This window comes from Kitasatospora sp. Ki12 (assembly GCF_054601375.1).
In genome coordinates this window covers 1022180-1079155 of record NZ_BAAIHT010000002.1, presented here as the reverse complement: position 1 = coordinate 1079155, position 56976 = coordinate 1022180, and the positions used below count along the sequence as shown (strand labels likewise).

The 56976-nt window shown below is 73.2% G+C and carries 48 protein-coding genes and 1 pseudogene (1 of these 49 running past the window's edge); 32 read left to right on the top strand and 17 right to left on the bottom strand.

The annotated features are described in order from the left end of the window. Positions 1–100: 100 nt before the first annotated feature. Complete coding sequence (locus tag ACYP53_RS22390; RefSeq protein ID WP_459648698.1) at positions 101–2584, bottom strand: glycoside hydrolase family 9 protein; 2484 nt, start codon at positions 2582–2584, stop codon at positions 101–103. Positions 2585–3128: 544 nt separating this feature from the next. Between ACYP53_RS22390 and ACYP53_RS22385 the strand changes: the two genes are divergently transcribed. From ACYP53_RS22385 to yjfF, 4 genes are all read left to right on the top strand, one after another. Beyond that, positions 3129–4109: an ABC transporter substrate-binding protein gene (locus ACYP53_RS22385; RefSeq protein ID WP_189918575.1), complete on the top strand. Its 981-nt coding sequence runs from the start codon at positions 3129–3131 to the stop codon at positions 4107–4109. Between the two features lie 121 nt (positions 4110–4230). After that, entirely contained in the window at positions 4231–5754 is a 1524-nt protein-coding gene (locus ACYP53_RS22380) for a sugar ABC transporter ATP-binding protein (RefSeq protein ID WP_459648697.1), read from the top strand. Further along, positions 5751–6839, top strand: coding sequence for an ABC transporter permease (locus ACYP53_RS22375; protein ID WP_189918571.1), 1089 nt, complete (start codon positions 5751–5753; stop codon positions 6837–6839). Before ACYP53_RS22380 ends, ACYP53_RS22375 begins: the two co-directional genes overlap by 4 nt. After that, on the top strand, positions 6836–7807 hold the full coding sequence (gene yjfF, locus ACYP53_RS22370) for a galactofuranose ABC transporter, permease protein YjfF (RefSeq protein WP_189918569.1): 972 nt from the start codon (positions 6836–6838) through the stop codon (positions 7805–7807). Before ACYP53_RS22375 ends, yjfF begins: the two co-directional genes overlap by 4 nt. 79 nt (positions 7808–7886) lie before the next feature. On the opposite strand, the gene ACYP53_RS22365 is transcribed toward yjfF, so the two are convergent. The 6 genes from ACYP53_RS22365 to ACYP53_RS22340 are packed head-to-tail and all read right to left on the bottom strand — an operon-like array spanning position 7887 to position 14693. After that, positions 7887–9047, bottom strand: a complete 1161-nt coding sequence (locus ACYP53_RS22365) for an MFS transporter (RefSeq protein ID WP_189918929.1) — start codon at positions 9045–9047, stop codon at positions 7887–7889. A gap of 53 nt (positions 9048–9100) precedes the next feature. Then, positions 9101–10567, bottom strand: a complete 1467-nt coding sequence (locus ACYP53_RS22360) for a GMC family oxidoreductase N-terminal domain-containing protein (protein WP_459648696.1) — start codon at positions 10565–10567, stop codon at positions 9101–9103. Then, on the bottom strand, positions 10564–10920 hold the full coding sequence (locus tag ACYP53_RS22355; RefSeq protein ID WP_189918565.1) for a hypothetical protein: 357 nt from the start codon (positions 10918–10920) through the stop codon (positions 10564–10566). The genes ACYP53_RS22360 and ACYP53_RS22355 overlap by 4 nt, the downstream gene beginning before the upstream one ends. Next, complete coding sequence (locus ACYP53_RS22350) at positions 10917–12335, bottom strand: aspartate aminotransferase family protein (protein ID WP_459648695.1); 1419 nt, start codon at positions 12333–12335, stop codon at positions 10917–10919. Before ACYP53_RS22350 ends, ACYP53_RS22355 begins: the two co-directional genes overlap by 4 nt. Continuing rightward, positions 12328–13734 (bottom strand): NAD(P)/FAD-dependent oxidoreductase, encoded by a 1407-nt coding sequence (locus ACYP53_RS22345; protein ID WP_229928759.1) that lies wholly within the window; start codon positions 13732–13734, stop codon positions 12328–12330. Before ACYP53_RS22345 ends, ACYP53_RS22350 begins: the two co-directional genes overlap by 8 nt. Next, a complete protein-coding gene (locus tag ACYP53_RS22340; RefSeq protein ID WP_189918561.1) occupies positions 13731–14693 on the bottom strand; it encodes a glycosyltransferase family 2 protein in 963 nt (320 codons plus the stop codon). Before ACYP53_RS22340 ends, ACYP53_RS22345 begins: the two co-directional genes overlap by 4 nt. Positions 14694–15656: 963 nt before the next feature. Between ACYP53_RS22340 and ACYP53_RS22335 the strand changes: the two genes are divergently transcribed. Both ACYP53_RS22335 and ACYP53_RS22330 read left to right on the top strand, forming a co-directional pair. Continuing rightward, complete coding sequence (locus tag ACYP53_RS22335; RefSeq protein ID WP_459648694.1) at positions 15657–17150, top strand: RICIN domain-containing protein; 1494 nt, start codon at positions 15657–15659, stop codon at positions 17148–17150. Between the two features lie 122 nt (positions 17151–17272). Beyond that, complete coding sequence (locus ACYP53_RS22330) at positions 17273–19612, top strand: alpha-L-fucosidase (protein ID WP_459648693.1); 2340 nt, start codon at positions 17273–17275, stop codon at positions 19610–19612. 105 nt (positions 19613–19717) lie between these two features. Here the strand turns inward: ACYP53_RS22330 and ACYP53_RS22325 are convergent, their stop codons facing one another. Further along, positions 19718–19864 (bottom strand): TetR/AcrR family transcriptional regulator C-terminal domain-containing protein, encoded by a 147-nt coding sequence (locus ACYP53_RS22325; RefSeq protein ID WP_459648692.1) that lies wholly within the window; start codon positions 19862–19864, stop codon positions 19718–19720. 16 nt (positions 19865–19880) lie between these two features. Here ACYP53_RS22325 and ACYP53_RS22320 point away from each other — a divergent pair, with 16 nt between their 5' ends. From ACYP53_RS22320 to ACYP53_RS22310, 3 genes are all read left to right on the top strand, one after another. Next, entirely contained in the window at positions 19881–21317 is a 1437-nt protein-coding gene (locus ACYP53_RS22320; RefSeq protein WP_459648691.1) for an FAD-dependent monooxygenase, read from the top strand. Positions 21318–21480: 163 nt separating this feature from the next. Further along, entirely contained in the window at positions 21481–22482 is a 1002-nt protein-coding gene (locus ACYP53_RS22315; protein WP_459648690.1) for a terpene synthase family protein, read from the top strand. Positions 22483–22799: 317 nt separating this feature from the next. Continuing rightward, complete coding sequence (locus ACYP53_RS22310) at positions 22800–25343, top strand: RICIN domain-containing protein (RefSeq protein WP_459648689.1); 2544 nt, start codon at positions 22800–22802, stop codon at positions 25341–25343. 170 nt (positions 25344–25513) lie between these two features. On the opposite strand, the gene ACYP53_RS22305 is transcribed toward ACYP53_RS22310, so the two are convergent. After that, entirely contained in the window at positions 25514–26788 is a 1275-nt protein-coding gene (locus ACYP53_RS22305) for an ROK family transcriptional regulator (protein WP_459648688.1), read from the bottom strand. 189 nt (positions 26789–26977) lie between these two features. Here ACYP53_RS22305 and ACYP53_RS22300 point away from each other — a divergent pair, with 189 nt between their 5' ends. The 7 genes from ACYP53_RS22300 to ACYP53_RS22270 all read left to right on the top strand — a co-directional run bounded on the left by ACYP53_RS22300 (position 26978) and on the right by ACYP53_RS22270 (position 35133). Further along, complete coding sequence (locus ACYP53_RS22300) at positions 26978–28291, top strand: ABC transporter substrate-binding protein (protein WP_459648687.1); 1314 nt, start codon at positions 26978–26980, stop codon at positions 28289–28291. A gap of 86 nt (positions 28292–28377) precedes the next feature. Beyond that, positions 28378–29352, top strand: coding sequence for a carbohydrate ABC transporter permease (locus tag ACYP53_RS22295; RefSeq protein ID WP_459648686.1), 975 nt, complete (start codon positions 28378–28380; stop codon positions 29350–29352). Continuing rightward, complete coding sequence (locus ACYP53_RS22290; protein WP_459648685.1) at positions 29349–30227, top strand: carbohydrate ABC transporter permease; 879 nt, start codon at positions 29349–29351, stop codon at positions 30225–30227. The genes ACYP53_RS22295 and ACYP53_RS22290 overlap by 4 nt, the downstream gene beginning before the upstream one ends. Before the next feature lie 10 nt (positions 30228–30237). Beyond that, on the top strand, positions 30238–32262 hold the full coding sequence (locus ACYP53_RS22285; protein ID WP_459648684.1) for a hypothetical protein: 2025 nt from the start codon (positions 30238–30240) through the stop codon (positions 32260–32262). Between the two features lie 117 nt (positions 32263–32379). Continuing rightward, the gene (locus tag ACYP53_RS22280; protein WP_459648683.1) at positions 32380–33252 is read left to right on the top strand and encodes an SIS domain-containing protein; all 873 of its coding nucleotides are present in this window, start codon (positions 32380–32382) and stop codon (positions 33250–33252) included. Beyond that, on the top strand, positions 33249–34178 hold the full coding sequence (locus ACYP53_RS22275; protein WP_459648682.1) for an ROK family protein: 930 nt from the start codon (positions 33249–33251) through the stop codon (positions 34176–34178). Before ACYP53_RS22280 ends, ACYP53_RS22275 begins: the two co-directional genes overlap by 4 nt. Before the next feature lie 112 nt (positions 34179–34290). Then, positions 34291–35133, top strand: coding sequence for a class II fructose-bisphosphate aldolase (locus ACYP53_RS22270; RefSeq protein ID WP_459648681.1), 843 nt, complete (start codon positions 34291–34293; stop codon positions 35131–35133). 25 nt (positions 35134–35158) lie between these two features. Here ACYP53_RS22270 and ACYP53_RS22265 read toward each other — a convergent pair whose 3' ends face one another. Both ACYP53_RS22265 and nagA read right to left on the bottom strand, forming a co-directional pair. Then, entirely contained in the window at positions 35159–35560 is a 402-nt protein-coding gene (locus tag ACYP53_RS22265; protein WP_189918537.1) for a hypothetical protein, read from the bottom strand. A gap of 152 nt (positions 35561–35712) precedes the next feature. Next, positions 35713–36903 (bottom strand): N-acetylglucosamine-6-phosphate deacetylase, encoded by a 1191-nt coding sequence (gene nagA, locus ACYP53_RS22260; RefSeq protein WP_459648680.1) that lies wholly within the window; start codon positions 36901–36903, stop codon positions 35713–35715. A 171-nt stretch (positions 36904–37074) separates the two neighbouring features. Here nagA and ACYP53_RS22255 point away from each other — a divergent pair, with 171 nt between their 5' ends. The 3 genes and pseudogenes from ACYP53_RS22255 to ACYP53_RS22245 all read left to right on the top strand — a co-directional run bounded on the left by ACYP53_RS22255 (position 37075) and on the right by ACYP53_RS22245 (position 39025). Then, positions 37075–37833, top strand: coding sequence for a DeoR/GlpR family DNA-binding transcription regulator (locus ACYP53_RS22255; RefSeq protein ID WP_189921690.1), 759 nt, complete (start codon positions 37075–37077; stop codon positions 37831–37833). A 70-nt stretch (positions 37834–37903) separates the two neighbouring features. Continuing rightward, a pseudogene (locus tag ACYP53_RS22250) lies at positions 37904–38388 on the top strand (TetR-like C-terminal domain-containing protein); the annotation flags it as partial. Positions 38389–38869: 481 nt separating this feature from the next. Further along, a complete protein-coding gene (locus ACYP53_RS22245) occupies positions 38870–39025 on the top strand; it encodes a DUF6131 family protein (protein ID WP_189921688.1) in 156 nt (51 codons plus the stop codon). A 58-nt stretch (positions 39026–39083) separates the two neighbouring features. Here the strand turns inward: ACYP53_RS22245 and ACYP53_RS22240 are convergent, their stop codons facing one another. Then, the gene (locus ACYP53_RS22240; RefSeq protein ID WP_189921686.1) at positions 39084–39377 is read right to left on the bottom strand and encodes a helix-turn-helix transcriptional regulator; all 294 of its coding nucleotides are present in this window, start codon (positions 39375–39377) and stop codon (positions 39084–39086) included. Between the two features lie 106 nt (positions 39378–39483). Beyond that, complete coding sequence (locus tag ACYP53_RS22235) at positions 39484–39825, bottom strand: hypothetical protein (protein WP_189921684.1); 342 nt, start codon at positions 39823–39825, stop codon at positions 39484–39486. Between the two features lie 472 nt (positions 39826–40297). Between ACYP53_RS22235 and ACYP53_RS22230 the strand changes: the two genes are divergently transcribed. The 3 genes from ACYP53_RS22230 to ctaF all read left to right on the top strand — a co-directional run bounded on the left by ACYP53_RS22230 (position 40298) and on the right by ctaF (position 43215). Continuing rightward, a complete protein-coding gene (locus ACYP53_RS22230; protein WP_189921682.1) occupies positions 40298–40939 on the top strand; it encodes an L-threonylcarbamoyladenylate synthase in 642 nt (213 codons plus the stop codon). A 192-nt stretch (positions 40940–41131) separates the two neighbouring features. Then, positions 41132–42823: an aa3-type cytochrome oxidase subunit I gene (gene ctaD, locus ACYP53_RS22225; protein ID WP_459648679.1), complete on the top strand. Its 1692-nt coding sequence runs from the start codon at positions 41132–41134 to the stop codon at positions 42821–42823. Further along, the gene (gene ctaF / locus ACYP53_RS22220) at positions 42820–43215 is read left to right on the top strand and encodes an aa3-type cytochrome oxidase subunit IV (RefSeq protein ID WP_189921677.1); all 396 of its coding nucleotides are present in this window, start codon (positions 42820–42822) and stop codon (positions 43213–43215) included. The genes ctaD and ctaF overlap by 4 nt, the downstream gene beginning before the upstream one ends. Here the strand turns inward: ctaF and qcrB are convergent. Together qcrB and ACYP53_RS22210 are read right to left on the bottom strand one after the other, a co-directional pair. Further along, complete coding sequence (gene qcrB / locus ACYP53_RS22215; RefSeq protein WP_459649809.1) at positions 43181–44806, bottom strand: cytochrome bc1 complex cytochrome b subunit; 1626 nt, start codon at positions 44804–44806, stop codon at positions 43181–43183. The genes ctaF and qcrB overlap by 35 nt on opposite strands. A gap of 239 nt (positions 44807–45045) precedes the next feature. Beyond that, the gene (locus ACYP53_RS22210) at positions 45046–45513 is read right to left on the bottom strand and encodes a MarR family transcriptional regulator (protein WP_459648678.1); all 468 of its coding nucleotides are present in this window, start codon (positions 45511–45513) and stop codon (positions 45046–45048) included. A 116-nt stretch (positions 45514–45629) separates the two neighbouring features. Between ACYP53_RS22210 and ACYP53_RS22205 the strand changes: the two genes are divergently transcribed. Continuing rightward, the gene (locus ACYP53_RS22205) at positions 45630–46487 is read left to right on the top strand and encodes an alpha/beta fold hydrolase (RefSeq protein WP_459648677.1); all 858 of its coding nucleotides are present in this window, start codon (positions 45630–45632) and stop codon (positions 46485–46487) included. Positions 46488–46522: 35 nt separating this feature from the next. Here ACYP53_RS22205 and ACYP53_RS22200 read toward each other — a convergent pair whose 3' ends face one another. Continuing rightward, on the bottom strand, positions 46523–47023 hold the full coding sequence (locus ACYP53_RS22200) for a GNAT family N-acetyltransferase (RefSeq protein WP_459648676.1): 501 nt from the start codon (positions 47021–47023) through the stop codon (positions 46523–46525). 114 nt (positions 47024–47137) lie between these two features. Here ACYP53_RS22200 and ACYP53_RS22195 point away from each other — a divergent pair, with 114 nt between their 5' ends. Then, complete coding sequence (locus ACYP53_RS22195; RefSeq protein ID WP_459648675.1) at positions 47138–47704, top strand: hypothetical protein; 567 nt, start codon at positions 47138–47140, stop codon at positions 47702–47704. A gap of 22 nt (positions 47705–47726) precedes the next feature. On the opposite strand, the gene ACYP53_RS22190 is transcribed toward ACYP53_RS22195, so the two are convergent. After that, positions 47727–48653 carry a hypothetical protein gene (locus ACYP53_RS22190; protein ID WP_459648674.1) on the bottom strand — a complete coding sequence of 309 codons (927 nt, stop codon included), beginning with the start codon at positions 48651–48653 and terminating at the stop codon, positions 47727–47729. A 220-nt stretch (positions 48654–48873) separates the two neighbouring features. Here ACYP53_RS22190 and ACYP53_RS22185 point away from each other — a divergent pair, with 220 nt between their 5' ends. The 8 genes from ACYP53_RS22185 to ACYP53_RS22150 form a co-directional block, all read left to right on the top strand. Beyond that, positions 48874–50022 carry an FAD-dependent oxidoreductase gene (locus ACYP53_RS22185; RefSeq protein WP_459648673.1) on the top strand — a complete coding sequence of 383 codons (1149 nt, stop codon included), beginning with the start codon at positions 48874–48876 and terminating at the stop codon, positions 50020–50022. 133 nt (positions 50023–50155) lie between these two features. Next, positions 50156–51847, top strand: a complete 1692-nt coding sequence (locus ACYP53_RS22180) for an enoyl-CoA hydratase-related protein (protein ID WP_459648672.1) — start codon at positions 50156–50158, stop codon at positions 51845–51847. A 132-nt stretch (positions 51848–51979) separates the two neighbouring features. Further along, positions 51980–53035, top strand: a complete 1056-nt coding sequence (locus tag ACYP53_RS22175) for an NADH-quinone oxidoreductase subunit B family protein (RefSeq protein ID WP_459648671.1) — start codon at positions 51980–51982, stop codon at positions 53033–53035. A gap of 88 nt (positions 53036–53123) precedes the next feature. Then, positions 53124–54911, top strand: a complete 1788-nt coding sequence (locus ACYP53_RS22170; protein ID WP_189921659.1) for a nickel-dependent hydrogenase large subunit — start codon at positions 53124–53126, stop codon at positions 54909–54911. Then, the gene (locus ACYP53_RS22165; protein ID WP_189921657.1) at positions 54908–55375 is read left to right on the top strand and encodes a thioredoxin; all 468 of its coding nucleotides are present in this window, start codon (positions 54908–54910) and stop codon (positions 55373–55375) included. Before ACYP53_RS22170 ends, ACYP53_RS22165 begins: the two co-directional genes overlap by 4 nt. Then, positions 55372–56019, top strand: coding sequence for a DUF5947 family protein (locus ACYP53_RS22160; RefSeq protein WP_229928973.1), 648 nt, complete (start codon positions 55372–55374; stop codon positions 56017–56019). Before ACYP53_RS22165 ends, ACYP53_RS22160 begins: the two co-directional genes overlap by 4 nt. Further along, complete coding sequence (locus ACYP53_RS22155; RefSeq protein WP_189921655.1) at positions 56016–56660, top strand: DUF6084 family protein; 645 nt, start codon at positions 56016–56018, stop codon at positions 56658–56660. Before ACYP53_RS22160 ends, ACYP53_RS22155 begins: the two co-directional genes overlap by 4 nt. Then, positions 56657–56976 carry the 5' end (the start) of a hypothetical protein gene (locus ACYP53_RS22150; RefSeq protein WP_459648670.1) on the top strand. It continues 1132 nt past the right edge of the window, so the window shows 320 of its 1452 coding nt (coding positions 1–320); its start codon is at positions 56657–56659; its stop codon lies off the right edge, out of view. Before ACYP53_RS22155 ends, ACYP53_RS22150 begins: the two co-directional genes overlap by 4 nt.

Here is a 56976-nt window from a genome sequence, read left to right as displayed (position 1 = left end):
TCGGTAGTCACGAGCCCCTGCCGCCGCCCGGACCGGCCCCGGAAAGCCGGCTGCCCGCCGCACCGTCACGGTGCGGCGGGCAGCCGGTCGGGGCTGGCGCTCAGGCGCAGTCGGCGCCGTTCAGGGTGAACCGGGCCGGTGCCGTGTTGGCGCCGGAGTACGTCGCCTGGAAGCCGAGGCCGGCACTCGCGCCGGGGGCGAGGGTGCCGTTCCAGCCGGCGTCCCGCGCGGTCACGGCGGCCCCGGACTGGGCGGCCGTGGCGTTCCAGGTGCTGGTGATCCGCTGGTCACCCGGGAAGCTCCAGCCGAGCGTCCAGCCGGAGACGGTGGAGGTGCCGGTGTTCCGCACGGTGACGGTGGCGGTGAACCCGTTGCCCCACGCGTTGTCGACCTTGTACGCCACCGAGCAGGACGCCGGGGGCGGTGTGGTGTCGTCGTCCGCCTCGGTCGCGGTGAAGGTCGCCGTCCGTACGCCCGGACCGCCGACGGTGAACACCGCGCTGCCCGCCACGGTGTCGGCGTCCTGCGCCGCCGACACCGTGACCTGCCGCGGGGTGGCCCAGTCGGCCGGGGTGAAGACCAGCGAGGTGGTGACCGCGGTCAGGTCGGTGTCGCCCGAGGCGCGGGTGACCGTCACCGTGACGTTCTGGGCGGGGGCGGCCGAAAGCCTCACCGCCACCGTCGCGGAGCCGCCCTCGGGGACGGTCACGGCCGTCGGGGCCACCTGCACGGCGGGCACCGCCGGCGCCGGCCGCCGCTCGGCGGCGAACGCCGCCAGCCAGGCCAGCGAGGCGTTCCAGTTGATCGCGACCTCGTTGGTCGAGTACGAGCCGATGTCGTCGACGTAGCAGGCCGCCGGTGCGCAGCCCGCCAGTTGGGCCTTGGCCACCGGGTCCTCCAGGCCGGCGTCCGGGCCGCCTGCGAAGGAGCCGGCCGGCGGGTGCGGCAGCGAGGCGTCGTTCTGGTGTGCCCAGAACCGGTGGTGCTGGTTCTCGGAGGCCCGCTCCCCGTAGCCCGTCACGTAGGAGCGGTCCAGGGCGTTGCGGCCCAGCAGGTAGTCCATCGTCTCCAGCGCGCCGGCCCGGTAGCGCGCGGCGCCGGTCAGCTCGTAGGCGACGGCCATCACCATCGCGTTGTTGGCGACGGAGCTGTTGGAGCCCCAGACGTAGCCGTCGGCGGGGATCGGGGCCGCGTAGCCCTGTCCGGCCATGGTGGAGAGGTAGCCGTCGGCGGCCGCGGTCAACTGGCCGCGCAGCCGGGCCATGTCGTCGGCGGGCAGGGCCACGCCGGGCACGGTGGCGAGGGTGATCCGGCCGAGCGTCGCGGTGCCGCCCCACCAGAACGCGTCGACCGGCTTGGTGTGGTGCGGCGAGGAGGTGACGGCGTCCCGGTACTGCGACTCGCCGGTGGTGGCGAGGAGTTCGGCCGCCGCCCAGTAGAACTCGTCGGAGACGTCGGCGTCCTCGTACGCGCCGCCGCCGGTGTTGTCGGTGGCCAGGGCGAGGACGTTCGGGTTGGCCTTGGCCGCCGCCCAGGCACGGCGGGCCGCGTCCAGGCAGCGGGCGGCGAAGGCGGCGTCGTAGGGCGCGTACACCCGGGCGCACTGGGCCGCGGTGGCGGCCAGGTTGAGCGTGGCGGCCGTCGACGGCTTGTGCAGCTCGCGCTGCTGGTCGTCGAGTTCGGGCCGGGTCGGCAGGCCGGTCCACTGCGCGTCGTGCATCTTGTGGAAGGCCATGCCGGCCAGCGGCTTGCCGTCCGGGACCTGCATCCGCAGCAGGAAGTCCAGTTCCCAGCGGGCCTCGTCCAGCACGTCCGGGATCCCGTTGCCGCGCTCGGGAACGCGCAGCGTGGCGTCGCCGACGGCCGCGTCGCCGCCGGAACGGCGCGCCCGCTCGAAGGAGTTGACCAGCTCCCAGGTGGCGATGCCGCCGTTGACCACGTACTTGCCCTGGTCGCCGGCGTCGTACCAGCCGCCGCGGACGTCCAGCCGGTAGTCGCACACTCCGGTCTGGCACGGCACGCTGGTGTCGCCCTTGTTCGGTGCCACCCCCAGGTGGCCGGCGGGGCGGGCGTACGCGCTGCCCGCCAGCGCCGGGTCGATGGCGATGCCGCTGCGCTGCTGGTAGAAGAACGACATGCTGTCGGCGCGCAGCCCGTCGTACAGCGCGGCCGAGATGGCGAAGGGGTGGCTCGCCCGGCCGTCCACGACCAGGGTGAAGCCGGTGCCGGTGCCGGTGTACCCGCCGAAGTCCGCCAGGTGGGTGGACTGGCCGGACGCCTGGTCGGCGCCGTGCACCGTGGTGGTGCCGGCGGCGACCTGGGCGCCGGAGGCGTCGCGCAGCTGCCAGGCGAGCGGGGCGGTCGCCGAACTGACCACGGTGGCCCGCTTGGGGCCGTCCGGCAGGTAGCCGAGCTGGTTCACACGGACCGGGAAGTCGGAGGCCGGGGCCACCGCGGTGGCGGCCGTGGTGGCGGTGGCCGGGGCGGCCGCGGCGGCGGTGAGCCCGCCGGCGGCCAGGGCCAGGCCGGTCAGCGCGGCGGCCGCGCGGCGGGGCAGCCCGCGGCCGGGGAGGAGGGGAGGCATGGGTGGGAGCCTTCCTTCAGGGGGATGCGGGGGACGGGGTGGGAGCCCGAAATGTGGGAGCGCTCCCATGCCCATGAAGCCAGTCGGGCGGTCGGTGCGTCAAGAGGCGATAAACAAGCGGGAGTTGATGCCATGGACGCAGAAATCCGGCCAATTCCCAATGGTTCGTCAACAGCTGGAGTGGATCGTGGCACGGTGCGTCCGGTCGGTGTGGATCAGGGGTCCGGGTCGGGTGTCCCGGCCGCGCTGACGCTGGTCAAGATTGGATAACGGGCTGGAGTGGGGCTTGTCGGCCCGATTGTTAGCGTTAACAATCTGGTCTCAAGCGAAACACCGTCACCACTCCGCGTTAACACGGACGAGATGGCGCGCCCTCCTCGGGTCGCGCCTCGCACCGTTCGTCTCGCCCGGTCGTCTCGTTCAGCCGTCCGGCTCAGCCGTTCCGCCCCTTTTAGCCTTCGCCCAGTCGTCCCGCCCTGATCCCCGTGAAAGCCGGCCGGTGCCGCCGTCCGTGCGATAGACGATCCCGAGAGGAAGTCCCCATATGTCCAAGAGAGTTGCGGCATCCCTGGTCGCCGGTGCGATGGTCACCGTCCTCACCGCCTGTGGCTCCGGTGGCGGAGGCTCCGCCGACAAGGGCTCCGGCCACAAGCTCGTGGTGGGCTTCTCCCAGGTCGGCGCGGAGAGTGGCTGGCGCACCGCCAACACCAAGTCGATCCAGGAGTCCGCGAAGAAGGCGGGCGTCGAGCTGAAGTTCTCCGACGCGCAGCAGAAGCAGGAGAACCAGATCAAGGCGATCCGCTCGTTCATCCAGCAGAAGGTCGACGTGATCGCCTTCTCGCCGGTGGTGGAGTCGGGTTGGGACACCGTCCTGAAGGAGGCCAAGGACGCGCACATCCCGGTGGTCCTGACCGACCGCGCGGTGGACTCCAAGGACGAGTCGCTCTACGTCTCCTTCCTCGGCTCGGACTTCGTCGAGGAGGGCAAGAAGGCCGGCGACTGGCTGGTCAAGGAGTACGCGAACAACAGTGCCGACGTGAACATCGTCCAGCTGGAGGGCACCACCGGTTCGGCGCCGGCCAACGACCGCAAGTCCGGCTTCGCGGACGCCACCAAGGGTGAGCCCAAGTTCAAGGTGGTCGCCTCGCAGACCGGCGACTTCACCCGCGCCAAGGGCAAGGAGGTCATGCAGGCCTTCCTGAAGTCCCAGCCGAAGATCGACGTGCTGTACGCGCACAACGACGACATGGCGCTCGGCGCGATCCAGGCGATCGAGGAGGCCGGGAAGAAGCCGGGCACCGACATCAAGATCGTCTCCGTGGACGGCGTCAAGGACGCCTTCACCGCGATGAGCCAGGGGAAGATCAACTACGACGTCGAGTGCAACCCGCTGCTCGGCGACCAGCTGATGGACCTGGTGAAGAAGGTCAAGGCGGGTGAGCAGGTGCCGCGGCGGATCAAGACCGAGGAGGGCACCTTCACCCCCGAGCAGGCCACCGCGGCCCTGCCCAACCGCCAGTACTGACCCACCCCGGCCGTGCGGGCCCGCCGCTCCGGCGGTGCGGCCCGCACGGTCCGGCCCGCACGGACCGGACCGGACCGCCCGAGGGCGGGACGCGTCCGGGACACACGAGAGGAGAACCGGGGTGCGGCAGCAACCGGTCCTGGAAGTCCGGGGGATCCGCAAGGAGTTCCCCGGAGTGGTGGCGCTGGACGGGGTCGACTTCCGGCTCTTCCCCGGCGAGGTGCACGCCCTGCTGGGGGAGAACGGCGCCGGCAAGTCCACGCTGATCAAGGTGCTCACCGGGGTCCACCCGGCGGACGGCGGCGAGGTGGTGCTGGCCGGCGACCGGGTGCGGATCGCCGGGCCGCTGCAGGCCCAGCAGGCCGGCATCAGCACGGTGTACCAGGAGGTGAACCTCTGCCCGAACCTGTCGGTCGCGGAGAACATCTTCATCGGGCGGGAACCCCGCCGGTTCGGCCTGATCGACTGGGCCGGGATGCGCCGCCGGGCCGCCGAGCTGGTCCGCGAGCTGGACCTGGACATCGACGTCAGCACGCCGCTGAACAGCCACTCCATCGCCGTCCAGCAGTTGGTGGCCATCGTCCGCGCGGTCGACCTCTCCGCCAAGGTGCTGATCCTGGACGAGCCGACCTCCAGTCTGGACCGCGACGAGGTGCGCCGGCTCTTCGCCGTCATGCGGCGCCTGCGAGACCAGGGCGTGGCGATCCTGTTCGTCACGCACTTCCTCGACCAGATCTACGAGATCTGCGACCGGATGACCGTGCTGCGCAACGGCCGGCTGGAGGGCGAGTACCTGATCAACGAGCTGAACCAGGTCCAACTGGTCTCCCGGATGATCGGCGCCGAGCTCGCCGGACTCGACCGGCTCGGCGGCGGCAAGCGGAGCGAGCGCACCGCACCGGCCGACGGAGCGGTGTTCCTGGAGGCCGACGGGCTGACCCGGCGGGGCGCCGTCGAGCCGTACGACCTGGCCATCCGGTCGGGCGAAGTGATCGGACTGGCCGGGCTGTTGGGCTCCGGACGGACCGAGGCCGCCCGGCTGCTGTTCGGCGCCGACCAGAGCGACGGCGGCACACTGCGGATCGAGGGTGCCGAGACCGCGCTGCGCGGCCCGCGCGACGCGATCGCCCACGGCATCGCCTTCTGCTCCGAGAACCGCAAGACCGAGGGCCTGGTCGGCGAGCTGACCGTCCGCGAGAACATCGTGCTGGCGCTTCAGGCCTCCCGCGGGTGGACGCGCCCGCTGTCGCGCACCGTGCAGGAGCAGTACGCGCTGCGCTGGATCCGCGCCCTGGACATCCGCCCCGGCAACCCCGAGGCACTGGTGCGCAACCTCAGCGGCGGCAATCAGCAGAAGGTGCTGCTCGCCCGCTGGCTGATCACCGACCCCAAGCTGCTGATCCTCGACGAACCCACCCGGGGCATCGACATCGGGGCCAAGGCCGAGATCCAGAAACTGGTGGCGAACCTCGCCGACGACGGGATGGCGGTGCTGTTCATCTCCGCCGAACTGGAGGAGGTGCTGCGGCTCAGCCACCGGGTCGGCGTGCTGCGCGACCACCGGATGGTCGCCCAACTCGACAACGACGGCGAGCTCACCCCGGAGCACGTCATGGCCACCATCGCGAGCGGAGCGGACCGATGAGCACGGCAACGGCAACGGCTGCGAGCCCGGTGAAGGCGGTGATCCGGTCCCGGTTGTTCTGGCCGGCCGCGGTGCTGACCGTGCTCCTGGTGGCCAACCTCGCCTTCACCCCCGACTTCTTCTCCGTCCACCTCCAGGGCGGCCACCTCTACGGCTCCCTGATCGACATCCTGCACTTCGGCGCCCCGCTGATCCTGGTCTCCCTGGGCATGACCCTGGTGATCGCCACCGGCGGCATCGACCTGTCGGTCGGCTCCACCGTCGCGATCTCCGGCGCCCTGGCCTGCCTGCACATCAGCGATTCGTCCGACCCGGGGAGCGTCGGCACCGTGCTGACGGCCCTCGGCATCGCGCTGGGCGCCGCCCTGGTGCTCGGCACGGTCAACGGGGTGCTGGTGGCCAGGGTCGGCGTCCAGCCGATCATCGCCACCCTGATCCTGATGGTCGCCGGACGCGGTGTGGCCCAGCTGATCACCGACGGCCAGATCATCACCGTCACCAGCGACCCGTTCAAGCTGATCGGCGGCGGCTACTGGCTGACCATGCCGTTCGCGATCCTGCTCAGCGCCCTGGTGGTGCTGGCCACCGTGCTGCTGACCCGCTTCACCGCGCTCGGCCTGCTGCTGGAGTCCGTCGGCGGCAACCCGGTGGCCAGCCGGCTGGTGGGCATCCGGGCGATGCGCCTGGTCGGCCTGGTCTACGTGTTCAGCGCGCTGTGCGCGGCGCTGGCCGGGCTGATGGTGTCCTCCAACGTCTCGGCCGCCGACGGCAACAACGCCGGACTGTGGATCGAACTGGATGCCATCCTCGCGGTGGTGCTCGGCGGGACCTCGCTGAACGGCGGCCGGTTCTCGATCGGCGGCACCGTCCTGGGCGCGCTCATCATCCAGACCCTCTCCACCACCGTCTACACCATCGGCATCCCGCCGGAGACCACCCTGGTGTTCAAGGCGTTCGTGGTGATCGCGGTCTGCCTCATCCAGTCGCCCGTCTTCCGCGCCAAGCTCGCCGCCCGCGGCACGCGGACCCGGCGTACCACCCGGTCGCACGCCGCGGGCCCCACCAACCGGGAGGTCGGCGCATGAACGCCAACGCCCTGCTGACCCGCCTGCGCGGCCAGATCCCGCTGCTGGTCACCGCCGTCCTTCTGGTGTCGATGTTCGGCGTCGGCTCGGCTCAGTACGACGGCTTCTTCTCCGGCCAGGTCGTGCTCAACCTGCTGATCGACAACGCCTTCCTGCTGGTCGTCGCGGTCGGCATGACCTTCGTCGTGCTGACCGGCGGCATCGACCTGTCGGTCGGCGCGGTGGTGGCGCTGTCCACCATGGTCTCCGCCTGGCTGGTCGAGCGGCAGGGCTGGCCGCCGCTGCTGGTGATCCCGCTGGTCCTGCTGATGGGCACCGCGGGCGGCTGGCTGATGGGCTGGGTCATCCACGTCTTCGAGATCCAGCCGTTCATCGTCACGCTGGCCGGCATGTTCCTGGCCCGCGGCCTGTGCTACACGATCAGCATCGACTCGATCTCCATCACCGACCCGCAGTACACCGCGATGGCGCAGACCCGGATCCCGCTCGGCAGCCTGTTCGTCTCGCCGAGCGCGGTCATCGCGCTGCTGGTGGTCGCCGTCGGCTTCGTGGTCCTCCACTACACCCGGCTCGGCCGCAACGTGTACGCGCTCGGCGGCAGCGAGCAGTCGGCGCTGTTGATGGGCCTGCCGGTCCAGCGCACCAAGACCACCGTCTACGCGATCAGCGGCTTCTGCTCCGCGCTCGGCGGCGTGCTGCTCACCTTCTACATGCTGTCCGGCTACGGCCTGCACGCGGTGGGCCTGGAACTGGACGCGATCGCCGCGGTCGTCATCGGCGGCACCCTGCTGACCGGCGGCTCCGGCTACCTGCTGGGCACCCTGCTCGGGGTGCTGGTGCTCGGGCTGATCCAGACCGTGATCAGCTTCCAGGGCACCCTCAGCTCCTGGTGGACCCGGATCGTCATCGGCGCCCTGCTGTTCGTCTTCATCGTCCTGCAGCGCCTGATCACCGCCCGCCGGCGCTGAGCGCACCCGGCACAAGACCCCGGCGCCCGCGGCCTTCGAGGAGGCCGCGGGCGCCGGGGTCTTGTGCCGGGGTGACCGCTCACGCGCCCCGCGGGGCCCGGGCCGGTCGGGTGGCACGGATGAGCCAGAGCGTCGCGGCCACGCACAGCGCGGAGACCGCCCCGAGCACCAGGGGCACCGAGCGCACGCCCAGCGACTCGATGGCCTTGCCGAGGGTCGGCCCCGCGACGACACCGCCCACCATGGAGGCCGCGATCACCAGCGCGCCGGCCCGGCGGGCCCGCGGCGCGGCCCGGTTGAGCCAGGGCAGCCCGGTGGGGAAGATCGGCGCGATGAACAGGCCGACCCCCGCGTAGGCGTACGGGGCGATGTCCCGTACGGACGCCAGCAGGAGACAGACCGTCATCCCCGCGCAGGAGACCGTGATGATCGCCTCGGCGGAGAAGCGCAGCGTGATCGGGGCGACCAGGAACCGTCCGACGGTCATCATCAGCCAGTAGACGGAGGTGGCGGTGGCGGCGAGCCCGGCACCGTAGCCGACCGTCTCCAGGTGGGTGGGCTCCCAGCCGCCGACACCCGCCTCGATGCCGACGTGCAGGACGTACAGGGCGACGAAGACGGCCAGCACCGAGCCCAGGCTGCGGCTGAGCGCGCTTCCGGTGGCCTCGTCCGGGCCGGCGCCACCGGTCTGCTGCGGGGCCCGGTCGCGCACACCGCGCAGGCACAGCAGCAGCGGCAGGTTGGCCGCGGCGAAGACCAGGAAGAGCGCGGGGTAGTGCTCGGCGCCGACCGCGCCCACGAGCGCGGGGCCGAGGATCGCGCCGATGCCGAAGTGGGCGTTGAGGACGTTCAGCATCGCCGTCGAACGGTGGCCGAAGCCCACGGCGAAGAGCTGGTTGAGGCCGTAGTCGATCCCGCCGAAGCCGAGCCCGGCGAGCAGTGCCATCGCCAGGGCGAGCGGCCAGCCGGGGGCCAGGGCGAACCCCGCCGCGCCGACCGCCATCAGCAGGTAGGAGGCGCCGAGGATCCGGCGGTTGCCGATCCGCCCGAACAGCCGGTCGAAGAGCAGCACGCCGGCGACACCACCGACGAAGTGGGCGCTCAGGCCCAGTCCGGCGGCCGCGGGGGAGAGCTGGAAGTCGGCCCGGAACGCGGGGATCGTCGGCCCGTACAGCGCCTGGAGCGCGCCGATGAGCACGAATCCGGCACAGGAGGCCACCGTCGCCGCCGGGCTGAACATCCGTACGGGGGCGGCCGGGGCTGCCGCGACGCGCTGGGCGGTCGGTTGGTCGGTCACGTGCTCTCCAGATGACGGGCCACGATCTCGTGGGCGTAGGACATGATCGTTCCCTGCGGACTGATCCCGGGAGCGCCCGGCAGGACGCTCGCGTCGCAGAGGTGCAGGTTGGTGAAGCCGTGGGGGCGGCCGCGGTCGTCGACGACCCCGCCGCGCTCCGGCAGGGCCATCGGGCAGCTCGCCATGCCGTGCACGGAGACCGGCTCCCAGTCGCCCGGCCGGACCCGCGCGCAGTACTCCGCCGCGTCGGCCTCCGAACGCAGCGGCGGGGCCGAACTGGTGGGCGGCAGCAGCTCCACGGCGCCCGCGGCGAACAGCAGCCGGGCGGTGCGGCGGAACGCCAGGCGCATCAGGTCGTGGTCGGCACCGGTCAGGCCGTGCCGCAGCAGGGGCGAGCCGCCGAGGACCGCGCTGATCCGCGCGGTGCCCTGCACCCGCACCTGCGTGGTGAACATCCCCAGGTGCGCCCGGGCGGCGAGCAGGGCGGCGACCTGGCCCGGGTCGCGTCCGGCGAGCGCCGCGCCCAGTCCGCCGGGGGTGACGTTGGACGGCATGACGAGCACGCCCAGCGCGGAGTGCTCCTGCACCTGGGCGGTGAACATGGTGCCGCGGGTGGCGTCCACGGCCCGGGGGAAGCGGGCGACGGTCCGCAGGTTGAGGTGGAGCGCCAGCCGGCGGCCCGCCGCCCGCCGGTGGATCCCGCTGCGGCGCAGCAGGGTGGGGGTGCCGACCGGACCGGCGGCGACGAACACCGTCCGGGCGCGGTAGCGCACCGGCCGTCCGTCGGGGCCGGTCGCCGCGACGCCGAGGGCGGTGCCGCCGCCGTCGTGGAGGATCCGCTCCACCCGGACACCGGGTTCGATGACGGCGCCCAGGGCCTCCGCGTCGGGCAGGTAGCTGAGGGCCATGCTCTGCTTGGCACCGCTCGGGCACCCGGTGGCGCACTGGTTGCGGTGGCGGCAGCCCCGCACCACCCGCTGGGGGTGCTGCCAGCGCCAGCCGAGCGAGGCGGCGGCCTGCGCGAGCAGCCGGGAGTCCGCGTTGCCGTCGCCGTGCTCCTGCACGATCATGCCCAGCCTCTTCCGCACCCGCGCGAAGTGCGCGCCCACCACGTCGTCCCGGTAGCCGCCGTACCCGCTCCAGGTCGCCCAGCGGTCGAGGAGGGCCGCCGAGGGCTGCCACAGCAGACCGCCGTTGACCACCGTGGTGCCGCCGACCACGCAGGCCTCGCCGTAGGCGATCGGCGGTGTGCCGAGGATCGCGGTCGCCCCGCCGTTGCGGTAGAGGCGGCGCATGGACTCGGCGGGTGCGGCGGCCGCGAGGTCCTCGGTGCTGACCCGGGGCCCCTCCTCCAGTACGGTCACCTCGCGGCCGGCGGCGGCCAGTTCGCGCGCGGCGACACTGCCGCCCGCACCGGAGCCGACCACCAGGACGTCGCAGTCGACGTCGGCTGCGCCGCTCACCGCAGTGCCTCCCGGGAGGCCGGTCCGTCCAGGGCGCCGTACAGGGCCAGTGCCGTGGTGGCCCGCAGGACCTCGGCGTACCCGGGGACACCGCGCAGCCGCGCCAGCCCGGCCCGCAGCTGTGCGGGCGAGGCGCTCCGGGGGAAGCGGCCGGACACCGCGAGGAAGGCCGCGGGGAACAGCCGCAGGGCCACCGACAGGCCCCAGCGCTGGAGGGCCGGGGCCCGGTCCAGGCTCTCCGCCGTGTGCCGGACCGCCTCGCGCAGCGCGGCCGGGGACCGCAGCGGCGCGAACTCGACGGCCCAGCAGCGGGGCAGACCGGAGGCCCGCAGGGCGGACGCGGTGCCGGTCATGCGGACACCTTCTCCTTGACCAGTCCGGCGAGCAGCCGGGTGGCACCCCGGGACAGCACCTCGTCCAGGGCGGTCAGGAACAGGTCCACCTCGTCCGGCTCGGCCACCAGCGGCGGCGAGGCGATGAGCGCGATCGAGCGGTTCGAGCCGAAGAAGGTGAGCACGCCGTGGTCGCGGTAGAGCGCGGCGATCACCGCCGCGGTCAGCACCTTCGACATGGCCTGCGGGTCCTTCGCGGCGGCGGTCGGCAGCTTGGTCCGCACGCTCTCGGGCAGCTGCGGACCGGGCGTCAGGAACACCCCGTGCAGCGCGCCCCGGCCCCGGACCTCCCGCACCAGGCGCGGGTGCCGGGCGGCGATCCCGGCCAGTCCGTCGCCGAGGCGCTCGCCCAGCTTCCGCGCGCGCCCGGGGAAGTCCTCGTCGACGGCCACGGCCACCGCCTCCAGCGCGGTCGCGGTCTCCTCGCCGAAGCCGTAGTACGTCGTGCTGTGCAGCGTGGCGTCGGCCAGGTTGTCGTAGGCGCTGCGGAAGATCCGCTCGCGGGCGATGTACCCGGAGATCGACGCCTTGCCGCCGCCGAAGGACTTGGACGTGGTGACGACGTCGGGGACCAGACCCGGGTGGTGCAGGAAGTGGAAGAGCTCCCCGGTCTTGCCCCAGCCGGTGTAGACCTCGTCGAAGACCAGCACGATGTCGCGCTCGGTGCACAGCCGCCGCACCGCGCGGAGGAACCCGGGCGAGCACTCGCGCAGGCTGGAGGCGCTGAACGGCTCCAGCACCACCGCGTACACGTCGGACTCGCCGGCCGACGAGGTGTGGCGCTCCAGGGCCAGCAGGAAGGAGTCCAGGTCGTCGTAGGTGAACGCGTCCGTGCCCGGGATCTGCGGGTACGGGAAGTGGACCTCGGGCGAGGCCGTCAGGCTCCCGGCTCCCAGCAGCTTCCCGTGGAACGCGATGTCGCTGTGGAGCACGGTGCCCCGACGGCCGCGGTGGTACTTGTAGGCGAGCTTCACCGCGCCCTCCACCGCCTCCGCCCCGGAGTTGGGGAAGTAGCTGATGTTCAGGTCCTCCGGCAGCAGCTGCGCGAGGTTGTGGCCGAGCGCGGCGACGTACGGGGAGAGGTAGTTCTTGTGGACCTCCATCCGCTGCGCGTCGAGGAAGCGCCGGCGGGCCGCGAGGATCCGCGGGTGGTTGTGGCCGTGGTTGAGCACGCCGACCCCGCCGGTGAAGTCCAGGACGCGCCGGCCGTCCCGCAGGTGGATCCAAGCGCCCTCGGCGTGGTCGACCACGTCCCGGCCGAAGCCGAAGGACCCGATCAGGGAGACCTGGCTGCGGCTGACGTACCGTCGGTACAGGTCGTGGACCTGCTCGGCGGTCATGGCCTCGGCCTGGTCGACGGTCAGCAGTTCAGGCATGGTGACTCCCGGAGACGGTTTCGGGGGCGCGCTCGGCGGCGAGGCGGTCGAGGACGAGCCGCCCGGCGCGGCGGCCGTCGCGGACGGCGTAGTTGGTGCCGCGGTCCTCGGGGAAGACCTGGGCCATTCCCGCCAGGTACAGTCCGCGGATCCCGGACTCCACCGGGGGCATGGTGCGGGTGTAGCCCGGGGTGATCACCGGCTGGGCGTACGGGGCGCGCCAGACGTGGTAGCGCTCCACCCAGCTCTCCCGGAAGTCGGGGAACATCCGCTGGATGAACGGCAGGCTGTAGCGGAAGACCTCCTCGTCGGACATCCGGTACAGCTCGGCGTCGGTCGGCAGGTACTTGGACAGGTAGACCACGTGCCGGCCGTCGTACCGGTCGGGGTGGTCCAGGTTGGTGTGCTCGATGACGCCGACGTAGGGGAAGCCCGGGTCGTTGACGTTGAGCCAGTACGTGTCCGACAGGCGGCGGTTGTTCTCCAGCACCAGGCAGACGTTGCCCAGGTAGTCGACCGCCGACCAGCTCCGGCGCAGCTGCGCGACGCGCGGGTCGTCGGCGTCCTGGTGCCGGACCAGTGCGGCGGCCGTCGGCGGGGCCACGGTGACCAGGACCTGGCGGGCGCGGTGGAAGACCCCGCCCGCGGTCACCCCGTCGACCCCGGACCCGCCGACGTGGACGGCCTCGACCTCGGTGCCGGTGAGGATCTCCGCACCCAGCGACTCCAGCCGGAGCCTGAGCGCGTCCAGCAGCGTCTCGCAGCCGCCTTTGAGGTAGTACAGCGTCTCCTTGCCGGACCGCGAGCGGCTGCCGCCGCGCAGGTGCAGCTTGGTCCACATCCAGGTGGCGCCCACCTGGGACGCGTAGTCGCCGAACTTGCCCTCCAGCAGCGGGCGCCAGACGGTCTCGTAGACCCGGCGGCCGCCCAGCGACACCAGCCACTCCTGCGCCGTCAGCGATTCGAGGTCCCGCCAGTGCTTCACCCGCCGGGCCCGCAGCGCCAGCAGGCCGAGCCGCAGCCGGTCCACCAGCGGCAGGGGGGTGAACCGCAGCAGGTCCAGGGGGGCGGACAGCCGGTACACCGAGTTGGCGTAGTAGACGCCGGTCCGGGTCTCATGGGCCTCCAGCAGGTGGGACAGGCCCAACCCCGCACAGAGCCGGACCATCTCCTGGTCGGAGTCGAACCAGTGGTGGTAGAACCGCTCCAGCCGCCTGCCCTCGCCCACGTCGAAGCTGGCGGCGAGCCCGCCGACCACGTCCTCGCGTTCGATGACGCGCACGCTCCGGCCCTGGGAGGCCAGTTCGAGCGCGGCCGACAGGCCGGTGAAACCGGCTCCGACGATCACCACGTCCACCGGCGCGGCCGGCGACGCGTTCTGCTCCGTTGTCGTGGTCACAGGGCGACACGCTCCTCAAGGTGTACGGATCCGCTGATCGCTTCGAGTCGTTCACCGACCACGTAGTGGGGCCGGCCCCTGACCTGGCGGAGCACCGCGTCCAGGTACTCCCCGACCACGCCCAGGGCCAGCGCCTGGACGCCGAACGCGCCGGAGGCCGCCAGCAGCCGGACGTCACGGCGCACGGCGGCGGCGGTCGCCCCGCCCACCAGGGCGAGCGCTCCCACGTAGGCGGGCAGACGCAGGGGGAGGGAGGAGTTGGCCAGCAGACCGTTGCGGGACAGGGCGAGCATCTTGCGCAGGGTGTACTTCGACGCGCCCGCGTACCGCGCGTCGCGGTCGTACGGCACGCTGGTCTCCGGCAGTCCGAACCAGCTGACGGCACCGCGGAGGTAGAGGTCCTGTTCGAGCGAGACCGACAGCAGTTCCACCAACTCCCGGTCCATCAACCGGAAGTCGCCGGTGTCCAGCTCGGGCGGCCGGTCGGAGATCGCGCCGAGCACGCGGTAGAACGCGGCGGCGGTGGCTCGCTTGAAGACGGTCTCGCCCGCCCGGCTGCGCCGCCGGGCGGAGACGACCGACCAGCCGTCCCGCCACAGCGCGGCCATCTCGGCGATCACTTCCGGAGGGTCCTGCAGGTCCGCGTCGATGACGACGACGGCGTCGCCCCGGGACTCGCGCAGTCCGGCCAGGCAGGCGCTCTGGTGGCCGAAGTTCCGGCTCAGCCGCATCGCCCGGGTGGAACCCGAGCTCCGGGCCAGTGAGTTGATCAGATCCCAGGTGCCGTCGGCGCTTCCGTCGTCCACGTAGATCTGCTCGCAGTCGAAGTCCGGCAGACCGTCCAGGACACGGCTCAGGCGATCGTGGGTGTGCGCTAGCACCTCGGCTTCGTTGTAGCAGGGTACGACGACGCTGAGCAGCGGTCGCCGGCTGTCGAAGACACGGCGTTTCGGTAACACGGCACTCCTTAGGGGAGTTGGTGTGTGTCGGTGGGTGGTCGAAGACGTCGGGCTTCTCGTGGGTCCGCAGCGGGGGTTGACCGGCGTTCAGATCTTGTCCCCGTGGACTTGTTAACGCTCTCAGCGCCTCCACCTGCGACGCAAGGTGATACGAACTATTCGAGTGAGTCGTGTAGCTGTTTGAGTCCACATGTGAGCGTTAACAACTCATGTTCCGGAATGGGGAGTCGAAGGCGTCGAACCCGCAGCGTGGGCGCGATCCGGGCTCGCCCCCGGCGGCCCTGTCCGGGCGGCCGGTCGCGGCGTCGGCCCGGTCCGGGGTGCCGTTCCGTCCCGCCGTCGATCGCCGGGTCGAACATCCCCGCGGCGAAGCGGTCTTCCCTGGTCGCCGAACCGGGCCGAGGGGCCTCGCATCGCGCCCTGACCCGGGGCGCGCGCGTCGGCGCGGGCCGGTGACGTCTCGGCGGCACACCCTGGCAATGTGGCCGGAATCCATCGGAAGCACTTGTCACGTCCTTTGCGGGTGGGTCTTCCGTTCCCGCAGGCTTCGGGCGCGATAGTGCACCGATACATCCCATGTATGCCGCCGCAGGGCCGGTCGGTCGCCCCCCATCGTGCGATACGTCATCAGAAACTGTCGAACCTCTGGACAAACGCCCGACCTATGCGCCTTAATCCATCCCATGTCATGGACGCCTCCGGTGGTCACCTGTGCGGATCCACAGGCGGTTCGCCGCAGCGGTGACCCGTCCGGCACGCCCGTCTCCGGTCTCGGCCCGCACCACCGGCCAGGCCGTGCCGGGGACGGCCGGGAGCGACGCCTCGACAGAACCCACCAGCTGCCGACGCGTGCCGACCGGCCGGCATCGGCTCGATGTCCCGCGTGATGTCCCGCAGGTCAGCCGGCACCAGGCGGTGACCGAGCCGCGCCGGAGCACGTGCTCACACGAGAGGTGAAACCCCTTGTCCCACAGTCCCGCACGCGACGACCGGCCGGTCAGCCGGTGGCGCACCGCAGTCGCCGGGTTCCTCGCCCTGCTCGGCGCCTTCATGGCGGTGCCGCCGTCCGCCGCACAGGCCCAGGCGGCCTCGGTGGCCTTCACCCCGGGAGCGATCCGCACCGACCAGAACGGCAACGCGCTGCAGTTGCACGGGCTGGGCATCGTCAAGGTGGGGAGCACCTGGTACGGCTTCGGCGAGGACAAGACCGGCGCGACCTCGGCGGACACCTCGTTCCTGGACATCCCCTGCTACACCTCCGACGACCTCGGCACCTGGACCTACCGGGGCGTGGCACTGGCCAGGCAGAGCAGCGGCGATCTGGGGCCGAACCGGATCGTCGAGCGGCCGAAGGTCATCTACAACGCGTCGACCAGGACGTATGTGATGTACCTGCACATCGACAACGCCGACTACTCCGACGCGAAGGCCGGCGTGGCCACCAGCAGCACCCCCTGCGGCCCGTACGTCTACCGGGGCAGCTTCCGGCCGCTGGGCAACGTCAGCCGTGACCTGGGTCTGTTCCAGGAATCCGACGGCACCGGCTACCTGCTGACCGAGGACCGCGACAACGGCGGCCTGCGGATCGACAAGCTCTCCGCCGACTACCTCTCGGTGGACAGCGCGGTCGCGCTCCTGGGCGGCGGCAGCATCGAGTCCCCGGCCATGGTGAAGGTGGGCGGTACCTACTACATGCTGGGGTCGCACCTGTCGGGCTGGTACCTCAACGACAACGTCTACGCCACCGCCACGTCCCTGCGCGGACCGTGGTCGTCCTGGCGGGACCTGGCCGCCCCCGGCACCCACACGTACGAGAGCCAGACGGCCAACATCATCACCGTCCAGGGCTCCTCGGGCACCTCGTACATCTATGCGGGCGACCGCTGGAACACCGGCGACCTGGGCAGTTCCAAGCTGATCTGGCTCCCGCTGACCATCCGGGGGACGACGGTCAACCTCGGCCAGTACCCCGCCTGGTCCCTCGACACGGCCGCGGGCACCTGGTCGGCCGGCAGCGGAATCCCCGCCGCCGGCACGTACACCCTCACCAACGCGGCCAGTTCGATGCTGCTGGACGTGTCCGGCGCCTCCACCGCCACCGGGGGCGGGGTCGTCCAGTGGCCGTCGACCGGCGGTGCCAACCAGAAGTGGAAGCTCACCTGGGTGGCGGACAACATCTACACCCTGACCAGCGTCCACAGCGGGCTGTGCCTGGACGTCCCCGGCTACTCGACCACCAGCGGCGCACTGTTGCAGCAGTGGACCTGCAACGGCGGCGTCAACCAGCAGTGGGCGCTGGACCTCACCGGCGGCCCCACCGGCGGCACGTACGTGCTGGTCGGCGTCGGCAGCGGCCTGACCATCGGCACCGGCGGCTCGACCACGCAGGGAGCGGTCGTGGACCAGGAGACCGGCGGCAGCGCGAGCGCTGCCGGCGAGAGCTGGACCCTGTCCTGACCTGCCGACAGCAGCGGGCCCGGCCGGCGACCGGTCCCGTCCGGGGAGTGGCCCCGCGTACCGGGCCAAAGACGCCGACGACATCAACCCCATTGTCCAACGACGAACGGTAAGGATCCACGGTGCCGGATTCCATCTCACGCAGATCGGTGCTCACCGGTATGGCGGCCCTCACGGTCGCCGCCACGGTCGGCTCCGTCGCCATGACGACGCCCGCGTACGCCGCGGCGGCCGCCGACCCGCTGCCGCTCCCTCCCCTGCGGATCCCGCAGGTCGACCTGGGGATCGAGCAGCAGCCGGACTCCAAGATCCAGTGGCTGCAGGACGCCAAGCTGGGCATGTTCATCCACTGGGGGCCGTACGCGGGTCCGGCCAACGGCGAGTGGTACATGCACAGCGCCGCGGTCACCCCGGAGAACTACAAGAAGTACGTCACCGACGCGACTCCCCAGCAGTTCACCGCCGACGCCTACAACCCGGCGGCCTGGGCCCAGTTGGCGAAGGACCTCGGCGCCAGGTACGCGACGCTGACCACGCGTCACCACGACGGCTTCGCGCTGTGGCCGCTGAACCACCCCAACGCCTGGAGCTCCGGGCAGGCGCCGCTCAACCGTGACTTCGTCAAGGACTACGTCGCGGCGGTGCGGGCGGCCGGTCTGAAGGTCGGCCTGTACTACTCGCCGATCGACTGGCGCTACCCCGGATACTACGACGTGACCGGCACCAACTGCGCGACCAACCCCTGGGGTTACACCACCGACGCCGCGCACAAGGAGAACGCGCGGATCATGAAGACCGAGGTGTACCAGTCGGTCAAGGAACTGGTCACCCAGTACGGCGTGATCGACGACCTGTGGTGGGACGGCGGCTGGATCGCGGAGCAGGGCACCGACGCGTCCGGCGCGTTCTTCTGGGAGCCCGGCCGGTTCCGCGACGGCGCCAACCAGTGGCAGGTGGACGCCACGTACGGCGAGACCGACGACAACGGCAGGCCGCTGGGCCTGATGGGCATGGTCCGTAAGCACCAGCCCGACATCGTCGCCACCTCGCGCTCCGGCTGGAAGGGCGACTACGACAGCGACGAGGGTCCGGGCGTCCCGACCGGGGCGATCCGCACGGGCCGGCTGGTCGAGAAGGTCTTCAGCGTCGGAGGCACCTGGGGCTACTCCGGCAACTCCGCCATGAGCTACGACACCGCGATGAGCATCCTGGTCAACTGCTGGGTGCGGAACATGACCGTGATGGTCAACGTCGGTCCGGACCGGCACGGCACCGTCCCCGACGCCCAGGCCGGCCTGCTGCGGCAGATCGGCACCTTCATGGCCGCCTGCGGCCAGTCCGTCTACGGCACCCGCGGCGGCCCGTGGAACCCGGTCGACGGACAGTACGGCTTCACGTACAAGGACGACACCGTCTACGTCCACCTGCTGTCCGGCTACAACGGCACCTCGTTCACCACCCCGGCGGTCGGCGACGCGAAGGTCACCCGGGTGTTCGACGTACGGTCCGGCGGGAACCTCTCCCACACCGTCGGCACCGACGGCCGGGTCACCGTCACCGGCGTCGACCGCACGGCCCACCCCCAGGACAGCGTCATCGGCGTCGTCCTCGACCGGAGCGTGCAGCCGTCCGACATCGCCGCCGGCAGGACCGCGACCTCGGACAGTGAGGAGAGCTCCAAGGGAAACACCGCGGCCAGGGCGGTCGACGGTTCCACCGCCACCCGCTGGTGCGCGAACGACGGCAGCACCGGGCACTGGCTGAAGGTCGACCTCGGCTCGACCCGTTCGCTGACCGGTACCCGGATCGCCTGGGAGCTGGACCAGACGAACTACCGGTACAAGATCGAGGGTTCCACCGACAACAGCACGTGGACCACCTTGGCCGACCTCACCGCGACGACCGGCACCGGCCAGGTCCAGGTCGCCCAGTTCCGCACCCAGGCACGGTACGTGCGGGTCACTGTCACCGGGCTGCCGACCAATGTGTACGCGTCCATCCGCAACCTGGAGGTCTACGACCGGCCCTTCGGCGGGGACCCGGGCACCTTCAGGCTGGTCAACCGCGGCAGCGGCAAGGTGCTGGACGTCAGCGGGGCCTCCGCCTCCGACGGCGCCCTGGTCGTCCAGTCGACCTGGAACGGTGCCGCCAGCCAGCAGTGGAAGCTGGTGCCCAACTCCGACGGCTCCTACCGGCTGTCCAACGCGAAGAGCGGCAAGGTCCTCGACAGCCCCGGCAACTCCGCCCAGGGTGCGAACCTCGACCAGTGGACCGGCGACAGCGGCGACAACCAGTCGTGGCAGCTCGTCCCCTCCGCGACCGGCGGCTACTACCGGCTCGTCAACGTCCGCAACGGCTGGTGCGCCGACGTCAAGGACGCCTCCACCGCCGACGGCGCTCCCGTCGTCCAGTGGCCCACCAGCGGTGGCGCCAACCAGGACTGGCAGGTCCTCACCCTCTGACGGACGCCTCCTCCGCCGAGTCCGCCGGCACCGGTGCCGCTCCCCACCGGTGCCGGCGGCGTCGTGTCGGCGCCGCCCCGGTGTCGCACGGGCGCCGACGGGCCGTCAGCGCCCGAGCAGTGTGGCCTCCACCCCGGCGAGCAGCAGCGCCAGACCCCCCTCGAAGCCCGCGTCGAAGTCCTGGAACATCACCCGGCCCGCCTCGGCCAGCGGGCCGTTAAGTACACGCTGGGCGCACCGGCTACTTAACAACGTTAAGGGGGTTGTCGTGACCACTCACGGCACGCACACGGACGTCCTGATCATCGGGGCCGGGCCCACCGGCCTCGCCCTCGCGCTCGACCTCGCCCGGCACGGCGTCTCCGCGCTCGCCGTCGAGCGCGGCCGGGAGCTCTTCCCCGGCTCGCGCGGCAAGGGCCTGCAGCCGCGCACCCTGGAGGTCCTCGACGACTTCGGCGTGCTCGACCGGATCCGCGCGGTGGCCGGCCACTACCCGCCCAACCTGTTCTGGAAGGACGGCGAGCCGCAGGGCGAGCAATCCATGTACGACCCGGCCGAACCCTCCGAGGCCGAGCCGTACACCGAGACGCTGATGCTGCCCCAGTGGCGCACCCAGCGGATCCTGTACGGGCGGCTGCGCGAGCTGGGCGGCGAGGTCGCCTTCGGCCGCGAACTGGTCGGCCTGGCCCAGGACGAGGAGGGCGTGACCGCCGAGTTCGCCACCGGCGAGCCGGTCCGGGCCCGCTACCTGGTCGCGGCCGACGGCGGACGCTCCACCGTCCGGCGGCTGCTCGGCATCGGCATGACGGGGGAGACCGTCGACCCCGCCCCGATGGTGATCGCGGACGTGCGGGTGACCGGACTGGGCCGCGAGCACTGGCACGTGTTCCAGGCCGACGAGGGCCTGCTGGCGATCTGCCCGCTGGGCGGCACCGAGGACTTCCAGCTGGTCGCCGGGTTCCCCGAGGGCACCGCCGTGGACCTCACCCTCGACGGCCTGCGCGACGTCGTCGCCGCCCGCTCCCACCTGACCGCCGGGCAGGTCACCGAACTGCGCTGGATCTCCGAGTTCCGCCCGCGCGCGGCCCTCGCCGACCGCTTCCGCGCCGGCCGGGCCCTCCTCGCCGGGGACGCCGCGCACATCCACTCACCGGCCGGCGGGCAGGGCCTGAACACCAGCGTCCAGGACGCGTACAACCTGGCCTGGAAGCTCGCCGCCGTCCTGGCCGGGCGGTCGGACCCGTCGCTGCTCGACACCTACGAGGAGGAGCGCCGCGCCACCGCGGCCGCGATGCTCGACCTGTCGACCCGGGTCCACCGCGGTCAGCAGCGCCGCGGCCGGGCCACCCAGCAACTCGGCCTCGGCTACCGGGAGTCCTCGCTTGCCGTGGACACCCGCCCGGACCTCCCGGAGGACGCGCTGCGCTCCGGCGACCGCGCCCCCGACGGCCGCCGGGGCGGCACCCGCCTCTTCGACGCCTTCCGCGGGCCGCACTGGACCCTGCTCACGGTCGGCCTCGACGGTCCCGGCCGTACCGACGCCCCGCTGCCCGCTGTCACCGCCCCCGTGGTCCGCATCCCGGCCTACGAGGCGTACGGGACCGGCGTCTTCCTCGTCCGCCCCGACGGCTACCTCGGCTGGGCCGGCCGCACTCCCGACGGCCTCGCGGACTACGCGGCCCGCCACGGCCTGCTCGCCGGCTGAACCCTCAGACGCCCCACGCGGCGCCGCAGGTGAGCGTCGTCGTCGAGGCCGGTTCGCGCCCTTGCGGCCGGGGGACGGTCGCGGTGACCCTTGGGTCCAGTGGCAGCCGGAACAACCGCGCGCGCCCTTCCTCGCGGCACCCCCTTCCCCGAAAGGGCCTCGCATGCCCCAGGACACGGCGTTCACCCTCCCCTTCCGGGCGGAGACCAGCCCGGACGCCGACGCGGCGCGCCACCGCAGCCTCCGCTGGAGCCGCCGGCAGGGGCTCGTCGCGGACCCGGTCGACGAGGCGCGCTTCCTGCGCTGGGACATCGCCGGGCTGATGGCCGGCTGGAACCCCCGGGCCGTCGGGGAGCGGCTGGACCTGACCGTGGACGCCGTGGTGGTCGCCACCTTCCTCGACGACCACGTGGACGGCCCGCCGGCCGACCGGCCCGACCAAGTCGCGGCCGTCTGCGCGGAGTTGGCCGACGTCATCGCCACCGGCGGACAGCCCCCGGAGGGCGCCGGGCCGCTGGTCCGGGCGTTCGGCGACGTGTGGCGCCGCCTCGCCGACGGCGCCTCGCCCGCCTGGCTGGAACGCACCGGGCAGCACTGGCAGTGGTACCTCGACGCCTACGTCCAGGAGGCGCGCAACCGTGCCCGCCGCCGGGTCCCGACCCGCGCCGAGTACATGGACCTGCGCCGGCGGTCCGGCTTCGTCTACGCCATGATCGACCTCAGTCAGAAGGCGTACGGCTTCGAACTCCCGGGCCGGCTGGCCACGGACCCGGTGGTGCGCCGGATGCTCGACATCACCGCGGACGTCGTCGACACCCTCAACGACGTGCACTCCGTGGAGAAGGAGGAGTCGCGCGGCGACCTCCACAACCTGGTGTTCGTCATCGAGAACGAGCCGGGCCGGGACCGTGCCGACGGCCTCCGCGAGATCCAGGGCATGGTCAGCTCCTGGGCCGAGGAGTTCCTCGCCCTGGAACGGCGGCTGTCGAGCGCGGTCGGGCTCCGGGACGCCGACACCGCCGAGCGGATCGTCGACTGCATGCGCACGGCGATGAGCGGCTACCTGGAGTGGAGCAGGACCACCCGGCGCTACTCCCACCCGGTGCCCGCCGACGAACCCGCCCTCGCCGTCGACCCGGTGAAGCCCGACCGGACGGTTCGCTAGTGATCGGTATTCCGTAGAACCACACAGAAGTGATCAGCTTTTTGGTGCCGGACGTCCCGCAGGGTGAGCGGGCGTCCGGCACTTCTCGTTCGTACGGCGAGGTGTCGCACCGGTTCTCGCAGGTGTGCCGGGTGTCTTGACTTCGCCAGGGGGTCCTGACACTGTTTGTTCGAAGTTGCGCAATATTGGTCAGTGTCAAGCAGATTCGCAACGACCTTGTGCGCACCCGGCCGCCCCCACCGCCGATGACGGCGCGTTGCCTCCCGGGCGGCTCCCCCCACCGAATCAGCGGCGCCCACGCCGGTGAAGGAGTACCCGTGCCCACACCCCCACCCCGACGACTCGTCACCCTGCTGACGGCCGCGGCCGCGCTGCTGGCCTCCGCGACCGCCTCCGCCCTTCCCGCCGCCGCCGTGTCCCCGGCCGCCGCACCCCCGACCGCCGCACCCCTCGCGGCCGCACCCCCGGCCGGCGCCCCCGCCGCCGCGCCCTACACGGTCACCGTCGGAGCCCCGACCCCCTACGCGCACCCCACCGACACCCCGGCCGTCCCGTACCTCGACAAGGACGGCACCTTCTGGTTCCAGCAGTCGGCCGCGCTCTACGGCAAGAACGACCCGCGCTACTGGGACTTCTTCACCGGCACCGACTTCGACACCGCCGCCCGGTCCGCCGCGGTCAGCGACGCCGTCAACCCGGCCGACCCGAGCGACCGCAACAACGACACCACCGCGCGCTGCGACAACAGCCCCACCGGGCGGGAGGCGACCGCCGCCGGCGGCGGCAGCGGCTACGCGCAGAAGAACTACTGCGACCTGTCCGGCGTCTGGGTCGACCCGGACACCGGCGACTGGTACGGGCTGGTGCACAACGAGTTCACCCCGCAGCCCTTCGGCGACGGCCTCCACTACGACGCCATCGACTACGCCGTCTCCACCGACCAGGGCCGGACCTGGAGCATCAGGGACCACGTCATCACCTCCCCGTACAGCACGAAGCGGGGCGACACCGCGCAGTTCCCGAACCAGACCTACTCCTACGGGGACGGCGACCAGCGGCTGCTGGCGGACACCGCCTCCGGGTACTTCTACGTCTTCTACGGCTCCCGGATCGTCGACAAGAGCGGCGGCTGGAAAGCCTTCCACGAGCACGTGGCCCGGTCGCCGATCGCCGCCAAGATGGCGCCCGGCTCGTGGCAGAAGTGGTACGACGGCTCCTGGTCCCAGCCCGGGAAGGGCGGCAGGGAGAGCAACACGGTGCCGGTCGACGCGGCCCACCCCGACGGCTACACCCCGGCCGGGGACGAGTACGACCCGGCCGACACCGGCACCGCCGCCGAGCAGATCGCGGCCGGGACGATGCCCCCGACCTCGCCGCTGTTCGTCATGGACGTCACGTACGACGCCTACCTCGGGCTGTACATCGGCGAGCCGCAGGCCGTCGACCAGAGCGGAAACGCGCCCCAGCAGTACTACGCCACCGCGGACCTGGCCACCCAGAAGTGGGTGCCGATCGGCGACACCGGCGGCTACCACACCGCCTCCTGGTACCGCTGGTTCCTGGACGGCGCCAACCGGACCGGCTCGGCGATCGTCGGCAAGACCTTCCGCTCCTACTGCGCCTTCGGCTGCTCCGGCGGCGCGTCCGGCGAGTACGTGCCCGTCACCATCGACTCGGCGTCCCCGGCGCGGCCGCCCGTCGACCTGAGCCGGACCTACCGGATCGCCAACGCCGACGGCCGGGTGCTCGCCCAGGCGGACGGCGGCCAGGCCACCACCTCGCTGGCGGCGCCGACCGGCGGAGCGCGGGAGTCCTGGACCTTCGCCGCCGACGGCGACGGGTCCTACCGGATCACCAACGCCGCCACCGGGCAGCTGCTCGGCGTCGACTCCGCGACGAAGGGCGGCCGCGCCTGGGGCGCCCGGCCCACCGTCGGCGCGGCCGCGGCGGGCGGGCCGAGCGTCGGTCAGCAGTGGTTCCTGCTGCCCGGTACGGCGCCCGGCGGCGGTGCCACCGGGTCGCTGCGGATCGTGAACCGCTACAGCGGCCTGGCTCTCGGCCTCTCCGGGTCGGCCGGCCGGCTCACCGAGACCACGCCGAACCGCAGTTGGACGGACGCCGGCGGCAGCGCCGTGGGCGGCGGGCGGACCGCCGCCGAGCAGACCCTCACACTCACGGCGACCGGTACGGCTCCCGAGACCGTCACGGTGACCGGCCCGGGCGACCAGACGAGCGCGGTGGACGCGGCCGTCTCGCTGCGGATCACCGCGAGCGACTCGGCCGGCCGGGCGCTGACCTACACGGCGACCGGCCTCCCGGCCGGACTTGCCATCGACTCCTCGGGCCTGATCACCGGGAAGCCCACCGCGCCGGGCTCCAGCACGGTGCGGGTCACGGCGAGTTCCGGTACGGCGACGGGGTCGGTGAGCTTCACCTGGGCGGTCACCACCCCGCTCGAAGGCACCCGTACCGTGGTGGCGGCCGGCCGGGCCCTGGACGATCCCGGCCACTCCACCACCCAGGGCACCCAGCTGGTGACCTGGAGCCCCAACGGGGGAGCGAACCAGAGCTGGGTCTTCACCCGGCAGAGCGACGGCAGCTACCGGATCGTCAACGCCGAGTCGAAGCTGTGCGTGGACGTCAGCGGCGGCTCCACCGCGGCCGGCGCCCGGGTGATCCAGTGGGCCTGCACCGGCGGCGCCAACCAGCGGTGGACCGCCACCCCGGCGGCGGGCGGCGGCTACACGCTGTCCTCGCAGCGCAGCGGACTGCTGCTGACCACCGCCTCGACCGGGGACGGCGCGCTGGTCACCCAGCAGCCCGACACCGGCTCGGCCCTCCAGCGCTGGACGATCGGCTGAGCCCGGGGCGGGCGGGTGAGAGACGCCCGCGCCCGGTGTGACCTCGCGGGGCCCCGCGGAAGACGTCCGTGGGGCCCCGCCAGGCCGTGGCCGGCGATTGATTCGGCCAGGACCTGAACAAATAGCGCTGAAGCAGCGTCCGAGCCGCTCGGGCGCGGTTCTGGCGCCGCTCAGCCGCGGTTCATCGCGCGCACCGGGTCCCGATAGACGGCGTCGAGGGCGAGCAGCGCGGCCCCGCGCGCCGTCCCGGTCAGGCCGACCCGGGACAGCACGATCTCGCAGCCGCCGGCGTTCGGCGCCATCACCCGCTCGTGGACCTGCGCGGTGACGCCGTCCAGCAGGTACGCGCCGAAGTACGCGAAGTGCCCGCCGAGCACCACCAGCCGGGGGTTGAGGATGTCGACCAGCAGGGCGATCCCGGGGGCGAGGTTGTCGCCGATGCGGCGCAGCGCGTCCAGGGTGCGGGCGTCCCCGGCCTCGGCCCGGTCGCGCAGTTCGGCGAGGCGCCGTTCCAGGTCGACCATCGGGTCCCAGACCATGTCCCCGGGGTCGGCGGCGTAGCGCAGCAGGGCGCCCCGGCCGATCGTGGTCTCCCAGCAGCCGCGCCGGCCGCAGGCGCAGAGCTGGTCGGAGGGCACCAGTTGGAGGTGGCCGACCTCGCCGGCGTAGCCGCCGGTGCCGCGCAGCAGCTGGCCGCCGGCGATGATGCCGACGCCCACGCCGGTCTGGCCGGTGACGTGGACGAGGTCCCGGACGTCGTCGGCGGAGGCCTGGACGTACTCGGCGAGCGCGCCGAGCTTGGCGTCGTTCTCCAGGTGCAGCTCGGGGGCGGTGGCGCCGAGCCGCTCGCGCAGGCGGGCGAGCGCGGGCACGTCCCGCCAGCCGATGTTGGAGGCGTAGGTGACGGTTCCGGTGGCCAGGTCGACGGTGCCGGGCGTGGCGAGGGTGGCGCCGACCACCCGCCCGCCGTCGCGGCGGAGCCGCTCGACGCCCCGGGCGATCAGCTTGGCCGTGGTGTCGAGGACGGCGTCGGGGCCGGCCGCCCGGACGTCGAACGGGACCCGCTCCTCGGCGGTGACCTGGCCCTTGAGGTCGAGGGCGAGCACGCTGACGTAGTCGACGTTGATCTCGGCGCCGATGCCGTGGACGCCGGTGCCGTCGATCTCGACGGTCTGGCCGGGTCTGCCCACGGTGCCCCGGTCGCGTTCGGCCTCGCCCTCGCGGATCAGGCCGCCGTCGAGGAGTTCCGCGGTCAGGTTGGAGACGGTGGCCTTGGGCAGGCCGGTGTCCTCGGAGATCCGGGTGCGGGTGCGGGGGCCGTCGTCGCGCAGCAGCCGCAGCACCATGCCGAGATTGGCCCGCCGGGCCGAGGAGCGGTCCCGGGCGACGGCCGGCCCGGCCATCGCCAGGCTCCGGACGCCGGTCCCCTCCAGTGCCGATGCCATCGACCACTCCTCTCGCGCCGTTCCCGTCACTGCTCTTGACTTTAGCAGGGTTAGTTCAAACAATAACCGAACGAATTAGCCGGTGCCCGATCCCGTGCCCCGATCCGTGCCCGATCCCGTGCCCCGATTCGAGCGCACCCGGCTCCAGCACCCGGTAAGTGCCCGGTTCCCCCCGCCGAGGAGACCCACGTGAAGGCCAGACCCACCACCACCCTCGCCGCCGCCACCGCCGTCCTGACGGCCACGGCCCTCCTGGCCGGCTGCTCCTCCGGCGGCGGCCAGGACTCGACCGGCTCCGCCTCCGGGCCCGTCACCCTGGAGTTCTGGGGCTGGGCCCCCGGCTACGACCAGGTGGTGGAGACGTTCAACCGGAGCCACCCGGGCATCAAGGTGACCTTCGGCAAGACCGCCTCCGGCTCCAAGGGCGGCTACACCAAGATGCTCACCGCCGCCAAGGCCGGCAACGCCCCCTGCCTGGCCCAGGTCGGCTACGAGACCCTGCCCAGCTTCGCCGCCGCCGGCGCGCTCACCGACGTCACCAAGTACACCGCCGAGGCCAAGGGGCAGTTCGCGGACTGGACCTGGCGGCAGGTCACCATCGACGGGAAGACCTACGGCGTCCCGGTGGACACCGCGCCGATGGCGCTCTTCTACCGCAAGGACCTCTTCGCCAAGTACGGCATCGACAAGCCCCCGGCGACCTGGGAGGAGTACGCGGCCGACGCCGCCACGGTGCACGCCGCCGACCCGAGCGTGTACCTCGGCGACTTCGGCAACGACGCCTACAACTACGCGGGCCTGGCCTGGCAGGCGGGCGCCCGGTGGTTCGGCACCGGCGGCGACACCTGGCAGGTGAGCCTGGGCAGCGACGCCAACAAGAAGGTGGCCGGCTACTGGCAGGACCTGCTGGACCGGAAGCTCCTCAAGACCGACCCGAGCTACGACCCCTCGCTCTACGCCGACCTGACGGACGGCAAGGTGCTCTCCGACGTCAACGCGGTGTGGAACGCCCCGACCCTCGCCGCGAGCGTGAAGAGCGGCGCCGGCCAGTGGGCGGTCGCGCCGATGCCCGTGTGGGACGCCGCCAAGCCGGTCTACGGCAACGACGGCGGTTCGGCCACCGCGGTGCTCAAGGGCTGCGCGCACGCCAAGGAGGCCGCCGAGTTCGCCACCTGGATGAGCACCGCCGCCGACAGCGTCGGGGACCTGATCAAGGTCACCGGCATCTACCCGGCCGCGACCTCCGGCCTGTCCAACCCCGCGCTCTCCCAGCCCGACCCGTTCTACGGCGGCCAGGTGATCTTCGACGTCTTCAAGGGCGAGACCGCCCACGTCGCCACCGACTGGCAGTGGGGCCCCACCATGACGCAGACCTCCACCGACCTCGCCGACGGGCTCGGCAAGGCCGGCACCGGCGGCACCACCCTGCCCCAGGTGCTCGCCGACGTGCAGGGCAGGACCGTCGCCGGGATGAAGCAGCAGGGCCTGGCCGTCGCCGGCTGACGCCCCGCCGCCCGGCTCCCCGTACCGCGGCCCCGCGCCACCCCCACGGGTGCGGGGCCGCCCACCGACCGAGAGGCAGCACACGCATGACCACCGCCCCGGCCGGGCGGACGGCACCGCGGGACCCGGGCGGGCCCGGCGCCGCCCGGACCGCCACCCGGACCGCCGCCGCCGCACGCCCGCACAGCCGGGCCCGGACCGCCCTGCTGTTCCTGGCCCCCTTCCTACTGCTGTTCACGGGCCTCTACCTGGCGCCGATCGGCTACACCGTGTACCAGAGCCTGTTCCGGCTGCGGCGCTCCGGCCTCGGCCTCTCGGCCCCCACCGAGGTGTTCGCCGGGCTGGGCAACTACGCCACCGCGCTGGGCGATCCGGAGTTCCGCGGCTCGCTGCTGCGGGTGCTGCTGATCGGCCTGGTCCAGGTGCCGCTGATGCTGCTGCTGGCGCTCGTGCTGGCGCTGCTCCTGGACGCGAAGTCGACGATGTTCAAGCGGTTCTTCCGGCTGGCGTTCTTCCTGCCGTACGCCCTGCCCGGGGTGGTCGGCGCGATCATGTGGTCGTACCTGGTCGCCCCCGGGCTCAGCCCGATCACGGCCGCGGCCGAACACCTCGGCCTGCACCTGAACCTGACCTCCGACGGCATGCTCGGCGCGACCATCGGCAACATGCTGACCTGGGGCTGGACCGGCTACAACATGCTGATCATCCACTCCGCCCTGCAGTCCGTCCCGGCCGAGCTGAGCGAGGCCGCCGTGATGGACGGCTGCTCCGCCTTCGGCATCGCCTGGCGGATCAAGGTGCCGATGATCCGTCCGGCCCTGGTGCTGACCACGGTGTTCTCCATCATCGGCACCGCCCAGCTGTACAACGAGCCGGCGATCCTGCACAACGTCGCCCCCAACCTGAGCAGCGGCTACACCCCCGTCTACGCCGCCTACAACGCCGTGGACGCCAACAACTTCAACCTCGCCGCGACCGAGTCCGTGGTGCTCGCGCTGCTGGCCCTGGTGCTGTCCTTCGGCTTCCTCAAGCTCGTCCAGCGCCGGGGAGACGCCCTGTGAACACCACCACCCGCTCCGCCCGGCCCGGCGCCGCCCGGCAGCCGGCCTCCCGCTGGCTCGTCCTCGGCGTGCTGCTGGTCGCCTCCGTCTACTTCCTCGCCCCGGTGTGGTGGCTGCTGGTCGCCTCCACCAAGACCAGCGCCGGCCTCTTCACCGGGAACGGCTTCTGGTTCGGCGACTTCGCCCTCTTCGACAACCTGACGCAGGTGTTCACCCGCCAGGACGGCGTCTACTGGGAGTGGCTGGGCAACAGCGCCCTCTACGCGCTGGGCGGCGCCGGCGTCAGCACCCTGATCTCCGCGATGGCGGGCTACGCGCTGGCCAAGTACCGGTTCCGCGGCCGGGAGCTGACCTTCAACGGGGTGCTCGCCGCCGTGCTCGTCCCGCAGCCGTTGCTGGCCGTCCCGCTCTACCTGATGTTCTCCGAACTCCACCTGGTGAACACCTACTGGGCGGTGCTGCTGCCGAGCATGGTCAGCCCGTTCGGCGTCTACCTCGCCCGGATCTACGCCGCCGCCTCGGTGCCCGACGAGCTCATCGAGGCCGGGCGGATCGACGGCGCCGGCGAGCTGCGGATCTTCGCCACCATCGCGCTGCGGGTGATGTCCCCGGCCCTGGTCACCGTCTTCCTGTTCCAGTTCGTCGCCATCTGGACCAACTACCTCCTGCCCGTCCTGATGCTGGCCGACGACCACCTCCAGCCGGTCACCGTCGGGGTCGTGGGCTGGCAGGCGCAGCGGGCGCTCGGCCCCGGCGCCGTGCCGCTCAACGTGGTGGTCACCGCCGCCATGGTCTCGGCCGTCCCGCTGGTCGTCCTGTTCCTGTCCCTGCAACGCTTCTGGCGCGCCGGCCTCACCGCCGGCAGCGTCAAATGAGGAGACCCGCGTGCCCGCGAGGTACCACCTGCGGTTCCAGCTCCACCCCGGCCCGGACGCCGCCGAACGGGCCGCCGAACTCGCCGCGTTCTGCCGGGAGTCGGGGGTCGACGAGGCCGTCCTGCTGCTCGGCGCCGAGGAACTGTACGCCGGGCACCCGGCCGGCCCGGCCGAGGACCGGCTGTACGAGACCGCCGCCACCGCGACCGCCGTCCTGCGCGAGGCCGGCCTCGACGTCAGCCTCAACCCCTGGGTGACCGCCGGGCACGCCGACCGGGGCCGGGCCGACCGGCTCGGCTTCGCCCCGATGGTCGGCCCGGCCGGTGACGTCGCCGCCGCCCAGGCCTCCTTCGCCTGCCCGCGCTTCCGCACCTGGATCACCGGGCACTACGCCCGCTTCGCCGACCTCGGGCTGCGGGTGCTGTGGCTGGAGGACGACTTCCGCTACCACAACCACGCGCCGCTGACCTGGGGCGGCGGCTTCGAACCGGCCATGCTGGAGCGGCTCGAAGCCCTCACGGGGGAGCGGGTGACCAGGGAGCGGGCGGTCGCCGCCGTGACCGCCCCCGGCACCCCCCACCCGTGGCGCGCCATGCTGCAACAGGTCTGGCGCACAGCGCAGCTGGAGGTCGCCGAGCTGATCGCGAAGGCCGTCGCCGAACGCTCGGACGGCCGTACCGAGCTCGGGCTGATGAGCTCCGAGCCTGGCGTCCACTCGGTCGAGGGCCGGGACTGGCCCGCCCTGTTCGACGCGCTCTCCATCGACGGCCGGGTCTCGCACCGCCCCCACTTCGCCCGCTACGGGGACGCGCCCGGCCGCGAACTCAGCTTCTCCCTCTGGATGCTGGAGGTCCAGCGGGCGCTGCGGCCGCGGCACGTGCGCAGCGAACCCGAGATCGAGAACTGGCCGCACACCGCCTGGTCCAAGTCCGACACCCAGACCTGGTCCGAGCTGGTCGCCGCCCAACTCGCCGGCTCGGACGCGATGTTCCTCAACGTCCACCCCATGCAGTCGGGCCGGGCCGGGCGGTTCCCGAAGGTCGCCGACCTGCTGCGCCGCTCCCGGCCCGCGCTCGACCACCTCGCCGCCCGGGCGCCGGGCCCGCCGCGCACCCACGGCGTGGCGCTGCCGGTGCGCCAGGACGCCGCGGCCCACGTCCGCACCCGCCGGGGCGGCGACCTCGCCGAACTGGCCGTGGACCCGGGCCCGGCGGCGGACTTCCTGCTCCGCCACGGCGTCCCGGTCACCGCCGAGGACGCCCCGGTCCGGGTCCTGTTCGGGCAGCTCGCCCGGGCCTTCGACGACGCCGAGCTGCGGCGGATGCTCGCCGGCGGCCTGCTGCTGGACGGCACCGCCGCGCACATACTCGCCGCCCGGGGCTTCGGCGAGCTGCTCGGGGTGAGCGTCGAGGAGCTCGTGGAGCGGGAGGCGGTCGGTGGGAGTGCCGGTGGGGGTGCCGGCGCGCCGGGCCCGTACGCGATGGAGCGGGTGCTGCCGGTGGCGGCCGCCGGGGAGAGCGCGGGCGCCTACCTGAGCGTCAACGTCCAGCCCGCCCTGGCCCGGCTGCGGCCGGCGGCGGGCGCCGAGACCTGGACCGAGATCCTCACCCCGGACCGGCGGGTCTGGGGCGCCGGACGGTGCGTCTTCACCAACGGGCTCGGCGGCCGGGTCGCGGTGCTGGCCGCCACCGCAGTGGAGCTGCTGCCGTACGGGGACGACGGCCGGGAGCTGCTGCACGCCATGGTCCGCCACCTGGAGGGCGACCGGCCGACCCTGCCCCTGGTCACCGGCGGCCCGCACCTGATGCCGCACCTGACCCGTACCGAGGACGGCTGGTGCCTCGCCGTGGCCAACGGCAGCGCCGACCCGGCCGAGCCGAGGGTGCACCTGCCCGGCGAGCCCGTCCGCACCGGGGGCACCCTGCTCAGTCCGCTGGCCGTGCCGGAGGCCGTCGCGGCCACGGTGGACGGCCGGACCGTCGGGTTCGACCGCAGCGTGCCGCACCGCGGCTGGCTGCTCCTCGACTGGCGCTGACCGGCGGCCTTTGCCTTGCGTAGGAATGATCGAACATGCGCACCCGTCAGGCGTAGTAGTCACGAGCAATCAAGTCTGCGCACAATGATGCAGAAATGCGCACCCGGAGGAGTCATCATGAGCTACGTCGAGCAGGAGATCGCCAGCCAGCCCGAGTGCTGGCGCCGGGCCCTGGACCTGGAGCCCGCCGGACTGCCCGAGCGGGGCGAGCGGGTCGCGGTGATCGGCTGCGGCACCTCGCTCTACATCGCGCAGGCCTACGCCGCGCTGCGCGAGACGGCCGGGCTGGGGGAGACCGACGCCTTCGCGGCCTCCGAGTACCCGGCCGACCGCCGCTACGACCGGCTGGTCGCCATCAGCCGCTCCGGCACGACCACCGAGGTGCTCGCCGCCCTCGCCCGGGCCGGGCACACCCCCGCCGTCGCACTCACCGGCGACCTCGACACCCCGATCACCACGGCCGCGGACACCGTGGTCGACCTGGAGTTCGCCGACGAGCGGTCGGTGGTGCAGACCCGCTTCGCCACCACCGCGCTCGCGCTGCTGCGCGGCCACCTCGGCCTCGCCCCGGCCGATCTGCCCGAGCAGGCGGCCCGGGCACTGGCCGGTCCGCTGCCCGAAGGAGCCGTCACCGCGGGCCAGTTCACCTTCGTCGGCACCGGGTGGACGGTCGGCCTGGCCAACGAGGCGGCGCTCAAGCTCCGCGAGGCCTCCGGCAGCTGGACCGAGTCCTACCCGGCGATGGAGTACCGGCACGGCCCGATCAGCATCGCCGCCCCCGGCCGGGTGGTGTGGTTCTTCGGCGCGCCGCCGGCCGGACTGGCCGACGAGGTCCGGTCCATCGGCGCCGTCACCTCGGTGACCACGCTCGACCCGCTGGCCGACCTGGTGCGCGCCCAGCGGCTGGCCGTGGCACTGGCCGAAGCCCACGGCCTGGACCCCGACCGGCCGCGCAACCTGACCCGCTCGATCGTGCTGGCCCAGCCGTGACCACCCCGGCCGCCGCCGCAACCGTGATCGCCCTCGACGTCGGAGGGACCGCCGTCAAGGGCGGCGCGGCCGGCGAGGACGGCGTCCTGCGCGACACCGACCACCGGCCGACCGGCGCCGAACGCGGCCCCGACGCCGTACTGGAGACCGTCCTGGCGGCGGCCCGCCGACTGGCCGAGCGACACCGTCCGGCGGCGGTCGGCATCGTGGTGCCCGGCATCGTCGACGAGGCCGCGGGGACGGCCGTCCTCGCGGCCAACCTCGGCTGGCGCCGACTCCCGGTCCGGGCCCGGCTGGCCGAGGAACTGGGACTGCCGGTCGCCCTCGGCCACGACGTCCGGGCCGGCGGGCTGGCCGAGGCCAGGATCGGAGCGGGCCGCGGCAGCCGGGACTTCCTGTTCGTCCCGGTCGGCACCGGCATCGCCGCGGCGGTCGTGTCGAACGGGCGGGCGGTGACCGGCAGCCACACCCGGGCCGGGGAACTCGGACACCTGGTGGTCCGTCCCGACGGCGACCCGTGCCCCTGCGGCGGCCGGGGCTGCCTGGAGACCGTCGCCTCCGCGGCCGCCATCGCCCGCCGCTACGCCGCCGCCACCGGGGAGGGCGGCGTCACCGCCGAGGACGTCGGCGAACGCGCGGCAGCCGGCGACCCGACCGCGGCCACCGTCTGGACCGAAGCCGTCGAAGCGCTCGCCGACGCCCTGACCACCGCCGTCACCCTGCTCGACCCCGAGCGGATCGTGATCGGCGGCGGCCTCGCCCGGGCCGGCGAGCGCTACCTCGCGCCCCTGCGCGCCGCGGTCGCCGGACGGCTCACCTTCCAACGGCCGCCGGAGATCGTCCCGGCCGAACTCGGCCACCGGGCCGGCTGCCAGGGTGCCGCCCTCCTCGCCCACGACCTGCTGCGCCGGAAGGCCGAGCGGTGATCCTCGCCGGCACGCCGAACGCCGTGCTCGTCCTGGCGACGGCCGGCCGGGCCGGAACGGCCGGCCGAGACGGTGGCCCGGTCCGACCCCTCCACCCTCTGAGGAGCCCCCGATGCCCCTGACCGGAACCGGCGCCATCGTCACCCCCGCGGCCGAGGCCACCCGCGGGGTCGGCGCCTTCAACGTCATCCAGCTCGAACACGCCCAGGCGATCGTGGCCGGCGCCGAGGCGGCCGGCTCCCCGGTGGTCCTGCAACTGAGCGAGAACGCCGTCCGCTACCACGGGGCACTCGCCCCGATAGCCGCCGCGGTGCTCGCCACCGCCCGTACCGCCGCCGTCCCGGTCGCGGTCCACCTCGACCACGCGACCTCGCCCGGGCTGGTCGCCGAGGCGGTCGGACTCGGCTTCGGCTCGGTCATGTTCGACGCCTCCGCGCTGCCCTACGGGGAGAACGTCCGGGTCACCGCCGCGGTCGTCGAACGCTGCCACGCGACGGGCGTGTGGGTCGAGGCCGAACTGGGCGAGGTCGGCGGCAAGGACGGCGTGCACGCCCCCGGCGCCCGGACCGACCCGGCCGAGGCGGCCGCCTTCGTCGCGTCCACCGGCGTCGACGCCCTCGCCGTCGCCGTCGGCACCTCCCACGCCATGCCCACCCGCGACGCCGTCCTCGACTTCGGCCTGATCGCCGAACTGCGCCGGACCGTCCCCGTCCCCCTGGTCCTGCACGGCTCCTCCGGCGTGGCCGACGCACACCTCACCCACGCCGTCGAGCACGGGATGACCAAGGTCAACATCGCCACCCAGCTGAACCGGGCCTTCACCGGGGCCGTCCGCCGCACCCTCGCCGCCGACCCGGCACTCGTCGACACCCGCCGCTACCTCGGCCCCGGCCGGACGGCGGTGGCCCAGGAGGTCACCCGACTCCTGCACGTCCTCAAGGCCCCGCCGGCCTGAGCCCGTCAGGTCGTGGGGGAGCCCGTCAGCCGAGGTAGATCGGGTCGGTGCCGAAGGTCCAGGCGCTTCCGGACCTCGCGTAGACCTGGATCGCGTCGGAGCCGGAGTCCTCGCCGTAGACGTAGTCGCACTGTCCGGGGGCGAGGTTGGGGGTGATGTGCCCCGAGGGGGTGATTTCGCGGCCGGTCTGTGCGTCCCTGATCCAGAAGTAGAAGCTGTTCGCGGAGCTCTGGTAGTTGCACAGCCGGGCGGAGACCCACGGGTTGCTGTCCTGGTCGTGCCAGCCCGTGATGTCCACGCCGTGCGCGGAGTTGGAGTCGGATCCGGTCGCGGCGGACGCGCTCGCCGCCGAGAGTCCGAGACCGGTGACGGTCAGCGCGGTCACCGCGAGGAGGGACGCGAGGCGGCGTGCGGGCTTGAACTGCATGGGCTTCCCCTTGTCGGTAGGTCGGGCGGTTCGGCATCCATCCTGGTCCCGGGGCGGTCGGGCGGCCACGACGTTCACCCGACGTTGACCCGACACTTCCGTCCCCGCTGGGGGAGGGCGGCCGTCGGCGTTCGGGGCCCGGCGCGGAGCGGTCAGGCGGGCTTGACGGTGGGGAAGCGGTCGGCGCCGAGGATCCAGCGGCCGCGGCGCATGACGGCGACCAGGTCGTAGGTGTCGGAGTCGACCACGACGAGGTCGGCGAGCTTGCCGGCCTCCAGGGAGCCGATGGAGTCGCTGAGGCCGAGCAGCCGGGCCGGGGTCGCCGACAGCGACTCGACGGCATCGGGCAGTGGCAACCTGCCCACGGTCACCGATCTTCGGAAGACCCGGTCGAGGGTGAGCGTCGATCCCGCGATGGAGCTGCCGTCCGGGAGCATCGCCACGCCGTCGGTGACCTGGACCTGGAGGGGGCCGAGGGGGTAGAGGCCGTCGCCCATGCCGGCGGCGCCCATGGCGTCGGTGATGAGGGCGACGCGGGTGGGGCCGGCGGTGCGGTAGGCGAGGTCGAGGACGGAGGGGTGGAGGTGGACGCCGTCGTTGATGAGTTCGACGGTGACGCGGTCGTCTTCGAGGAGGGCGACGATGGGGCCGGGGGCGCGGTGGGCGATGCCGGGCATGGCGTTGAAGAGGTGGGTGGCGACGGTGGCGCCGGCGTCGACGGCTTGGAGGGTGGTGGTGTAGTCGGAGTCGGTGTGGCCGACGGCGGCGATGACGCCGAGGTCGGCGAGCATGCGGACGGAGTCGAGGCCGCCGGGGAGTTCGGGGGCGAGGGTGAGCATGCGGGCGTGGCCGCGGGCGGCGTCGACGAGTTTGCGGACGAGGGCGGGGTCGGGGTCGCGCAGCAGGTCGGGGCGGTGGGCGCCGCAGCGGTTGTGGGAGATGAAGGGGCCCTCGAAGTGGATGCCGGCGAGGATGCCGTCCTCGACGAGTTCGGCGAGGACGGCGGCCTGGCGGGTGAGGTCGTCGATCTCGCCGGTGACGGTGGAGGCGACGGTGGTGGTGGTGCCGTGTTCGAGGTGGGTGCGGGCGGCGAGGAGGGCTTCCTCGGCGATGCCGGAGGTGTAGGAGGCGCCGCCGCCGCCGTGGACGTGCAGGTCGACGAAGCCGGGGACGACGGTGTACCCGGTGAGGTCGAGGTCGCCGGGTTCGGTGCCGCCGTCGCTCGTGGCGTTCGTGACGGCGGCGATCCGCTCGCCCTCGACGGACAGGCGGTCGCCCTCGACGACGCCGCCGGGCAGGACCAGGCGGGCGCCGACCAGGGCGATACGGTCCGTGACGGTCATGTTCCCGCTCCCCAGGATGCTCACTGTTGTGCGAATCCCGGGCATTCTAATCGCGAATGAGCAGATTGCCTCCGGTTCGGGTTCCGGCGCCGATTCCGGCTCCGACTCCGCTCCTCCGGTGGAGCACCCGGCTGTTGGGCCCGGCCGCCGGGCCTGACCTACACTCCGTCCATGCTCAAAGCTGATCGTGCCGCCCGGATCCTGTCGCACATCGCCGAGGCCGGGAGCGCGGACGTGCACGCGCTCTCCGAGCTGCTCGGCGTGTCGGGCGCGACCGTGCGCCGCGATCTGCAGGAACTGCACGAGCAGGGCCTGCTGCACCGTACCCACGGCGGTGCGGTGACCGGTTCGGTGAACCTCGAACTCCCGCTGCGGCACCGCAGCGGCAAGCAGCCGGACGAGAAGAAGCGGATCGCCCGGGCGGCGGCCGACCTGGTGCCGGAGGGCGCCGTGGTCGGCCTGACCGGCGGCACCACCGCCACGGAGCTGGCCCGGGTGCTGGCCGAGCGGGGCAACGTCACCGTGGTCACCAACGCCGTCAACATCGCGGCCGAGCTGATCGTGCGTCCCGAGATCCGCCTGGTCGTGATCGGCGGCATCGCCCGGACGGCGAGCTACGAGCTGGTCGGCCCGGCCGCGGAGAGCACGCTCCAGCGCTACCACCTCGACCTCGCCTTCATCGGCGTGGACGGTCTGACGGTCCGTCAGGGCTGCACCACCCACGACGAGATGGAGGCCCAGACCGACCGCGCCTTCCTGCGCAGCAGTGCCCGTACGGTCGTCCTCGCCGACCGGACCAAGGTCGGCCGGGTCACCTTCGCCTCGATCTGCCCGCTCGCCGACGTCCACGACCTGGTGACGGACGCCGGGCTCCCGGACGCCGAGGAGCGGGCCATCGCCGACTGCGGCGTCCGGGTCCGGCGGGCCTGAACCCGGCCGACGGGCGCGGGGGCGTGCGCCGCGTGGTGCCGTTCAGTCCGTCTGCGGGCGGGCCTCGGCGGTGGTCTTCAGGTCGTGCAGCCGGCCTTCGAGGCCCTGGCGGAGGATGCCGGTCGCCGCGGGGACGGCGGCGTCGACGCTCTACCGCTACTTCGCCGGCCGCGACGAGCTGATCACCGAACTCGTCCGGGGCGCCTACCGGAGCCTGGCCGACACCCTCGCCGACGCCGCCGCCGACGGTGCCGACCTCGCCGGGCTCGCCCGCGCCCTGCGCGGCCGGGCCCTGGCGGACCCCAGCGGTACTTCCTGGTCTACGGCACCCTCGTCCCCGGCTACCGCGCCCCCGAGACGCAGTTCGCCGCCCACCTGGCGGACCACCGGGACTGGGCCGGCGACCACCCCGCCGCACCCGCGGACCTGCACCGCTTCCTGCTCCTCTGGACCCGGCTGCACGGCGTCCTGTCCCTGGAGCTCGCCGGGCACTTCACCGGCATGGCCTTCCACCCCGAGCTGCTCTTCGAGGCCGAACCCGACAGCCTGCCGGCCCCCGGCCCTGATCACCCGAAGGGCGCCGGGCCGCCCGTGGGCCGTCGGGTCCGCCCGGCGTCCGGCAGGGGGAGCGGCACCGGGCCGGGATCGTCCGGGAACGGCTCGGGCGGCGGGAACGGCGGTATCGGCGGCGGTGCCGGATCGGGACCGCCCGGCCCCGGCGCGGGGTTCGGGTGGGGGACCGGCCGGGTGTCCGGGTCCGGGGGCATCGGGACGGTCATCGCGCACCTTCCTCGTCCGGGGACGTTGCGCGGATGCGTGTACCCGAAGGATCCGCCGTGAATCACCTGCCGCTCGCCCCCGGAGCCGTACGCCGGAGCGGCGGCCGCCACCGCCGGTGACCCGGCACCGAAACCGCCGCGGCCCACGGGGTTTGCGCCGCTGCCGTGGCGGTAGACGCGGGGCTGTGCACCGGGGCCCGGACGGGCGGCCGCGAGACCGTCCGTCACCCGCCCCTCATCGAACCAGGGAGGTTCCCGTGATCGTCCTCGGTGTCATCCTGCTCATCATCGGCTTCGTCACCGGCATCTCGATCCTCTGGACCATCGGGATCGTGCTGCTGCTCATCGGTGTGGTCCTGTGGGTGGTCGGCGCCCTCGGGCACGCCGTCGGCGGACGCCGCCACTACTACTGACCGATCCCCCTTCAGCAGTGCGACAGCACCGCTCAGCTCACCAGCGCACCGGCACGGCTCAGCGCAACAGCACGGCGAGCAGCTCGGCGACGGTCGGACCGGCGTCGGCCGGGTGCCGCAGCTGCTTGCCGTCGATCACGCTGTAGTGGTTGGCGCGGCCGCGCCGTTCGTGCGTCAGGTAGCCGGCCTCCTCCAGGTCGGCGATGATCCGCTGCACCGCGCGCTCGGTGAGGAGGCACTGGGCGGCGATGTCGCGCACCCGGATGCCGGGGTCGCGTGCGATCTGGACGAGTACGCGGGCGTGGTTCGTCAGGAAGGTCCACTGCCGCGCCGTCGCCGGGCCGGTTTCCACGCCGCAAGGATATGGCCGCCGGGGCGGGCCCGGGAAACCCCGTCCCGCGAAACCTCCGGCCCGCGAAGCCCCGACCTATGAGACCGGGACGGACGGGCCCGCACCCTCAGGGGCAGTCCTCGTGCAGCCCGCAGAGCCAGGCCAGTGCCTGGTGGGCGCCGAGCACGTAGGCGTGGTCCGTGCCCTGGGTCAGGGCCCGGCGCAGGCGTACGGCGGCGGCCTGGCACTCCGCCAGCAGCTGTGCCCGGCACGGTTCGGCGGTGCCGACCGCGGCCGTGGCGGTGACCGGCGCCGCGATCTGGGCCCCGGCGGCCCACCGGTAGGCCCCCAGCACGCCGTGCTCGAAGCCGGTCCACGGCCGGGGGCGTCGGTTGGCCGTGTCGATCGCGGCGAACACCTCGTCCAGCGGGCGCACGCCCACGGCCGGGATCGTCTCGTCACTGGTCATGTGCGCAACCTACGTCCGCCCGGTGCCGCCCGCCCCCGAGGACGGCGGCCCGGCGCGGTCCGGCGCCGGGGTGTTCCACCCGAGCGGCGGAGGGCTGGGGCCCGTCTTCGAACCCCCGCCTGCGGGGCGACGCTCCCCCAGCCTTCGGCCGGGAGGTACCCCCAGGGCACAAGCGCACCTCGCCGCGTTGTCGTCGGTCGCCGATGGCCCCCAGCCTGGCGGCCGGGAGGTGCCCCCACCGCATGGACTCTCCCCCAGCCTTCGGCCGGGAGGTGCCCCCATCCTCCGCCTTGCGATGCACGCACCCCAACGCCGCCCCGCCCGCCCTCCGGGCGGACGACGGGGGTTCGAAGACGGGCCCTCGACGGGGGAGCGGGGGCCGCCCGGTAGTCTGGCCGGGTCGTGCCCGGCCGGTGAGGCGGCCGGGCCGCGTGAACGGTGCGGGCCGGCGGCCCGCTGGTGGAGATCCCTGATGACTCGTCGTTTTGACTGCTCGGACCCGTCCGAGCGCGCAGCCGGGCTGCGCGAGGCCGTGGCCGCGGTGCGCCGTGGCGAACTCGTCGTGCTGCCGACGGACACGGTGTACGGAGTGGGCGCGGACGCCTTCGTACCGGAGGCGGTCGCCCGGCTGCTGGCGGCCAAGGGCCGGGGCCGCAACATGCCTTCGCCCGTCCTGGTCGGCTCCCCGGAGGGCCTGGACGAGCTGGTCGAGGTGACGGAGCGTACCCGGGCCCTGGTGGCCGCGTTCTGGCCGGGCGGGCTGACCGTGGTCGCCCGCCACCTGCCGTCGGTCGAGCTGGACCTCGGCGAGACCGGCGGAACGGTCGCCGTCCGGATGCCCGCGCACCCGGTCGCCGTCGAACTGCTCAACGCCACCGGTCCGTTGGCCGTCTCCAGCGCCAATCTGACCGGGAAGGACTCGCCGCAGGACTGCGACGCGGCTCAGGAGATGCTGGGCGACTCGGTGGCCGTCTACCTCGACGGTGGCCGGACCGAGGCCGCCGTGGGGTCCTCGATCGTGGACGTCACCGGCGAGGTGCCCGTCCTGCTGCGCGCGGGCGCGATCAGTGCCGAGCGGCTGCGCGAGGTCGTCCCGGACCTGCGCGAGCGCTGAGCCCCCGCCCCACAGCCAGCCCACCCCCCCCCGCCACCCGCCCGGTCGGGGCGCCGCACCGCGTGGCGCCCCGGTGGGCCGGGCGGCCGCCGCTAGGGTCGGCGATGGCTCGCGGGGGTGGGCCCTCCGCCGGGTGCGGGGGGTGTCGGCGACGCCGCCCGGGGGCGTCACCGGCTCCGCTGCGGAGGTTCCATGAGCGCCACGTCCACCGCGTCGCGTCGTACCCGGGCCAGGGTCCGCCGGGGCAGCACGCTGCTGCGCTGGCTGTTCACCACCGACCACAAGGTGATCGGGAACCTCTACCTGGCGACGGCGTTCGGCTTCTTCCTGGTCGGCGGGGTGCTGGCGCTCCTGATGCGCGCTCAACTGATGGGGCCCGACACGGGGTTCCTGTCGAACGAGCGCTTCAACCAGATGTTCACCATGCACGGCACGGTCATGCTGCTGCTGTTCGCCACCCCGACCTTCGCCGGGTTCGCCAACGCGATCATGCCGCTGCAGATCGGGGCGCCGGACGTCGCCTTCCCCCGGCTGAACGCCTTCACCTACTGGGCCTTCCTGCTCGGCGGGCTGACGGTGCTCAGCGGCTTCCTCACCACCCGGGGAGCGCCCGCCTTCGGCTGGTTCGCGTACGCGCCGCTGAACGGGCCGCTGTTCTCGCCGGGCGCGGGCGGGGACCTGTGGGCGTTCGGCCTGGTGGTGGCGGGCCTCGGCACCATCCTCGGCGCGGTCAACTTCATCACCACCATCACCTGTCTGCGGGCGCCCGGTATGACGCTGTTCCGGATGCCGGTCTTCACCTGGAACGTGCTGTTCACCTCCGTCATGGTGCTGCTGGCCTTCCCCGTGCTGACGGCCGCGCTGCTCTGTCTGGAGGCGGACCGGAAGTTCGGCGCGCACGCCTTCGACGCGGCGAACGGCGGGGCACTGCTCTGGCAGCACCTGTTCTGGTTCTTCGGCCATCCGGAGGTCTACATCGTCGCGCTGCCGTTCTTCGGCATCGTCAGCGAGATCATTCCGGTGTTCAGCCGCAAGCCCCTGTTCGGCTACTACGGGATGATCGGCGCGACCATCGCCATCACCGCGCTGTCCATGTCGGTGTGGGCGCACCACATGTTCGTCACCGGCCAGGTGCTGCTGCCCTTCTTCTCGCTGATGTCGTTCCTGATCGCCGTGCCGACCGGGGTGAAGTTCTTCAACTGGATCGGCACGATGTGGGACGGCTCGCTGTCCTTCGAGACCCCGATGCTGTGGTCGGTCGGCTTCCTGGTGACCTTCCTGTTCGGCGGGCTGAGCGGGGTGCTGCTGGCCGCGCCGCCGATCGACTTCCACGTCACCGACAGCTACTTCGTGGTGGCCCACCTCCACTACGTGCTGTTCGGCACGGTGGTGTTCGCGACCTTCGGCGGGTTCTACTTCTGGTGGCCGAAGCTGACCGGGAAGCTGCTCGACGAGCGGCTCGGGAAGGCGCACTTCTGGATCCTGTTCGTCGGGTTCCAGACCACCTTCCTGGTGATGCACTGGCTGGGCGCCCAGGGCATGCCGCGCCGCTACGCGACCTACCTGGCGGTGGACGGCTTCACCGCCCTCAATGTGTGCGCCTCGGCCGGCTCCTTCCTCCTCGGGGCCTCCAACCTGCCGTTCTTCTACAACGTCTGGAGGACCGCCAGGTACGGGGAGAAGGTCACCGAGGACGACCCGTGGGGCTGGGGCCGCTCGCTGGAGTGGGCCACCTCCTGTCCGCCGCCGCACCACAACTTCCGGGCGCTGCCCCGGATCCGCTCGGAGTCGCCGGCCTTCGACCTGCACCACCCGGAGGTGGAGAGGGAGGCGTCGTCGAGCGGGGCTCCCGGCCGTACCGGCGGGCGGGGGGCCGGGCGATGAAGGCGGAGGGGTGGCTGTTCGCCGGCATGGCGGCGTTCTTCGCGGTGACCGGGCTGGTCTACGGCTTCTGGGCGCGGGAGCCCGCCGGCAAGGCGATCCTGGCGGTGGCGTTCCTGATGTCGGGGCTGATCGCGCTGTTCTGGTTCGTCCAGCACCGGCGGCGCGGCGGCGGCCGGGCGCAGGACCGCGGGGACGCCGAGATCGCGGAGGCCGCGGGCCCGGTGGGGTTCTTCCCGGCCCGCAGCGGCTATCCGGCGCTGACGGCGGTCGGCGTGACGGTCCTCGCGCTCGGCCTGGTCTTCGCCCGGTGGCTGGTCGTCGTGGGTGCGCTGGTGCTCGGGTACGCGGTGTTCGGCTTCATCTTCCAGTACCGCGACCACGACGGCGGGTGAGCCGGCGGAGCAGCCGGCTGACCGGGCCGGTCCGGTCGGGCGGGGGAGGCTGGTCGGCCGGGGCGGCGGGGTGGGCGGGGGCGGTGAGGACGCCCGTGATGTGCGCCGACTCCGCTTCCGTGGAGGGGAGTTCGACCCGGTCGCGGTAGAACCAGGAGCTCGCGGCGGCGCGCACCCGCGAGCGCCGGGGCGCCCCGTCCGCCGCCGGGAGCGGGGCAGGCGAGGACCGGGCCAGCAGCACGAACCGCTCGTCCGCGGGCAGCGGGCGGTGGTGCCCGGTGAAGCCGCCGTCGTGGGACTGGTCGATCCGACCGGTCTCGTCGCCCTTCAGCAGCCGGTCGCGGTCCCTGGCCTGCAGGGCGAGGCAGAGCCGCCGGGTGAGTAGGAACGCCACGGGCGGCAGCACGATCAGGGCCGCCCGCAGGACGAGGGTGAGCACCTCGACCGTGAGGCCGAAGGTGTAGGCGATCACGTCGTTGCCGCCGGCGACCAGCAGCACCGCGTAGGCGGTGATCCCGGCGACGCCCAGCCCGGTGCGGGTGGGCTTGTTCCGCGGCCGGTCGCACAGGTGGTGCTCGCCGGTGTCGGGGTCGAGCCACCGCTCGGCGAAGGGGTAGGCGTAGAGCACCGCGAACAGCAGTCCGGGTACGACCAGGGCCGGGAGGAAGGCGTTCCAGGACACCGTGTGCCCGAACAGCCGGGTCTCGGTGCCCGGCATCAGCCGCAGGGCGCCCTCGATGAAGCCGATGTACCAGTCCGGCTGGGCGCCGGCCGCCACCACGTCGGGCCGGTAGGAGGCGTAGCGCCAGACCGGGTTGATCTCCGCGAGGAAGGCCGACAGCGCCATGACGCCGGCCACCGCGAAGGTCAGGCCCACCGTCCGGGTGAGGAACTGCGGGAAGAAGGGCATCCCGACGACGTTGCGGTTGGTGCGGCCGGGGGCCGCCCAGTGGGTGTGCTTCAGCACCACCACCAGCGTCAGATGGGCCCCGACCAGGGCGAGCAGCAGGCCGGGCACCAGGAGGACGTGCAGGCTGAACAGCCGGGGGACGATGTCGTGGCCGGGGAACTCGCCGCCGAAGGCGAAGAAGGTCAGATAGGTGCCGACCAGCGGCACCGAGAGCAGGACGCCCTCGGCGATCCTCAGCCCGGTGCCCGACAGGGTGTCGTCCGGCAGCGAGTAGCCGGAGAACCCCTCCAGCAGCGCGAGGTTGAACAGTGTCACCCCGATGACCCAGTTGAGCTCGCGCGGCCGGCGGAAGGCCCCGGTGAAGAACACCCGCAGCAGGTGCGCGCCGATCGCCGAGACGAACAGCAGCGCCGACCAGTGGTGGATCTGGCGGATCAGCAGGCCGCCCCGCACCTCGAAGCTGATGTGCAGCGTCGACGCGTACGCCTCGGACACCCGTACGCCGCGCAGCGGCAGGTAGGCGCCCTCGTAGACGACCTCGCTCATGCTCGGGTCGAAGAAGAAGGTCAGGTAGACGCCGGTCAGCAGCAGGACGACGAAGGCGTACAGGGCGAGTTCGCCCAGCAGGAAGGACCAGTGGTCCGGGAACACCTTGCGCAGCAGCTCCCGCCCCGCCTCCATGACCGGCAGCCGCTTGTCCAGACCGACCGCCGCGCGCTCGCCGGCCGACGGCTCGCGCCCGCCCGACGCTCTGGTTTCGTCCACGCCAGGCAACCTAGTGGGAGCCGCCGCGCGCGGAGCGGCACGAGCGCTGCCGTTCCCGTGGCGCGCGGCGGCAGATCACTCCGACGGCGGAACGGGTGCGGGAACGGGAACGGGAACGGGTACGGGCCCGCGGCGTCCGGCCGGCCGGCGGCGCTTCAGCGCGGGCGCGCGGCGGCGGGGGTGAGGTGGCGGGCCAGGGTGTCGAGGGCGGTGGAGACCTCGTGCAGCAGTCGCGGGTCCGGGGCGGTGCCGTCGGGGCCGGCGAGGGCCGCGGTGAGGGCGTCGTCGATGGTCGTGGAGCGGACTTCCGCGACCCGGGCGGACGGCTGGGCGGCGGCGCGGACGAGCCGGCGGCGGCGGTCCGCGGGGTCGGGTTCGGTGTCGACCGAGCCCGCCTCGACCAGGCGGGCGACGGCGGTGGAGACCTGACTCTGCGGCAGGCCGGTGCGGGCGGCGATCTCCCCGACGGTCGCCCCCGGGTGCGCGAGGACGTCGCCGAGGGTGACCAGGACCGGGCGGACGGAGCCGCGGGCCGCCGCCTCGGGCCGGTCCGGTTCGGGCATCGCCTGTTCGCCGATCTTCATCAGGGTCCGGCCCAGGAGGAACAGCTCTACTCCGTTCATGCCCGCAAGAGTACATCGAGATCGATGCATCTATCTTGATGTATCTACTTCGATGGATTATCGTCGTCATGCCGGGCGGGAAGCGCCGCCCGCGACCGACCGAGGGGGACCACACCATGACCACCAGCCCGACCGCAGCCACCGTCCGTACGCTCGCCGTCCCGGGCGCCACGCTGCACTACCGGGTCGAGGGCAGCGGACCGGTGCTGCTGCTGGCGCAGAGCGGCGAGGGCGACGCGGACCGCACCGTCGACCTCGTCCCGCACCTCGTCGACACCTTCACTGTGGTCACCTACGACCGCCGGGGCCTGTCCCGCAGCACCCTCGACCGGCCGGACGCCCCCGTCACCATGGCCGACCACGCCGACGACGTCGCCCGGCTGCTCGCCGAGGTGGCCGACGGGCCGGCGCTGATGGCCGGGTTCAGCATGGGCGCGGCCATCGGCCTCCAGGTCGCCGTGCGGTACCCGGGCGTGCTGGACACACTCATCGCCCACGAGCCCGTCGTGCCGAACCTGCTGCCGGCGGACGGACGGGCGGAGCACGTGGCCGAGCTGACGGAGATCCGGAAGGCCTACCTCGACGGGGGCGCGGCCGCCGCCTTCCCGGCGATCGCCCGGCACCTCGGGATCGACCCGGCGCACGACCGGACCGAGGAGGGCCTCACCCCGCAGCCCCTGACGCCCCGCCGGCTGGCGAACTTCGGGTTCTTCATCGGGACGGAGTTCCCGGCGGTCACGACGGACGGCCTCGCCCCGGCCGCGATCGCCCGGGCCGCCGCGACCGCCGGTGGCACCCGGATCGTCCCGGCCGTCGGTGCGAGCACCGGGCCGGCCGTCCACACCCGCCGCTGCGCGGTGGCGCTGGCGGAGCTGCTGGGCGCGGAGCCGGCCGTCCTCCCCGGCGGCCACAACGGGAACACCGCCTTCCCCCGGGCCACCGCGCGGACACTGAAGGCCGTCCTGGCGCGGTGACGGGAGCCGCCCGCATCAGGCGGGGGCGATGCGGCTCAGGCGTCGGCGGCCGGGCGGGCCAGCCACTCCTTCCAGGAGACCTCGTGGCCGATGAGGCAGGGCTGCCGGAACGGCCACTGCTCGGCGATCCAGCGCGGGACGAGGGCGTCCAGCGCCCGCTCCAGCTCGGTGCCGACCCGGTCGTCCACCACCCACCAGGAGATCTCGGCGTCCGAACCGGCCTTCTGGGGCGGGTCGATGTAGACGCAGCCGAGCAGGGCCGTCTCCGCCTCGTCGAACAGTGCGTAGTTGAACGACTCGTGGGCGGCGATCTCCCGCTCGTGCCGCACCAGGTCGTCGAGGTCGGCCTGGTAGGTCATGGTGGCCGACGGCCAGCCCCAGGCCTCGCCGTAGATGGACCAGAGTCGCTCCCGGGAGCCCATCACGGCCGGGTAGTCGAGCTCGGTGTCGGTCCCGGCGATGGGACGCAGGTGGTAGCCGCCCCCGGGGAGCGGCACATGGACGGGGTGGACGAAATCGGCAGGCAACCAGGTCATGATCCCCGAGGCTAGCCGAGCGGCGCTCCGGCCCGTCGGGATTATCGGGCTGGTCAGCTCGGGGCGGGCCTCGCCGGGATGACGTGGAGCCCGCCGCCGGGGCATCATCGCGGGATGACGACGATCAGGACCAGGTGGGGGCGCCTCCGGATCCCGGCGGTGGCGGCCCTGGCCGTACTGGCGGCGGGCTGCGGGACGACGCACGTGGACGCGCCCGGCGGAACGGCCGCGCGGACGCCGACCGCGACCGCGGTGGCGACCGCCCAGGGGGACCACCCCTGCCCGGGCGAGACGCCGACCAGGACCCCGACCGCGACCGCGAGCAACGCGGAGGCGACCGGCCCGGTGACCGACCACTACGCCGAGAACCACGCCTTCAAGGCGCCGCTCCCGCTGCACGGCGAGCGCCGCTGCGAGGGCCTGGAGGCCGTCCGACGGATCAAGGCCGCGCTCGAACCCGTCCGGGCCCGCTACCAGGTCGACCCGGACGGGATCCGCAAGGCGCTCGTCGGCCTCGGCTACCCGGCCGACAAGGTCAAGGTCCAGCGCGGCGGCGAGTTCCTGATCGACGCCACCGGGCTCTGCCTGTCCGGCTCGACGGCCGGCGAGGCCACCACGGTGGAGGCCTTCGCCGGCTACGCGGAGGGCACCGGCTGCGAGGAGCCGCGCGGCGGCCACTGACCGCCGCCGCCCGGCCCGGGGCTCAACCGCCGTGGGGTGCGCCGCCGTTGTCGCCCGCACCCTTGTCGAGCGACAACGGGGGCTGCGGAGCCGCCTCGACGGCGTCCGGCGCCTCGGACACCTCGACGGCATCCGGCGTCTCCGGGTCGCTCTGCTCGATGCGGCCGAGCAGCCGGGCCACGGAGTCGGTGCGTTCCCGCAGCGCCGCGACCCGGGCGGCGTCGGTCGGCCCGGCGAGCTCCTCGGCGGGCCGGACCGGGATGCCGCGCTTGCGGGCGGTGGCGATCAGGCTCTCGCCGGCCCGGTCGGTGACGACGAGCACCGCCGCGGCGAAGGCGCCCGCGTCCAGGGTGCGCTGACGGCCGAGCAGGCCGCGATACACGATCCTGGCCGGGACGGTCAGCTCGTCCAGGCGCTGGTCGGCCGAGGCGCGTTCGAGGGCGGCGAGGACGACGGTGGTCAGCGCCTCACCGGCCTTGGTGACGACCCACTTGCGGCCCGGCACCGGCGGAAGGAGCTCCCGGATCCGGTCCACCTCCTGCTCCAGGGCGGTGGTGGTCAGCACCTCGAAGGCGTTGCGGGTGCGGATCTCGACGACCTTGTCCCACTCGATCTCCTCGCCGTCGAAGCCGGCCTTCGACGGCCCCAGGTGGACGGCGCCGAGGCCGTCGAGCAGCCCGAGCAGCTTGTGCACCACGGCCGGGGTGAGGGGGTGGCGGCCGATCAGGGTGCCCACCGAGAGCTTCCACGGCTCGGTGGCCGGCACCGCCGGCGGCGCGACGGAGGCGAGGGCGGTGTGTGCCCACCGCCCGCCGGCCGCCGCTCCCTGCCCGCCCCGCCGGACCACCTGTCGCCCGGCCTCGCCCAGCCCGGCGGCGGCCTGCGCCGCCGCGCCCGTCGCCGCCCCGACCAGTCGCCCCAGACCGCCCACCAGTTCGCCCCCGCGCACGTCCCGTTCCTCTCCTCGCAGCGCTTGCGTTCGAATCCGTCATGGTACGGGCCGCGCCCGCCCGGCCGGACCGGTGACTTCTGTCATCCACTTCCGGCCACAGAATTCACTGACCCCGGGCCGGCCCGCTGCGGCAGGCTCGACCCCGACGGCACGGTCGACGCACCGATCGGCGCCGCAGTAGGCGCCGCGATCGGCGGGACGGACAGGGGAGCGGGACATGAAGGTACTGGTGGCCGGGGCCGGACTCGGCGGGCTCTGCCTGGCGCACGGACTGCTGCGGGCGGGCGTGGACGTCCGGGTCCTGGAGCGGGAGGACGGCCCGGACAGCCGCTACCAGGGCTTCCGGATCGCCCTGAACGCCCACGGCCTGGCCGCTCTGCACGCCTGCCTGCCGGAGCGGTTGCACGCCCTGCTGGCCGCCGTCTCCGGTCCGCTGGCGGGCGAACGGCGGGTGGTGGACCAGGAGCTGCGCGAGCTGCGCCGGCTCGGCGCCGTCGACGAGGGCACCGCCACCGACCGGTACGTGCTGCGCCGGCTGCTGCTGGCCGGGCTGGGCGACCGGGTCGAGTTCGGCCGGCCGGTGACCGGCTACACCGAGCGGGCGGACGGTACGGTGGAGGCGCACCTCGGCGACGGCGGCCGCGCGGTGGGCGACCTGCTGGTCGGCGCGGACGGCGTGGGCTCGGCGGTGCGCCGCCAACTGCTGCCCGACGCCCGGGTGGTCACCCTCCCCGGCAACGCCGTCCTCGGGCGCACCCCGCTCACCGAGCGGTCCGCCGCCCTCGTCCCCGGCTACGGCACCGTCGTCCACGGCACCGACGTCCACGGCGCCCGCGCGAGCATGCTGCTCGGCCGGATGGAGTTCCGCCGGCCGCCGCGGCTCGCGGCCGCGGAACTGGCCCCCGACGTCCGGCTGCCGGACACCGGGAGCTATCTGCGCTGGGTGGTGATGCCGTCCGAGTCGCTGCCCGCCGGTCCGCGGCCCTGGGAGACGGTGCGGGCCGAGCTGCTCGCCCTGCTCGACGGCTGGAACCCGGACCTGGTCGACCTCGTCCGCGCCGCCGACGTCGTCAACATCTCACCCCTGACGGTCCGTTACGCCGAGCCGGTGCCGCACTGGGCCGGCCGCCGCCGGGTCACCCTGCTCGGGGACGCGATCCACCCCATGCCGCCGAGCGGCGGCCAGGGCGCCAACACGGCGCTGCGCGACGCCGCCCTGCTCGCCCGCACGCTCACCGCCGTCCAGCGGGGCACGGCCGAACTCCCGGCCGCCGTCGAGCAGTACGAGCAGCGGATGCTGGAGTACGGCTTCGCCGCCGTCGCCGACAGCCTGGAGCGCCTGCCGGACTTCACCCCGGGCCGCTGACCGGGCCCGCCGCTCCGGCCCCGGCGGCCGCTCGGGTGAACGGGCGGCGCGGCACGCTCCACCGGCCGGGGCGCCGCCGGGCCGGGGGCGATGATCGCCGGAATCCCGGCCGCCCGCACCCCCGGAGCCAGACATGCGGATCCTGCTCCTCGCCAGCGCCTTCAACAGCCTCAGCCAGCGCCTGCACGCCGAACTGCGGGACCGCCGGCACACCGTGGAGGTCCGGCTCGCCGGGGACGACGAGGAGCTGCGGGCCGCGCTGCGCGACCTCGCGCCGGACCTGCTGCTGGCGCCGATGCTGCGCACGGCGATCCCCGAGGACGTCTGGTCGGCGCTCACCTGCCTGGTCGTCCACCCCGGCCCGCCCGGCGACCGCGGCCCCTCCTCCCTGGACCGGGCGGTCCAGGAGGGCACCGCCGACTGGGGCGTGACGGTGCTCCAGGCCGAGGCGGAGATGGACGCCGGACCGGTCTGGGCCTGGGAGCCCTGCCGGCTGCCCGCGCTCGGCAAGAGCGACCTGTACCGCAACGAGGTCGCCGACGCCGCCGTCCGGGCCGCGCTGCGCGCCGTCGAGCGCTTCGCCGCCGGCTCGTACGCGCCGCGGCCGCAGCACGGGCCCTCCTGGCGGGAGCCGGTGCGGGTGCGGCCGTACCTGCGGCAGGAGGAGCGCCGGATCGACTGGGCGGCGGACCCCACCGAGGCCGTCCTGCGCAGGCTCCGCGCCGCGGACTCCCAGCCCGGGGTGCTCGACACCCTGGCCGGCGAGGCGTGGTACCTGCACGGCGGGCACCCCGAGCCGGTGCTGCGCGGCCGCCCCGGCGAGCTGGTCGCCACCCGCGCCGGGGCGGTGTGCCGGGCCACCGCCGACGGCGCGGTGTGGATCCCCGAACTGCGCCGCCGGCGCCGGCCCGGCGGGCCCGAGACCTTCAAGCTCCCGGCCGTGACGGCGCTCGGCGCCCTGCTGCCCGCGCTGCCGGAGGTGCCGGCGCCGCTGACGGCCGAGGAGGACGGGCCGCGCACCTGGACGGACCTGGAGTACCGGGAGGAGGGCCCGGTGGGTTTCCTGCGGTTCTCCTTCCCCGGCGGCGCGATGGCCACCGACCACTGCCGCCGGCTGCTGGCGGCGTACCGCTTCGCGCTGCGCCGCCCGACCTCGGTGCTGGTGCTCGGCGGCGGCCGGGACTTCTTCTCCAACGGCATCCACCTCAACGTGATCGAGGCCTCGCCCGACCCGGCCGCGGAGTCCTGGGCCAACATCACCGCGATGGACGACCTGGTCGCCGAGGTGCTCACCACCACCGACCGGCTGGTGGTCGCCGCCCTCGGCGGGAACGCGGCGGCCGGCGGGGTGATGCTGGCCCTGGCGGCCGACGAGGTGTGGTGCCGCGCGGGCTCCGTCCTCAACCCGCACTACCGGCTGATGGGGCTGTACGGCTCGGAGTACTGGACGTACACCCTCCCGCGCCGGGTGGGCCCGGCGCGGGCCGAGCGGCTGACCCGGCAGGCGCTGCCGGTGTCCGCCGCGGCGGCCGAGCGGATCGGCCTGGTCGACCGCGTCCTGGACCACGGACCGGGGGAGTTCGGGCCGGCCGCGGCCCGCCTGGCCGGGCTGCTCGCCGCCTCGCCCGCCACCCCGTGGCGGATCGCCGCGAAGAAGGCCGCCCGTGCGGCGGACGAGGCGGCCAAGCCGCTCGCCGCCTACCGGGAGGAGGAGCTGGCGGTGATGCGCCGGCAGTTCTTCACCCCCGAATCGCCGTACCACGCGCTGCGCTCCGCGTTCGTCCGCAAGCGCCCCGCGCCCGCCGGGCTGACGGCCCGGACGTGACCCGAACGGCCCGGCCGGCTTGCGCGCCCGGGCGGCCGGGCCGGACCGGGTGGACCGGCGGGCGGTCCGGACTGTTGCTATGACTGTCTTTGAGCCATTTCGTCCGGCTCCCATCCCCGAGGAGGCATCCTCATGGGTGCTGCAACAGCTGCAACAACCGACACCGACGTGGTGCACATTCTCTGGATCAACGCCGGCCTCAGCTGCGACGGCGACTCCGTCTCGCTGACCGCCGCGATGCAGCCCAGCATCGAGGAGATCGTCACCGGCGCGCTGCCCGGCCTGCCCAAGGTCGCCGTGCACTGGCCGCTGATCGACTTCGAGTGCGGCCCGGTCCAGGGCGCGGACAACTTCGTCGAGTGGTTCTTCAAGGCCGAGCGCGGCGAGATCGAGCCGTTCGTCCTGGTCGTCGAGGGGTCCATCCCCAACGAGAAGATCAAGAAGGAGGGCTACTGGTGCGGCTTCGGCGACGACCCCGCCACCGGCCAGCCCATCACCACCAGTGAGTGGCTGGACCGGCTCGCCCCCAAGGCGACCGGTGTGGTCGCGATCGGCACCTGCGCCACGTACGGCGGAATCCACGCGATGGCCGGCAATCCGACCGGTGCGATGGGTGTGCCGGACTACCTGGGCTGGGACTGGAAGTCCAAGGCCGGGCTGCCGATCGTCTGCGTGCCGGGCTGCCCGATCCAGCCCGACAACTTCGCCGAGACGCTGACCTACCTGCTGTACCAGCTGGCCGGCTCCGCGCCGATGATCCCGCTGGACGACAAGCTGCGGCCGGCCTGGCTGTTCGGTGCCACCGTGCACGAGGGCTGCGACCGCGGCGGCTACTACGAGCAGGGCCAGTTCGCCACCGACTACGGCACGCCCGAGTGCCTGGTGCGGCTCGGCTGCTGGGGACCGGTCGTCAAGTGCAACGTCACCAAGCGCGGCTGGACCAACGGCATCGGCGGCTGTCCGAACGTGGGCGGCATCTGCATCGCCTGCACCATGCCGGGCTTCCCGGACAAGTTCATGCCCTTCATGGACCCGCCGCCCGGCTCGCGGGTGTCCAGCGGCGTCAGCAGCGCGTACGGCTCGCTGATCCGCCGGCTGCGCGCGATCACGCTGAAGACCGTCGACAAGGAACCGAAGTGGCGCCACACCGGCCGCCACCTGACCACGGGTTACCGCCCGCCCTGGTGACGCCGGAGGGCCGCACACCTCCGCGGTGTGCGGCCCGTCGCCGCCGCCCGCCCCCCGCCCCCGTTCAGCGAAGGACACGACAGACACGATGGCAACACCGACGACCAGGGCGGCCGGCGACGGCAGCGGCCTGACCGAGATGTCCTGGGACCCGATCACCCGGATCGTGGGCAGCCTCGGCATCCACACGAAGATCGACTTCAAGCAGAAGCGGGTCGCGGAGTGCTACAGCACCTCCTCGGTCTTCCGCGGCTACAGCGTCTTCATGCGCGGCAAGGACCCGCGCGACGCGCACTTCATCACCAGCCGGATCTGCGGGATCTGCGGCGACAACCACGCCACCTGTTCGGTCTACACCCAGAACATGGCGTACGGGGTGAAGCCCCCGCACCTCGGCGAGTGGATCATCAACCTCGGCGAGGCCGCCGAGTACATGTTCGACCACAACATCTTCCAGGAGAACCTGGTCGGGGTCGACTACTGCGAGAAGATGGTCCGCGAGACCAACCCGGGCGTACTGGAGCTCGCCGAGCGCACCGAGGCGCCGCACGCCGGCGACCACGGGTACAAGACGATCGCCGACATCATGCGCTCGCTCAACCCGATCGAGGGCGAGTTCTACCGCGAGGCCCTGCAGGTCAGCCGGTACACCCGGGAGATGTTCTGCCTGATGGAGGGCCGCCACGTGCACCCCTCCACGCTCTACCCGGGCGGCGTCGGCACCGTCGCGACGGTGCAGCTGTTCACCGACTACCTGACCCGGCTGATGCGCTACGTCGAGTTCATGAAGAAGGTCGTGCCGCTGCACGACGACCTCTTCGACTTCTTCTACGAAGCCCTGCCCGGCTACGAGGAGGTCGGCCGGCGGCGGATCCTGCTCGGCTGCTGGGGCAGCCTCAACGACCCGGACCACTGCGACTTCACGTACCGCAACATGACGGACTGGGGCCGGCGGATGTTCGTCACCCCCGGCGTCGTCGTGGACGGCAAGCTCGTCACCAACGACCTGACGCAGATCAACCTCGGCATCAGGATCCTGCTCGGCAGCTCCTACTACGAGGACTGGCAGGGCAAGGAGCTCTTCGTCACCCACGACCCGCTGGGCAACCCGGTCGACCCCCGGCACCCCTGGAACCAGCACACCATCCCGCAGCCGCAGAAGCGCAACTTCGACGACAAGTACAGCTGGGTGATGTCCCCGCGCTGGTTCGACGGCAAGGACCACCTCGCCCTGGACACCGGCGGCGGCCCGATCGCCCGGCTGTGGTCCACCGCGCTGTCCGGGCTGGTCGACATCGGCTACGTCAAGGCCACCGGGCACAGCGTCGTGATCAACCTGCCCCGCTCGATGACCAAGCCCGAGGTCACCTTCGAGTGGAAGATCCCGCAGTGGAGCAACGCCCTCGAGCGCAACCGGGCCCGCACCTACTTCCAGGCGTACGCGGCCGCCGCCGCCCTGCACTTCGCCGAGAAGGCGCTCGACGAGGTGCGGGCCGGGCGCAGCCAGACCTGGGAGCGCTTCGAGGTGCCGGACGAGTCCATCGGCTGCGGCTTCACCGAGGCCGTGCGCGGCGTGCTCTCGCACCACATGGTGATCCGCGACGGCAAGATCGCCAACTACCACCCCTACCCGCCCACCCCGTGGAACGCCAGCGTCCGCGACAGCTACGGCACCCCCGGCCCGTACGAGGACGCGGTGCAGAACACGCCGATCTTCGAGGAGAACTCCCCGGAGAACTTCAAGGGCATCGACATCATGCGCGCGGTGCGCAGCTTCGACCCCTGCCTGCCCTGCGGCGTGCACATGTACGTCGGCAACGGCCGCACCCTGCAGACCATGCACGTGCCCACCGGCCTCAGCGGGCTCACCGCATGACGGCCGAGCAGACCGGGCTGCGGATCCAGGAGGCCCTGGACGCGCTGGCCGGCAGCGGCGCCGAGCAGGCCGGCGAACAGCTCGTCCGCGACCTGATGGACTTCTACGGCCAGGGGCTGGCCAGGATCGTCCCCCTGCTGCCCCCGCCCGCCCTGGACCGGATGCTGGACGACCCGGCGGTGGCCGGGCCGCTGCTCCTGCACGACCTGCACCCCGAGCCCGTCACCGCCCGGATCGACCGGGCCCTGGCCTCGCTGCCCGAGCGGGTCGAGGTGCTCGGCTTCGACCCCGGCACCGGCGTCCTGCGGCTGCGCCGCACCGGGGGAGGCTGCGGCTGCGGCGCGGGGGACGTCGAGGCCGCCCTCGCCTGCCACGCCCCGGAAGTGACGGCCGTGGAACTCGAACGCGCCCCGCAACTGCTGCAGATCGGCACCCGCCCGCCCCTGACCGCGGAGGCACGATGAACACCCGCCGGATCTCCCGCGACGGCACCGCCCTGCTGCGCCGGCTGCGCGAACCCGCGCCGCCGCGGCCCGAGCAGTGCGGCTTCTGCGGCCGCGACCTGCCGCCCGGCCACCGCCACCTGGTGGACGTCGAGGAGCGCGCCCTGGCCTGCACCTGCACCGCCTGCGGACTGCTGTTCCAGCAGCCCGGCGCGGCCGGCGGCCGCTTCCGCACCGTGCCCGACCGCTACCTCGCCGACCCGGCGGGCGCGTTGGACGAGCGCGCCTGGTCGGTGCTGGGCATCCCGGTCGGCACCGCCTTCCTGTTCCGCAACACCGTCCTGGACCAGCTGCTCGCCTTCTACCCCGGCCCGGCCGGCGCCACCGAGAGCGAGCTGGACGAGGACACCTGGGAGAGCGCGCTCGGCGGCAGCCGGCTGGCCGCCGCCCTGGAACCGGACGTGGAGGCGCTGCTGCTGCGCCGCACCGACCGGCGGGTCGAGTGCTACCTGGTGCCGATCGACGTCTGCTACGAGCTGGTCGGCCGGCTGCGCCGGTGCTGGCACGGCTTCGACGGCGGCGCCGAGGCACGGGCCGAACTCGACGCGTTCTTCGCCCGGTTGGCCGCCCGGGCCCGCCCGCTGCCCGCGGCGGTGACGGCATGACGGCACTCTCCTTCACCTGCACCGGCGTGCGCGCCGACCCGTACGCGGCCGTGCCGACCCTGGTGTTCCGGCTGCGGATCACCGCGCCGGCCGACACCCGGGTGCACGCCCTCGCGCTCCGGTGCCAGCTGCGGATCGAACCCGGCCGCCGGTCCTACGCCGTACCGGAGGGCGAGCGGCTGACCGACCTGTTCGGCGAGCGGGAACGCTGGGCGAACACGCTCCACCCGATCCAGTTCGCCACCGTGCCGCTGCTGGTGCCCGGCTTCACCGGCGAGACCGAGACCGACCTCCCGGTCCCGTGCAGCTACGACCTGGAGGTGGCCTCCGCCCGCTACTTCCGGGCGCTCGACGGCGGCGACGTCCCGGTACTGCTGCTCTTCTCCGGCACCGCCTTCGCCGGCCCCGGCGGCTTCCAGGTCACCCCGGTGCCCTGGGACAAGGAGGCCTCCGTACGGATGCCGGTCCGGGTCTGGCGGGAGGCGATCGACCAGCACTTCCCCGGCTGCGGCTGGCTGCGGCTGCCCGACGACCTGATGGACGGGCTGCTGGCCTACCGCTCCCGCCGCGCCCTGCCCTCCTGGGAGGCGACGGTGCGCGAGCTGCTGGCGGCGGCCGAGGTCGCGGAGCCGGTCCGGTGAGCGGCCCCCAGGTGACCGGCGCCCCGGTGAGCGGCCTCCCGGTGAGTTGCTTCCCGGCCGGGATCGAACGCGGCTTCGCGGCCGCCCGGCAGATCGCCGACGCGGTGCTGCTGGAGGGCTACGCGCTCTACCCGTACCGCGCCTCGGCGGCGAAGAACCGGCTGCGCTGGCAGTTCGGCGTGCTGGTGCCGCCGGAGTACACCGCGCAGGGCGGCGAGCACTCCCACCAGCGCACCGAGTGCGTCATGGAGGCCCGCGGCGAGGACCGGCTGGCGGTCGAGCTGCGCTTCCTGCGGGTCCAGCGGCGCACCGTCGA

What these genes read in the sequence shown, in the direction of transcription:
- ACYP53_RS22390 (WP_459648698.1), bottom strand. Translation starts at nt 2,584, where the DNA reads ATGCCTCCCCTCCTCCCCGGCCGCGGGCTGCCCCGCCGCGCGGCCGCC.
- ACYP53_RS22385 (WP_189918575.1), top strand. Translation starts at nt 3,129, where the DNA reads ATGTCCAAGAGAGTTGCGGCATCCCTGGTCGCCGGTGCGATGGTCACC.
- ACYP53_RS22375 (WP_189918571.1), top strand. Translation starts at nt 5,751, where the DNA reads ATGAGCACGGCAACGGCAACGGCTGCGAGCCCGGTGAAGGCGGTGATC.
- yjfF (WP_189918569.1), top strand. Translation starts at nt 6,836, where the DNA reads ATGAACGCCAACGCCCTGCTGACCCGCCTGCGCGGCCAGATCCCGCTG.
- ACYP53_RS22365 (WP_189918929.1), bottom strand. Translation starts at nt 9,047, where the DNA reads ATGTTCAGCCCGGCGGCGACGGTGGCCTCCTGTGCCGGATTCGTGCTC.
- ACYP53_RS22355 (WP_189918565.1), bottom strand. Translation starts at nt 10,920, where the DNA reads ATGACCGGCACCGCGTCCGCCCTGCGGGCCTCCGGTCTGCCCCGCTGC.
- ACYP53_RS22350 (WP_459648695.1), bottom strand. Translation starts at nt 12,335, where the DNA reads ATGCCTGAACTGCTGACCGTCGACCAGGCCGAGGCCATGACCGCCGAG.
- ACYP53_RS22315 (WP_459648690.1), top strand. Translation starts at nt 21,481, where the DNA reads ATGCCCCAGGACACGGCGTTCACCCTCCCCTTCCGGGCGGAGACCAGC.
- ACYP53_RS22305 (WP_459648688.1), bottom strand. Translation starts at nt 26,788, where the DNA reads ATGGCATCGGCACTGGAGGGGACCGGCGTCCGGAGCCTGGCGATGGCC.
- ACYP53_RS22295 (WP_459648686.1), top strand. Translation starts at nt 28,378, where the DNA reads ATGACCACCGCCCCGGCCGGGCGGACGGCACCGCGGGACCCGGGCGGG.
- ACYP53_RS22280 (WP_459648683.1), top strand. Translation starts at nt 32,380, where the DNA reads ATGAGCTACGTCGAGCAGGAGATCGCCAGCCAGCCCGAGTGCTGGCGC.
- ACYP53_RS22270 (WP_459648681.1), top strand. Translation starts at nt 34,291, where the DNA reads ATGCCCCTGACCGGAACCGGCGCCATCGTCACCCCCGCGGCCGAGGCC.
- ACYP53_RS22265 (WP_189918537.1), bottom strand. Translation starts at nt 35,560, where the DNA reads ATGCAGTTCAAGCCCGCACGCCGCCTCGCGTCCCTCCTCGCGGTGACC.
- nagA (WP_459648680.1), bottom strand. Translation starts at nt 36,903, where the DNA reads ATGACCGTCACGGACCGTATCGCCCTGGTCGGCGCCCGCCTGGTCCTG.
- ACYP53_RS22255 (WP_189921690.1), top strand. Translation starts at nt 37,075, where the DNA reads ATGCTCAAAGCTGATCGTGCCGCCCGGATCCTGTCGCACATCGCCGAG.
- ACYP53_RS22235 (WP_189921684.1), bottom strand. Translation starts at nt 39,825, where the DNA reads ATGACCAGTGACGAGACGATCCCGGCCGTGGGCGTGCGCCCGCTGGAC.
- ACYP53_RS22230 (WP_189921682.1), top strand. Translation starts at nt 40,298, where the DNA reads ATGACTCGTCGTTTTGACTGCTCGGACCCGTCCGAGCGCGCAGCCGGG.
- ctaD (WP_459648679.1), top strand. Translation starts at nt 41,132, where the DNA reads ATGAGCGCCACGTCCACCGCGTCGCGTCGTACCCGGGCCAGGGTCCGC.
- ctaF (WP_189921677.1), top strand. Translation starts at nt 42,820, where the DNA reads ATGAAGGCGGAGGGGTGGCTGTTCGCCGGCATGGCGGCGTTCTTCGCG.
- qcrB (WP_459649809.1), bottom strand. Translation starts at nt 44,806, where the DNA reads ATGGAGGCGGGGCGGGAGCTGCTGCGCAAGGTGTTCCCGGACCACTGG.
- ACYP53_RS22210 (WP_459648678.1), bottom strand. Translation starts at nt 45,513, where the DNA reads ATGAACGGAGTAGAGCTGTTCCTCCTGGGCCGGACCCTGATGAAGATC.
- ACYP53_RS22205 (WP_459648677.1), top strand. Translation starts at nt 45,630, where the DNA reads ATGACCACCAGCCCGACCGCAGCCACCGTCCGTACGCTCGCCGTCCCG.
- ACYP53_RS22200 (WP_459648676.1), bottom strand. Translation starts at nt 47,023, where the DNA reads ATGACCTGGTTGCCTGCCGATTTCGTCCACCCCGTCCATGTGCCGCTC.
- ACYP53_RS22195 (WP_459648675.1), top strand. Translation starts at nt 47,138, where the DNA reads ATGACGACGATCAGGACCAGGTGGGGGCGCCTCCGGATCCCGGCGGTG.
- ACYP53_RS22185 (WP_459648673.1), top strand. Translation starts at nt 48,874, where the DNA reads ATGAAGGTACTGGTGGCCGGGGCCGGACTCGGCGGGCTCTGCCTGGCG.
- ACYP53_RS22180 (WP_459648672.1), top strand. Translation starts at nt 50,156, where the DNA reads ATGCGGATCCTGCTCCTCGCCAGCGCCTTCAACAGCCTCAGCCAGCGC.
- ACYP53_RS22175 (WP_459648671.1), top strand. Translation starts at nt 51,980, where the DNA reads ATGGGTGCTGCAACAGCTGCAACAACCGACACCGACGTGGTGCACATT.
- ACYP53_RS22170 (WP_189921659.1), top strand. Translation starts at nt 53,124, where the DNA reads ATGGCAACACCGACGACCAGGGCGGCCGGCGACGGCAGCGGCCTGACC.
- ACYP53_RS22165 (WP_189921657.1), top strand. Translation starts at nt 54,908, where the DNA reads ATGACGGCCGAGCAGACCGGGCTGCGGATCCAGGAGGCCCTGGACGCG.
- ACYP53_RS22160 (WP_229928973.1), top strand. Translation starts at nt 55,372, where the DNA reads ATGAACACCCGCCGGATCTCCCGCGACGGCACCGCCCTGCTGCGCCGG.
- ACYP53_RS22155 (WP_189921655.1), top strand. Translation starts at nt 56,016, where the DNA reads ATGACGGCACTCTCCTTCACCTGCACCGGCGTGCGCGCCGACCCGTAC.